A 55679-nucleotide genomic window follows, 5' to 3' on the forward strand; every position below is an offset into this window, starting at 1 on the left:
GTACACGCAGGGTCACCCTGCGCGATTAGCTCAGCGGGAGAGCGCTTCCCTGACACGGAAGAGGTCACTGGTTCAATCCCAGTATCGCGCACAGTCCGAAGCCCCGGTCGTCTCGACGACCGGGGCTTCGTCGTTGCCGCGCGTGTCCGCGCCGCCGGCCGGGACGTGTGGCGTCCGGGCCGACGACGCGGGACCAGCCGGTCAGGACGAGAAGAGCATCCGGCCGAAGCTCTTGTGCCGGTAGTGGCCGTGGTGGCCGCCGTGGTGCTGCTGCGGGGCGCCCCAGGCGGGTCCGGGGGCGGCCGGGTAGGCCGGCGGCGCGGGCTGCGGGGGCGGAGCCTGCTGCGTCCACTGCGCCTCGACGCGGGTCAGGGACTCCAGCTCGCCGTAGTCGAGGAATATCCCGCGGCAGCCGCTGCACTGCTCGATCTGAACGCCGTTGCGGTTGTACGTGTGCATCGGTGCGTGGCACTTGGGACACTGCATTTTCGGGCTCACTCCTCGCCATCGGTAAGCCGTCGCCGGAATACGTGCCCGCCGACGGTCGGTTCAGCCTACGACGCCGGTCCGGGCGCCAACTCGGGCCGGAATGCTGCGATTCGGGCACAAGCTTCGATCATCAGCTCCTCCACCTCATCCGGACTCCGGCCTTCCGCCGCGGACTTGGCGAGGGCCAGGGCCGCGGTCTGCACGGTCAGGGCGCGGGCGGCGACGTCCAACCCGGGCCAGGGGTCGCCCTCGGCCGGCACCGCGGGGCCTCCGGCGCCCCGGTAGGCGCCCAGGAACCGGAACCAGACTTCGGGCGGCAGCAGTCCGGCCGCGTACCAGGCCGCGGGGCGGGCCAGGTCCCAGGCGGCGTCCCCGATGCCCGCGTCGTCGACGTCGATCAGCAGCCAGTGGCCGTGCGGGGCCGGGTGCCGGACGAGCTGCCCCAGGTGCAGGTCGCCGTGGCAGAGGTGGCGCCGGCCGTGCCCGGTCGACGGCGCCTCGTCACGGGCCCGGTCGGGAAGCCGCTGCCAGGCGGCGATTACCGGCGCGGTGGCCGGGTCTCCAGGACGCGCCTCGCACATCCGGTGCACGGCGAGAGCGGCCTTCGCCGGTCCCCGCATGGCCGGCAGCCCGGACGGCCGTACGGCCCCGGGAGCCGGGAGCTCGGTGCGGTGCAGGCGCGCCAGGAGGACGGCGGCCTCCTCCCACGGCGCAGCGTCCGGATCGCCCGGGTCCACGGGCTCTCCGTGCGGCCACAGGGTGACCGGGCGGCCGTGCACTTCGGTGAGGTACGGCGTCGCGGCGACGAGGGGCGCGGCGGCCTCATACGGGGTCGTCGGGGGCGGTACGGGCAGGGGTGCGAGCAGGGTGCCCGCCAGAGCGGGGCGGGCCGCCAGCCGGAGGCGTACGGCCAGGCCGGCGGTGTCCGTACCGGGGGCATGGGCCTTGGCGACGACCGGGCCGCTGCGGACCACCGTGCCGTCCGCCCGGTCCGCGAGCACGACCGGCGGCGGGCAGTCGCAGCCGGCTGCGGCACGAACCGGGGCATGGGCCGGGACATGGGCCGGGACATGGGCCGGGACATGCGCCGCTCGGTGGGCGAGGGCGCCGAGCGCGCGTACGAATGCGGTGGTCATGTCTCCCCCGGTGGCCCGAATCTGGTCTGGATCTGGATCTGGGTCTGGATCTGCGGAACAGCCGGTGCCTTGCCCGCCGCCGAGCGGAGCGTACTCGGGTGAACGGAGCACAGGCGGGCCGCGGGGGGCCGGGCCGGGAACCGCACCCGGGCCGCAAGAGCCGAATGCCGAGCGCACCGGCTGCCGCGCCCGATCACTTCGGGGCGGCCCGGCCGTCGTCCGCGCAGGACCCGCTGCCGGTCGAGGCAGGCCGGGGGAGGCCGGGGCAGGTCGGGCAGGCCATCTACCGGGGCCGGACAGCGCGATGTCCGGTCAGCTCCCCAGCTGACCGGACAAACGCTGCCGTCCGCCGCACCCCCGTCCCCACGGGGTTGTTGGCCGGATGTCCCGGTCCGAACCGCTCTTTCGGACCCGGGGCGCCGCTCAGCGCCCCAGCATCACGCCCACGGACGACGCCTGTGTGACCACCGCATCCCAGCCGCCGAAGACGACTACGAGCAGGGCCGCCAGAGGAAGAACCATGGCCGTCGCCACCAGCGGGTGACGTTTGCCGGACGACGGGCGGCTGCCGAACGAGGCGTAGGCCCTGCGTCCCTGCGTGCGGATCATGGTCCGCGTTGCCGTGTCCGCCATGGTTCCTCTCCTGACCTGATGTGGAGCGGCGGGCGTTTGGCCTCGGGGGACGAGTGCGACGCCCGCCGCATGACTTCAACATTAGGGATCCGGCGGACGGGCGGCGTCATGCCCGCGTACCGAATGCCGGGCCTCCCGGAGGATGAGCCGTGGGCAGTCGGTGTACTCCCCTGGGTGGAGACGGGCCTACCGGACGTTGGGGTCATCCCGGAGGGAACCCTCGGAGCCCTCCTCTCTGGGTACCGGTTGTTCGACCAGGGCGAGCGGTCCTGGTCGCCATGGAGGGGGCGGTGCGCACCACGGAGCCGATAGGGGCACCTCCCATGCCTTTCAGTGCATGGGGAAGCGTGACTTCACTCACTTCGACCACCCCCTGACGGAGTGCGGTCTCCACCCTGCGGCCCGCTCCGGAGGCCACCACTTCGTACGTGCGGGTCGTGTCCCCGGCGTCCACGACCATCTGGACTCGGTCGCCCTTCATTGATCCAATCCCCCTTCTGCGACGGACCTTTGAGATCTCGCACGGCTGGGGATCCCTGCATCCGCGGCTCCCTGACCACATCTCACGTTTCCCACCCGGCACTGACAAACGATTCGTGGGCGAGGGCGCGGCCTCTGAGCACCCCGGGCGGCGGGTACGTAAGCTGTGCCTCGTCAGGCGGACCAGGCAGCGGGGATGGGCAGACATGGCGATGATGCGGCTCCGGCGCGAGGACCCGCGTGTCGTCGGTTCGTTCAGGCTGCACCGGCGGCTCGGGGCGGGCGGCATGGGTGTCGTCTACCTGGGTTCGGACCGGCGCGGCCAGCGGGTGGCGCTGAAGGTGATCCGCCCGGATCTGGCGGAGGACCAGGAGTTCCGCTCGCGCTTCGCACGCGAGGTCTCCGCTGCCCGGCGGATCCGCGGCGGCTGCACGGCCCGACTGGTGGCCGCCGATCTGGAGGCGGACCGCCCGTGGTTCGCCACGCAGTACGTACCGGGCCCCTCGCTGCACGACAAGGTGGCCGAGGAGGGTCCGCTGTCCGCCGCCGAGGTGGCCTCGATCGGTGCGGCGCTCTCCGAGGGCCTGGTGGCGGTGCACGAGGCGGGGGTCGTCCACCGTGACCTGAAGCCGTCGAACATCCTCCTCTCCCCCAAGGGCCCGCGGATCATCGACTTCGGAATCGCCTGGGCGACCGGGGCCTCCACGCTCACGCACGTCGGTACGGCGGTCGGTTCACCGGGTTTCCTCGCCCCCGAGCAGGTACGGGGTGCCGCGGTCACACCCGCGACGGACGTCTTCTCGCTCGGCGCGACGCTGGCGTACGCGGCGATGGCCGACTCACCGTTCGGGCACGGCAGTTCCGAGGTGATGCTCTACCGCGTGGTGCATGAGGAACCGCAGTTGTACGACGTGCACGACGCGCTGGCGCCGCTGGTGAGCGCGTGTCTGGCGAAGGATCCGGAGGAGCGGCCGAGCACGCTGCAACTCTCCATGCGGCTCAAGGAGATCGCGGCGCGGGAGGCGCAGGGGCTGCACGAGAGTCGGCCGCCGGCCCAGCGCTCCGCGCAGGAGGCCGACCGGCCGACGGGCCGCCTCGACGGTCCGTACACCGAGCAGCACACCCGGCGCGCGGCTCCTCCCGCCCCGGTGTCGCGTCCGCAGAACCGGCAGACGGCGCCGGCGCGTCCCGCCCCGCCCCGCACCGGGGGTTCACGCCCCGACCGGCAGCCGCGCGGCACGACGGGTTCCGGGAAGCGGACGCAGGGCGCGAAGGGGACGAAGGGCAGGCCGGGCACCCGGCCCGGGACCCGTTCGACCTCGACGGGACGGCGTCCGGCCAATCCCCGGCTGCTGCGCCAGCGGCTGGTCGTCTTCGTCGTGGTGACGCTGCTGGTGGCGCTGGGCATCGCGGCGGCGCAGGGCTGCCAGGGTCCGGCCCGCGGCCTGGGCTCCGGCGAGACGCGGAGTCCCGTCCAAAGCGGCCAGAGCCAGGGCACGGTCCGAGGTTAAAAGGGCTGTCCCGTAATCCCTGCTGGATCAGCGCGCGGCGTCGGGTGCGGTGCATCGCAAGGCGGAGGGACGTCCGCGTACTGGATGTATTCGGGCGTTCCGACAACGCGGCGCGGCGCCGTGGCCGGCGTCGTGCGCCCGCCGGGGATTACAGGACCGTCCTTGAGGCGTGTTCCGAAAGCCCCGCCTGCCCCGCGGCCGGACGATGCCCTTGCGGAACACGCACTGGCCGCCCGGCGCGGGCCTCAGCTCTGCGGGCGCCCCGTGGCCACCGCGTAGAAGGCGACGGCCGCGGCCGCGCCCACGTTCAGCGAGTCGACGCCGTGTGCCATGGGGATGCGTACCCATTCGTCGGCGGCGACGAGGGCCTGGGTGGAGAGTCCGTCGCCCTCGGCACCGAGCATCAGGGCCACCTGGTCCATCCGGTGCGGCGCCGCCTCGTCGATGCTGCTGGCCTTCTCGTCGGGTGTCAGCGCGAGCAGTTTGAAACCCGCCTCCCGTACGGTCTCCAGCGCCTTGGGCCAGGTGTCGAGGCGGGCGTACGGAACGGAGAAGACCGCGCCCATCGAGACCTTGACCGAGCGTCGGTAGAGCGGGTCGGCGCAGTCCGGTGAGAGCAGTACCGCGTCCATGCCCAGTGCGGCGGCGCTGCGGAAGATCGCCCCGATGTTCGTGTGGTCGTTGACGGCCTCCATGACGACCACGCGGCGCGTCGTGCGCAGGAGTTCCTCGGCGGCCGGCAGCGGCTTGCGCTGCATGGAGGCGAGGGCGCCGCGGTGCACGTGGTAGCCCGTGACGCGCTCGGCGAGCTCCGGGCTGACCGCGTACACGGGAGCCGGGACCTCGTCGATGACGTCGCGCATCAGATCGACCCACTTCGCCGAGAGCAGCATGGAGCGCATCTCGTACCCGGCCTGCCTGGCGCGTCTGATGACCTTCTCGCCCTCGGCGATGAAGAGGCCCTCCGCCGGCTCTCGCCTGCGCCGGAGCTCGACGTCGGTCAGGCCGATGTAGTCGCGCAGTCGGGGGTCGTCGGGGTCGTCGACGGTGATGAGATCAGCCACAGGTTGATACTGCCTTGTCCGGTGTGTGGTGCCAACGGTCTGGGAGAAGATCCGTTACCGATGGTTACTCGGCGGAGTGCCCGGTGCCGGCCGGGCCGACCGCGACGACGTCGCCGATGACGATGACGGCCGGCGGGCGCACGTCCTCCGCGACGGCCCGCTCGCCGACGGTGGCGAGCGTCGCGTCGACGCGGCGCTGCGCGGCCGTGGTCCCTTCCTGGACCAGTGCGACCGGGGTCTCGGGGGACTTACCGTGGGCGATCAGCGTTCGGGCGATGGCGCCGATCTTGTCGACGGCCATCAGCAGAACGAGGGTGCCGCGCAGCCGGGCGAGTGCCTCCCAGTCGACGAGCGACCGCTCGTCATCGGGGGCGACATGGCCGCTGACCACGGTGAACTCGTGGGCCACCCCGCGGTGGGTGACCGGGATACCGGCCGCGCCAGGTACCGAGATGGAACTGGAGATGCCGGGGACGACGGTGCAGGGGATGCCCTCGGCGGCGAGCGCCTGGGCCTCTTCCATGCCGCGTCCGAACACGAACGGGTCGCCGCCCTTGAGCCGGACGACGGCCCTGCCCGCCTTGGCGTGCTCGATCAGCGCGTTGTTGATCGCCTCCTGCGCCATGTAGCGGCCGTACGGGATCTTCGCGGCGTCGATCACCTCGACGTGCGGCGGGAGTTCGTCCAGCAGGTCACGCGGGCCGAGCCGGTCCGCGATGACCACGTCGGCCTCAGCGAGCAGACGGCGGCCACGGACGGTGATCAGGTCGGGGTCGCCGGGGCCGCCGCCGACGAGCGAGACTCCGGCGGTCCGGGTGCGGTGGTGGGGCGCGGCGAGGGTGCCGTCGCGGAGTCCCTCGACGATGGCGTCGCGGACGGCGGCTGAGTGGCGCGGGTCGCGGCCGTGCGCGTCGGTGGTGAGCACGGCGACGGTGACGCCCTCGCTGCGGCCGGTGGCGGGGGTCCAGGCAGTGGCGGCGTCCGCGTTGTCGCTCCGGACGCACCAGGTGCGGGTGCGTTCGGCCTCGGCGGAGGCGGCGTCGTTGGCCGCGGTGTCGTCGGAGGCGATGAGGGCGTACCAGGTGTCGGCGAGATCCCCGTCGGCGTACGGGCGGCGCTCCCAGCGGATCTCCCCGGCATCCGCCATCGCTTCGACGGACGGGGTGGCCGACGGCGACACGAGGACGATGTCCGCGCCGGCCGCGATGAGGGCGGGGAGGCGCCGCTGCGCGACCTGGCCGCCTCCGACGACGACTACGCGGCGCCCGCTCAGGCGCAGTCCGACGGGGTACGCGGGGTGAACGGCGTGCTCGGCCATGACGGTACGGGCTCCTCGTGCGGTGCGGAGTGCTGCGGCCGCTGCGGCGGTGGAGCGGCTGTGACGTGCGGTTTCACGATACGGGGTGGGTGCGGTGTTGCGGCTGGGGTGGGCCTGTTCGCCACCCCGCACCGTCCCGTCGCCTGGGCTCCGTCCGGGCCCACGTGCCTCGAACGCCGGCGGAACCGAATCCTTCAGGCCCGGCCAGGCATCTTCGGGCGCCTGCGGGTCCGGGTCCCCGGCCGGGACCCGAAGGAGATGCCGAAGGGCGGGGGCTCGGGGGCGGGGGTCCGGGGGCGGAGCCCCCGAAACCGCCCCGTTGCCGCGCTACTTCTCCGTGACGCCCGCCGAGTCGAACGTCGCCACGTCGTGCATCGCGCGGGCCGCGCTCTGCACGATCGGCAGGGCCAGCAGCGCGCCGGTTCCCTCGCCCAGGCGGAGATCGAGGTCGACCAGCGGGCGCAGGCCCAGCTTGTTGAGGGCGGCGACGTGGCCGGGCTCGGCACTCCGGTGGCCCGCGATGCAGGCCGCCAGTGCCTCCGGCGCGATGGCGCGTGCGACCAGGGCCGCGGCGCCCGCGCTGACGCCGTCGAGGATGACCGGCGTACGGAGTGAGGCCCCGCCGAGGAGGAACCCGGCCATCGCGGCGTGCTCCAGGCCTCCGACGGCCGCGAGCACACCGATCGGGTCGGCCGGGTCCGGCTGGTGCAGGTCGAGGGCGCGGCGGACCACGTCGACCTTGCGGGCGTGCATCTCGTCGTTGATGCCGGTACCGCGACCGGTCACCTCCGCGGGGTCCATCCCGGTGTACACGCAGATCAGCGCGGCCGACGCCGTGGTGTTGGCGATGCCCATCTCACCGGTGAGCAAGCCCTTGTTGCCCGCCGCGACCAGGTCACGGGCGGTCTCGATGCCGACCTCGATCGCCGCGAGGACCTCCTCGCGGGTGAGGGCGGGACCGGTCGTGAAGTCGGCCGTCCCCGCACGCACCTTGCGCGGCAGGAGTCCGGGCGTCGCGGGCAGCTCCGAGGCCACACCCACGTCGACCACGCACACCTCGGCGCCGACCTGGGCCGCGAAGGCGTTGCAGACCGCGCCGCCGCCGAGGAAGTTGGCGACCATCTGGCCGGTCACCTCCTGCGGCCAGGCGGTGACTCCCTGGGCGTGCACTCCGTGGTCGCCAGCGAACACCGCGACGGCCGCGGGCTCCGGGATCGGCGGCGGGCACATCCGGGACAGCCCGGCCAGCTGTGCCGAGATGATCTCCAGCATGCCGAGCGCACCGGCCGGCTTGGTCATCCGCTTCTGGCGCTCCCAGGCCTCGCCGAGCGCCTTGGCGTCCAGCGGCCGGATGCTGGAGATGGTCTCCTGGAGCAGGTCGTGCGGCTCCTCGCCGGGCAGCGCGCGGCGACCGTACGTCTCCTCGTGCACGACCCACGACAGCGGGCGGCGCTTGGACCAGCCGGCCTGCATCAGCTCCGGCTCCTCCGGGAACTCGTCCACGTAACCGACACACAGGTACGCGACGACTTCGAGGTGCTCGGGCAGGCCGAGGGAACGGACCATCTCGCGCTCGTCGAAGAAGCTCACCCAGCCGACGCCGAGTCCCTCGGCGCGGGCGGCGAGCCAGAGGTTCTCCACCGCGAGTGCCGAGGAGTAGGGGGCCATCTGCGGCTGGGTGTGCCGGCCGAGCGTGTGGCGGCCACCCCGGGTCGGGTCGGCGGTGACGACGATGTTGACCGGGGTGTCGAGGATGGCCTCGATCTTCAGTTCCTTGAACTGCTTCGCCCGGGCCTTGGGAAGCGATTTGGCGTAGGCGTCGCGCTGGCGCTGCGCCAGTTCGTGCATGGAGCGGCGGGTCTCCGCGGAACGGATGACGACGAAGTCCCAGGGCTGCGAGTGCCCGACGCTCGGCGCGGTGTGCGCTGCCTCGAGAACGCGCAGCAGCACCTCGTGCGGGATCGGGTCGCTGCGGAAGCCGTTACGGATGTCGCGGCGTTCCCGCATGACCCGCAGTACTGCGTCACGCTCGGCGTCGTCGTAGCCGGGGGCGGGAGGCGCGGTGAGGGGCTCCTCATCGGTCTCCGCCACTGCCTCGGCCTCGGGCGCATCGCCCGTCCCGGAGGTGGCGACGCTTTCGGGTGCCTCAGGCTCCACCACGGTCTGCACGGACTCGGCTTGTACGACCTCGGGCTGTACGGGCTCGGCCGGCACGGAATCCGTCTGGACGGGCTCCGGCTGTACGGGCTCCGGCTGTACGGGCTCCGGGGCCTCCTGCGGTACCGCCTGCTCCGCGGCGATCCGCGGGGCGGCCGGTTCGGCGACGGGCTCGCCGGTCTGCTCGGCAGGCACCGTAGGTCCGGCCTCCGCCGGCTGCGCCGGAGCGTCCTCGGTGGTGTGCGTCAGGTCAGGGGTCTCGATGACCTCGGGGCCCGCCTCCGGCTCCGCCTCACGCGCCGGCTCCACGGCGACCGGCTGCTGCTCGGGCGCGGCCTCGACGACCGCCTCGGGCTCCACCGGCTGCTCGGCCACGAAGGCCGGGGCCAGGTGCGGGGCGGAGGGCAGCGAACCCTGTACCTGTACGAACCGGCCCAGGGAGGAGCCGTCCGGCACGGGCTCCACCGGCGGCGCGGCGACGGGCGCCACTTCCTCGGGAGCCGTATTGACCGGTGCCGTATCGGCCTGTGCCGCCTCGACCTGCAGCGCCTCGACCTGCGGCGCCTCCACCTGCGGGGCTTCGGCAGGCGGCGTCTCGGCAGGCGGGGCTTCGACCGTTGTCACCTCGACAGGCGGGGCTGCCGCGGCCTCGACCGGTGCCGGTACGGAAACCGCCTCCGCCGCCTCGGGAGCCACCGAGACCGCCGGATGTGCCTCAGCCGGCGCCTCGGCCGGAACCTCCGCCGGGGCCTCGGCCTCGACCGGCGCGGGGGCGGAATCCGCCGCCTCCGGGACGACCGTTTCTGCTTCTGCCGACGGCGGTTGCGCCACCACCGGCTCCGCCTCGACGGCGGCCGGGGCAGCGGTCTGCTGCGGCGGCTGGGCCGCCCACTCGTTCACACCCTGCGGCGGGATCTCGCCGAGCTGCGGGCCCGGCAGGACGGCCGATTCCTCGGCCGTCATCCCGAAGTACTCGGGTTCGGCGGTGACCGGCCCCGCGTGCCGTGCGGGGGTGGGTACCGGCGCGGGTGCCTGGGCCTGCGCGGGCTGCGGCACGCCCGCCGGGCCCCGGTCTGCGAGCGAACGGACCACGCCGCCGCCCGACGTACCGCCGTAGGACGGGCCCGACTCGGCCGAGGCCGGGCCGCGGTGCAGCGGCCTGCGCGCGGGTGCCTGGGTCTGGGCCACCGGCACCTGGGCCTGCGCCGGGGCGGGGACGGGTGACGGGATGCGCACGCCGCTGAGGTCGACCGCGCCCGAGTCCCGGCCGCCGGACTCATGCGTCCCCGGGCCGGTCCTCGGCAGCGGCTCGGCGGGAGCCTGCATGGCGTACGCCGGGACCTGGACCTGCTGCTGGACCTGCTCCTGGAGCTGGACCGGGCCCTGGGCATGGTGCTGCGGGGCCGGCCGGGGCTGGTACCCGCCCTGCTCGGGCAGCGGGGCCTGGGGGGCGGCGCCGTCCGGGAACTGGCCGGAAACCGGGGCGGCCTGCGGCTCGCTCCAGGCACCCTGGGGACTCGGCATCAGCAGAAGGTCGTCGTCCTCGGACGCGTGCTCGGAGGGATCGAGGAAGGTGTAGGCATCCGGGGCGGGGTTGCCCGGCTGCTCCACCATGCCTGCGTTCTCCGGCAGTCCCTCGCCCGGGATCTGGCCGGTGTCACTCATGCGTACCCCTCGCCCATCGTCAGTGCTCCTTCCGCCCTTCGCCCGGGACGCCCGACCACGGCACACAGGCGCTCGTCCAGTGGAACGAGCGGGCGCGCCGCGCGGCACGAAACGGTCGCGGACATACTGCATTCTCGCGGTCGTTCGCCGCCGCGGCAGCTCATTTCGCCACGGCTCGCTGTGGACTGCGCCACGTTGCGCGTCCCCCGGTTCTGCCGTACCACAACGGGGGCCAAACCGGTCCCCTTTTCCGGACATTGACGAACGAAGCGACGAAGGTCCGGGCGCGGTGCAACGATCGGCCAGCCTACCTCCCGCCGTATGGCGACGGGGTCAGGGGGCGAGGTCCGAACGCAGTGCGGACAGCAGAAAGACGACCGAGCGTTCGCGCTCCGACCATGCGGCCGTGTCGAGTTCGACGGACTGCAGGAGCGAGCAGGAGACCGTGTAGCCGTTCTCGGCGAGGGCGGCGCCCAGGGCCTCGGCCTCGTCCCGGTTCGAGGCGTGGGTGACGATCCGTTCCGGCCTGCGGTCGGCGACGGCCGTGACGACGCGGACGCCGCCGCCCCCGATCCGTACGACATCGGGCTCGGGCAGCCGTTCCAGCACGTGCGGGGCGCGGCCCTGCACCACCTGGAGCTGGACCCCGAAGGTCCGGGCCGCCCCCGCGGTGCGGTCGCAGGCGTCCGGGTCGCTGTCGACGGCCAGGACCGCCGCACCGAACCGGGCCGCCTCCACGGCGAGGGCGCCGCTGCCCGAGCCGATGTCCCAGACCAGGTCACCGGTGCGGGGACCGAGATGGGCGAGTTGGGCGGCGCGCAGTCCGGGCGTCTCGCCCTCGCCGCTCTCCCCCGCCGGGTCCGCGCCTTCGCCCCGGTAGGCGCCGGCGGGCAGTGCCCAGCCGCGTACGCCCTGGGGGTAGGCGGGGTGGCGGCCCGCGATCCAGGCCCCGTCGGCGCGCTGTTCGGGTCCGCCGCCGATGACGATGACGACGTTGGGGTCGCGCCAGACGTGGTCGGCGGCCTTCTCGGAGGTGACGACGGTGACCTGCTCGCGGGCGGTGCCGAGCTCCTCGCAGATGACGAACGTGCGGTGGACGCCTTCGAGCAGCAGGGCGAGTTCGGCGGGTCCAGCACCGGGCGAGGTGAGGACGGCGACCTTGTGGTGGGCGCGGCAGACGTTCACTGCGCGGCGCAGGGTGCGGGGGTGGGCGACGACGGTCTGGGCGTCCTCCCACGGCATGCCGGCGCGGGCGAAGGCGGTGGCGACGGCGGAGACGGCGGGCACCACTTCGACTTCGAGACCGTGCTCGGGGGCGCGCAGGGTGCGTACCACTCCGAAGAATCCCGGGTCGCCGTCGGCGAGGACCACGGCGCTGCCGCGGTGGCCCGCGATCCGCCGGGCGGCCAGGTCGACGGAGCCGAGCCGGATCCGTTCCGCAGCCTGCGGGACCTCGGGAAGAGCGAGGTGGTGGGCGGCCCCGGCGACGAGCGTGGCGGCGGAGAGCGCCGCGGTGGCCGCTCCGGTCAGTGGTGAGCCGTCCCAGCCGATCACTGTGACCCGGTCGGCCATCTGTCGTCAGTCTCCTGGAGTTGTCGCGGGGGTGGGCTGGAAGCCCCGGGGTGGCCGGGGCGGGATCACCCGGTCCGTGCCGGCGGGTGCGTACGCCGGACCGGGAGGGTCAGTTCCAGTCGTTGTACGTACCGTATCCACCGGCGTCGGCGAGCTGCTCGGCGACTCCCTCCAGGTCCTCGGGGAGCAGTCCCCAGACGATCAGGTCGGTCCTGATGTCGGCCCAGCCCCCGTCCTCGGTCTGTGAGCGCGCTATGCGGGCGTTGCGGAGGATTCCCTCGCTGATGCAGCCGAGCTTCTGGGCGACCTGCTGGGAGGCGGTGTTGTCGGCGGCCGTGCGCAGTTCGATCCGCTCGAAGCCCTGGTCCCTGAACAGCCACTGGGCGAGGGCGAGCACCGACTCGGTGGCGTAACCCTCGCCGCGCGCCCAGGGGGCGGTGATGTAGGCGGCCTCGGTGGCCAGGGTGCGCCAGTCGGTGTTGTGCAGGCGGACGGAGCCCACGAGGCGCTGGGTGAGGAACTCGGTGACGGCGAAGACGATGCCGTCACCCTTGGTGCGCTGCGCGGGAGCGATCCTGCGCACCCAGCGTTCGGCGTCGACCTGGGTGTAGGGGTGGGGTGCCTCGGTCCAGGCGGTGACGAGTTCGTCGTTCATCATCTCGATGTACGCGGGGACGTCGGCCATGTCGAAGGGGCGCAGCACCAACCGATCCGTGCTGATGGAGATGTCCGGAAAGGTGGAAGTCATGCGCAGCTCCATGCCGAAGACCGTGTAAAGGCACAGCATGCAGCATCGGACATCGCTTGTGCATGGGCGGGTCCGCACGGCGCGGCCCCGCACACCCGGGCGGGGTGTGCGGGGCCGTTCCGGCAAGTGCCGTGCGCGGGTCAGGACTTGGCTGCGGTACCGAAGGCCGGGATGACCGAGCCCTGGTAGGTGTCCTCGATGAACTTCTTGACCTCGTCGGAGTGGAGGAGCTTCACGAGCTTCTGGACGCGGGGGTCCTTCTCGTTGCCCTTCTTCACGGCGATGAGGTTGGCGTACGGGTTGCCTTCGGCCTTCTCGAGCACCAGGGCGTCCTTGGCGGGCTTGAGCTTGGCCTCGATGGCGTAGTTGCCGTTGATGACCGCGGCGTCGACGTCGTTCAGGGCGCGGGGGACGGTCGCGGCCTCAAGCTCCTTGAACTTCAGGCCCTTCTTGTCGGTGATGTCGCTCAGCTTGGCGCTGGTTCCGACGCCGTCCTTGAGGGTGATCAGGCCCTTGCCCGCGAGCAGCTGGAGGGCGCGGCCCTCGTTGGTGGTGTCGTTCGGCACGGCTATGGTCTGGCCGGACTTGATGCCGTCCAGGTCCTTGACCTTCTTGGAGTAAAGGCCGAGGGGCTCCAGGTGCACGGTGCCGACGGACACCAGGTGGGTGTTGTTCTTCTTGTTGAAGTCGTCGAGGTAGGGCTGGTGCTGGAAGAAGTTGGCGTCGACCTGGCCGGACTCGGTGGCGGTGTTCGGCAGGACGTAGTCCGTGAACTCCTTGACCTCCAGCTTGAGGCCGGCCTTCTCCGCCAGGTTCTTCTTGACGAAGTTCAGGATGTCGGCGTGCGGTGTCGGGGACGCGGCGACGACGAGGGCCTTGGAGGTGTCGGCTCCGGCGCCGGTCTCGCTCTTGGACGCCGGGTCGGAGTCGGTGCCGCAGGCGGTGAGGCCGAACGCGAGGGCGGCGGTGGCGGCGGCAGCCGCGGTGATCTTGATGTTCTTACGCACGAAGAGTGCCTCTTTCCGGTGGTGATGGTGGTGCAGCCCGGACAAGGAGTGCGGGCCTGTGTGGGGGGAGGTCAGGAGGTGGTGCGGCCGCGGCGGGCCAGCAGGCGTACGGCTCCGTCACCGATCAGCTGGATGACGGTCACGATGACGATCAGCAGCGCGACGGTGATGAGCATGAACTGGTTGTCGAAGCGCTGGAATCCGTAGGTGACGGCCTTGGAGCCGAGGCCTTCGCCGCCGACCGCGCCGGCCATCGCCGAGTACCCGATGAGCACGATGACGGTGGTGGTGATGCCGGAGACGAGCGACGGCAGGGCCTGCGGCAGCAGCACCTTGCGGACGATCGTGGGGATGGATCCGCCCATGGACTGGACGGCTTCGACGAGCCCGTGGTCGACCTCGCGCACCGCCGTCTCGACGAGCCGGGCGAAGAACGGGATGGCACCGACGGCGAGCGGCACGATCATCGCGGTCGGGCCGATGAAGGTGCCGACGACCCAGGTGGTGAAGGGGATCAGGGCGATCAGGAGGATGATGAACGGCAGCGAGCGGCCGATGTTCACGATCACGCCGATGACCTTGTTCACCGGGGTGTTCCGCAGCAGTCCGCCCTTGTCGGTGAGGACGAGCAGGACGCCGAGGGGCAGTCCGACCAGGACGGTGACGAGCGCGGACCACAGCACCATGTAGAGGGTGTCGACGGTGCCCTGCGTCAGCAGCGGCTGCATTTCTGACCAGGTCACTTGGCCACCTCCTTGGTGAGCTGTGCGGGTACGGCGTCCGTGTCCTCGACGAGCTCGGCCTGCAGGCCCTGCTCGCGCAGGAAGCCGATCGGCACGACGTTCTCCTCGAAGCGGCCGGGCAGCTCGATGCGCATCCGGCCGATCTGCTTGCCGCCGACGGTGTCCATCGCGGCACCCAGGATCGATATGTCGATGTTGTACGTACGGGAGAGCTGCGAGATCACCGGCTGTCCGGCGGCCTCGCCGTGGAAGGTGACGTCGATGACCGTGCGGTCCGGGCCGGAGGCGCTGCCGCCGACCGGGAACAGTTCGTGGGCCAGTTCGGAGCCGGGTGTGGCGAGGAGTCCGCCGACCGTTCCGGACTCGACGATGCGGCCCTTCCGCATCAGCGCGGCGGAGTCGCAGACCGTCTTGACGACGTCCATCTCGTGCGTGATGAGCAGGACGGTGAGGCCGAGCTGCTGGTTGAGGTCGCGCAGCAGTTGGAGGATGGAGCGGGTGGTCTCGGGGTCCAGGGCCGACGTCGCCTCGTCGGAGAGCAGCACCTTGGGGTCGCCGGCGAGTGCGCGGGCGATGCCGACGCGCTGCTTCTGGCCGCCGGAGAGCTGGCCCGGGTAGGCCTTGGCCTTGTCGGCGAGGCCGACCAGGTCGAGGAGTTCGAGGGCCTTGCGGGTGCGTTCGCGGCCGGAGACGCCGAGGATCTCCAGCGGGAGTTCGACGTTGTCCTGGACGGTGCGGGAGGCGAGCAGGTTGAAGTGCTGGAAGACCATGCCGATGCGGCTGCGCGCCTCGCGCAGTTCCTTGCCGGCCCGGCGGCCCCGGCCGGCGAGGGCCGTGAGGTCCTGGCCGGCCACGGTCACGGTGCCGGAGGTGGGGCGTTCCAGCAGGTTGACGCAGCGGATCAGGGATGATTTTCCGGCGCCGCTCTGGCCGATGACGCCGTACACCTCACCCTCGCGGACGTGCAGGTCGACGCCGTCCAGAGCGGTGACCTCGCGGTCGCGCGACTGGTAGACCTTCGTGAGGCCCGTAGTGGTGATCACAGGGTTTCCGTCACTGTCGAGTGCGCGGCGCGGTGTCCGCCGGGCACGGGGCATTCGTCCGGTGAGACTTTCCGGACGTTCGATCGGACGTTTCGAGCGGGGTCTCGGCACAGCCCTGCGCGGTGGTGACCGCGGGGCGGAGTGCTCGGGCGGGCTCGTCCTCGCTTTGGGGCGCGAGGCTCAGGCGGGGGCCCTCAGAAGGCGCGCATTCGACACATACAACGAGCACCGGGCGTCGTGATCGCCTCGGTCGCAAGGGTGCGGCTGCTCGTCGTGGTCATGCCCCAAGTAAAACAGACGTAACGTTCCGCTCGAACCGCTTGTCCGCATAGCGGACGGCCGTGGATGGCGTCCCGAGCGGGGCGCACCGGCTCCGCGGTTTTCCGGACTCACCCCTGTGACCTGCATTGATACCGCGGCCTGATGCGCGGCGCCGACAGCAGCCGCCGGGCCGGAGCGGTGGCGGGCTGTGGCCAAGGCCACGGTCGCGGTGGTGCCCGGGTACGGGGGCGCACGCGGCGGGGCCCGTGGCCCGTAATACCCTCGGCTCATGCTTGACGCCCTGACGATCGCGGTCGGCGTGGCCGCCCTCGCCCTCGCCGCCTGGTGCGGATTCGCCGCCTACCGGGACCAGCCGACCAAGGACTGGCACTTCATCGGGATGGCCGTGGTGTCGGTGCTGGCGCTGGCGCAGCTGGTGGTGGGGATCGTGCAGCTCGCCCGCGGCGAGCGGCCGGAGCAGGGCATGACCATCTTCATCGCGTATCTGGCCGGGGCCTTCCTCGCCGTACCGGCGGCGGGTTTCCTGTCGTTGAGCGAGCGGACCCGCTGGGGTTCGGTGACGGTGGCGGCGGGCGCGGTGGTGCTGGCCGTTCTCGAAGTACGGCTCTACGACATCTGGGGAAACTGACCGTGACCGACACCGATAGCACCCCCGCGGCAGCCACCGGCGAGAAGAAGCCCTTCGATCTGGGCACCGGTCCGGGCCGCGTACTGGTCTGGTTCTACGGCGTGTTCACCGTGGCGGCGGCGTCCCGTGCGGTCGTCCAGATGATCCTGGACTTCGACAGGGCGCCACTGGCCTACGTGCTGTCGGCCGTCGCCGCGCTCGTCTACGGCTTCATCACCTACTCGCTGGTGCGCGGCGGGGAGAAGGCTCGCCGGACGGCGCTGGTCTGCTGCGCCGCCGAACTCGTTGGGGTGCTGATCGTGGGGACGTGGACGCTGGCCGACCCGTCCGCGTTCGCGGACGCCACCGTCTGGTCGGACTTCGGCGCGGGTTACCTGCTCATCCCGGTGATCCTGCCGGTCACCGGGATGATCTGGCTGCGCCGCGCGAAGGCCGCCTGAGGACTGTCCCGCAATCCCTGGTGGATCAGCGCGCGGCGTCCGACGCGGTGCATCGCAAGGCGGAGGAACGTCCGCATACTTGATGTATTCGGGCGTTCCGACAACGCGGCGAGGCGCCGTAGCCGGCGTCGCGCGCCCATCGGGGATCACGGGACAGCCCTCGGGGCTGTCCGGCAGGTCAGGCGCTGGTGACGTACGCGGCGGCCGTGGCCTCCTTCTCCAACAGGATCATCCGGACGCCGTCGTTGCCGGTGGCGTTGCCGACGGGTGCGTAGCCCGCGCGGCGGTAGAGCCGCAGATTGCTCTCGCTGAGGTGGCCGGCGTGCAGCCGGAACCGGGTGGCCGACCGCTGGTCGGCGAGTGCGGACTCCGCGGCCCGCAGCAGCCGGGCGCCGAGTCCGTGTCCCTGGAGTCTGGGGTGGACGCAGAGCCGCCCAATCTGTCCGGTGCCGTCCTGATCCGCTGATCCCCGTACCGAACCGACGACTTCGTCACCGAGCCGCGCCACGAACACCAGGTCCGTGGCGATCTCGGCGCGCAACGAGTCGAGGGTCTGGACGAGCGGGTCGATCCGGTAGTTCCCGTAGAGCTCCGCCTCGCTCTGAAAACAGAGGTACTGGAGCTTCAAGATCTGTTCGGCGTCGTCCGTGCCCGCCGCCGAGATGATCACGCTCATGCCCATCCGCGCATGCCTCCCGCTCATCTGATCCGCCGGTTGTCTACCGCTCCTTTCCCCGCAGTTCAGGAGCTACAACCTCCGCCGCCAGCATTCTGCGCAGACATCCAAGGCATCTGGAACGGATCGGGCCCAAACTCCCTTGTGACATACCCAACTCCCCTGCGATCTCCCGGTAGGTGGGATCGTTCGGCGCGAGCATCGCAGTCAGCAGGCGTGCGCAGCGGGCGGGCAGCCGGTCCACGGCAGCGCGCAGCACCCGGCGTTCGTCGGCGCCGGCGAACGCCCGCTCGGGACAGCCGGCCGGGTCCGGGGCCCTCTCGTCGCGGTAGGGGCGTTCGTGGCGGGCGGTACGGCGGGCCCGACGGGCCTCGCCGCGCACGGTGTTCCGCACCCAGCGGACCGCGTCCTGCGGCGGTCCGTGCCTCGGCAACCGTTCCAGCAGGCGGATCCAGACGGCCTGTTCGAGGTCGGCGGGGTCGACGGCGGCGCCGGTGGCCGAGGCGGCGGCTTCCGCCCCCGCCTCGGCCCTGACCAGCGGGTACAGGCTTCGGACCACGGCAGCGGGGAGCTCCGCGGGAAGGTCGGTCAGCGTCATGCACCCACCCGACGCGCTGCTCGTGGCGCCGGCTGCCGAACCGGGTGAGCACCACCCGACCGGGGCACGCCCCGGCCGGGTGCTGACGTCCGCACGCCGCCCGTTGGCCATCGGCCCGGCCGGGCCCGCTACTCGGCGGCGAAGTCCGCAGCCGCGAGCAGGGCCGTGTCCGGGTTGTCAGAGAAGATCCCGTCGATGCCCGTCGCGAAGTACGCGGCGAAGGCGCCGAACGCGTCGCCGTACGCGTTGGGGTCCGTACCGCGCCGGAAGTCGGCGGGCAGGAAGGTGTTCTCGTTGCGCATCGTGTAGGGGTGCAGGACCAGCCCCTGAGCGTGTGCGTCGCGCACCAGGGTGGTGGGTGCGGTGAGCTTGCCGGAGGCGTCCTTGGGGATGATCAGGTCCAGGGTGGGTCCGATGCCCCGGGCGAAGGAGGAGATCCACTTGAGGCCCGCGGGCTTCACCAGGTCGTCCGTGGTTCGCGGGTCGCCGTTCGCCTTGAAGTCCCAGGGCTGTGTCCCGGCGTCCGACAGCAGGACGACGCCCGGGGTGGCGACGAGCTTCGCCAGCCGCTGGATGCTGGTGGGTTCGAAGGACTGGAGGATGAGCGGCGACTGGGCGCGGTGGCGGTCGTAGCGTCGCAGCAGTTTGACGAGCCGCTCCTCCAGGCCGAGGCCGAGACCGCGGAAGTAGGTGGGGTGCTTGGTCTCGACGTACAGCCAGACCTTCTTTCCGCGCCTGCGGCCCTCCCGCTCGGCCCACTGGAGGACCTCCTCGAAGGTGGGGATCTCCCAGCGGCCGTCGTACAGCGTGTTCCGCTGGCGGTTGCCCGGGATGCGCTCGACGGCCCGCAGCGTCTTCAGTTCGGCGAGGGTGAAGTCCTCGGTGAACCAGCCCGTGAGCGGGACGCCGTCGACCGTCCTGGTGGTCCTGCGGTTTGCGAACTCGGGGTGCTGGGAGACGTCGGTGGTGGCGGTGATGTCGTTCTCGTGGCGGCAGACGAGGTGGCCGTCCTTCGTCGGCACGAGGTCCTGCTCGATGACGTGCGCGCCCATGTCCAGGGCCAGCTGGTACGAGCCGAGGGTGTGCTCGGGGCGGTATCCGCTGGTGCCCCGGTGTCCGATGACGGTGGGCACGGGGAGGTCGAGGCGGTGGCCGCCGCCGTGTCCGCCGGATCGTTCGGCGGTGTTCCCGGCGGCTCGCGCCGTCCCGGAGAGGCCGATGGCCGCGGTACCGAGTACCGCCGCCCCCACGCCCATGACGGTCCGTCGTCCGGGATTGGCCTGCGCGCGCTCTGTCATGAATGCTCCTCGCATGTGATGTCCGGCACCTGCCGAGCGAGGCCCGAGCGTAGGCATCTCGGCGGTCCTGATGGCGGCACCTGGGCCAACATGGCGCAAACACGCGTCAACACTGCGTATCCACTGCGTGAACCCGATGTGCGATCAGGCAGTACCCGCGAGTATCGTCCTCACCTGCATGGACCGCTCAATCCGTCGCTCGGCCGGCCCGGCCACTACACCGGAGGAACCGTTGTCCCGACTCGCACTCATCAAGGCAGTGCTCGGACCGATCCTGCGCCTGATGTTCCGGCCGCGGGTGGAGGGCATCGAGAACATTCCGGGATCCGGGCCGGTGATCCTCGCGGGGAACCACCTCACGTTCATCGACTCGATGATCATGCCGATCTGCTGCGACCGGCCGGTGTTCTTCATCGGCAAGGACGAGTACGTCACGGGCAAGGGGCTCAAGGGCCGGCTGATGGCCTGGTTCTTCACGGGTGTCGGCATGATCCCGGTGGACCGGGACGGCGGCCGCGGCGGTGTCGCGGCGCTGATGACGGGCCGCCGGGTGCTGGAGGAGGGCAAGGCCTTCGCGATCTACCCGGAGGGCACCCGCTCCCCCGACGGCCGTCTCTACCGTGGCCGTACGGGCATCGCACGGCTGACGCTGATGACGGGTGCGCCGGTCGTGCCGTTCGCGATGATCGGTACGGACAAGCTCCAGCCGGGCGGCTCCGGCGTGCCGAAGCCGGGCAAGGTCACGGTCCGCTTCGGTGAGCCGATGGAGTTCTCGCGCTACGAGGGCATGGACCGCGACCGCTATGTACTGCGGGCGGTGACGGACTCCGTGATGGCCGAGGTGATGCGGCTGTCCGGCCAGGAGTACGTCGACATCTACGCGACGAAGGCGAAGGCCGCCTGAGCCCGAGCGGGACACAGAACGACGCACATGCGGAAGGGCCCGTACCCCGGTTGGCGGTACGGCCCCTTCCGCATGTGCGTTCCACCCGTACGGCCCAGGGAGACGGCGTCCGGTACGGGTCGCTAGGGCGCGATCCCTTCCTCCAGCTCCTGGCCGCGCAGCAGGAACCAGGCCGCGAGCGCCGTCGCCAGGAGGACGGCGGCGCCGAAGACCGAGGCCAGCCGCAGGCCGTCGACGAAAGCGTCCTGGGCGGCGGAGAGCAGGGCGGCCCCCTGCTGCTCCGGGAGCACCTTGGCCGCTTCCACGGCGCCGCCCAGTGATTCGTGGGCGGCCGACGAGGTGGGGTCCGGGACACCCGCCGGAGTGGCGAAGTCCTGGTAGACGCCGGTGACGATGGACCCGAGCAGGGCGATACCGAGGGCGGCTCCGAGCTCGTACGCCGTCTCGGAGACCGCGGAGGCGGAGCCGGCGTGCTCCTTCGGGACGCTGGAGAGGATCACGTCGGAGGTCACGGTGAAGGCGAAGCCGGCCCCCACACCCACGATCAGCAGGAGGGCACCGATCAGCGGATAGGCGGTGTCCTTGTGGATCGCGGCGACCGCGGCCAGCGCCAGGCCGATCCCGCCGAGCCCTCCGGCCACCACCCACCGCACGGTGAAGCGGCGGGCGGTGACTCCGGCCAGCAGACCCGCGGTGACGGCTCCGACGGCGGCGGGCAGCTCGGCCAGCCCCGCCTCCAGCGGCCCGCGCCCCTGGACCAGTTGCAGGAACTGGGAGAGGAAGAAGACCAGGCCCGAGAGGCCGAGGATGGTCAGCAGATCGGCGAGCACGGCGCCGGAGAAGCCCCGGTGGTGGAAGAGCCGCATGTCCAGCAGGGGTGCGGGGAGGCGGAACTGCCGGCGTACGAACCAGACGAGCGCCGCCACTCCCCCGATGCCCGCGACGGCGACCACCCAGCTGCCCCCGTGCGCCGCCAGCTCCTTGATGGCGTACACGACCCCGATCATGCCGACGAGCGAGAGCCCCACGCTGACCATGTCCCACGGGCCGGGCGCGGGGTTCTTCGACTCGGGGATCAGCTTGATCCCGATCACCACGAGGACGGCCATGACCGGCAGGTTGATCAGGAAGACGGAGCCCCACCAGAAGTGCTCCAGGAGGAATCCGCCGACGACCGGCCCGACCGCCGCACCGGCGGATGCCATCGCCCCCCAGATGCCGATGGCGAGGCTCCGCTCCCGCGCGTCGTGGAAGAGGTTGCGGATCAGGGCGAGGGTCGACGGCATCAGGGTGGCACCGGCGACGCCCAGCAGGGCCCGCGCGAGGATCATCATCTCGGGCGTCATCGCGTACGCGTTGAGCACCGAGACCGCGCCGAAGGCGGTGGCTCCGCAGAGCAGCAGCTTCTTGCGGCCGATGCGGTCACCGAGACTGCCCATGGAGACCAGGAGCCCGGCGATGACGAAGGAGTAGACGTCACCGATCCAGAGCAGCTGGGTGCCGGACGGCTTGAGGTCCTCGGTCAGGAACGGTGTGGCGAGGCCGAGGACGGTCGCGTCCACGGCCACCAGCAGCACCGCGAGCACGAGCACGGACAGCGCGATCCACCGCCCGGGGCGGCGCAGTTCGGTAACAGGCTCCGGCTGCCGTTCCATGCTGCTCATTGCTCCACGCTCCGGCGTGCGCCGCCGAGCAGCAACTCGACGATCATGTACTGGAAGTCCTGCGCGGCCACCCGGCCCACCTGGACGGCCCAGGCACCGGTGCCGATGAGCCCGTAGAGGGCCTCGGTCAGCCAGGCCGGGGTCAGGTCGATGCGGAATTCACCGCGCTCCTGGCCGCGCCGGAAGAAGGCGGAGACCCTGGCGTCCAGCCGGTCCCAGCCCTCGTTCAGTTCGTCGCCCTCGAAGAGCTGGTTCTCGGTCACCAGGAAGGAGAGCAGCCCGGCGCTCGGCTCGACGGCCGCGACGAAGCGGCGCAGCGCCTCCTGCGAGGTGCCCCGGTCGAGCTCCGCGGCGTCCAGGGCCGCTTCGAACTCCTGGATCCCCAGCTCCTCCAGTGCCCTGACCAGGGCGTCCCGTCCGGCGAAGTGGCGGTGCAGGGTGGCGCGGCCGATGCCCGCGGCCCTGGCGACCTCGTCCATGGTGGCGGTCGATTTACGGGTCAGCAGGGCGGCGGCGCTGCGCAGCACCTGCTCACGATCCAGACTCATGAGACGACAGTAGCCCACATGAGACAGGAATGTCTCATCGCTTCCGTCCGGCGGCCCGGGGGCGTGTCACCCGATTCCGGCCCGGTGCGCGTGGAGTTCGGAGCGGACGAGTTCGAGCAGACGGCCCGTCCAGTTCCGGCCGCGGCCGGCGTTGTCGCCCCAGAAGAGGGAGTCCGCCTCGTCGTAGACGAGGGTGGCGTCGTCGGTTGCCAGCAGGATCTCCGCCAGGTCGGGAATGCTGGGTGTACTTGGCGCGCAGCAGGATGGTCATCACCGCGGTCCGGGCGTGCGCCCAGCCTTCGCGCCGGGTGGCGCGGGCGGCCAGTTCGCGCGCCTCGTACGAGGTGCCGGCCCCGGCGACGGCGGCCCGCAGGGTGGGATCCGCGACCGACAGGGCCCAGTAGGCGTGGGCGACCGACGCGTAGGTGGCGCCGTCGAGCTCGATGGGCGCGGGGTAGTCGCCGCGCAGCGCCACCGTGCCCGGATCGTCGAGCCGCTTGCGCGGATAGGAGTGGTTCAGCTTGACCGCCGGTGCGTACGGTGTCGGCGGCCCGTCCGCCGGGATCCGGGAGGACGCGTCGGCGATCGCCCGGGCCCGCTCCTCGAAGTAGCCGACGGCCTCGTCGTACACCTCCTGCGAGACGATCCTCTCGGGCCGGTCCTCCGGCACACCTCCCGGCCCGGCCACCAGCACCTGGAGCGGCTGGTCCTTGCGGTCCATGTCACCCAGCGCGTAGCGCCGCTGGGTGACGGGGATCGCGAGATAGGCGCCGCGCGCCGCGGCGCGGTTCTCCTCGGTCCGGTCGGCGAGGAAGGTGTCGACGGCGGCCATGCACCGGGCGGTGGAGTCGGGGCGCCCGTTCAACTGATCGACGGTGTCCCGCACTTCGGCGAGCAGAAGCTCGGGGGTGAACCGGACGCGCGGCTCGTGGAACGTCCACGCGGCCAGGTCGTGGGCCGAAGCCCGGGCGCCGTCCGGGAGCTCGGTCGCCACCCAGCCGGAGCGCAGTTTCCGCTCGAACTCGTCGAGGGTGACCAGGCCCCAGCAGTCGATGAGCCCGTCGGCGTAGATGAAGAGATCCGTGAGGAAGAACGTCCCACCGTTGCAGATGAAGGCGTGCCGCCAGGTTCCGGGTATGCGGATGCCGTCGGCCGTACGGTGTGTGATTCGGTTGCCGATCATTCCGCCATTGTGGTGGGCGGAGAAGGAGCGCACGATGGGCTCGCGTCACGGGCCGGGGGTCTGTGGCCGGGAGGTTCGAGCGGTCACGAACCCACTCCTTGCCACTTTCAACTTATAGCGCATGGGGGGGCTTGCGGCAAGGCCCCCGTCATGGCGCAGAATCATCGGTCCAGGGCTGAATTCTGCGGAACGGGAGTCATGTAGTGGGTGTGCTGTTGTCGGCGTACGGGTCGTGCCGGGATGCCGGACCGCCGGAGAGGCCGCCCATGCCCGGGTGAGCCGAACAGAGCCACCCAGCGAGCACCCCGGTACACGAGAACCCGCAAACCCACGCGACCCGCGACCGGCGACGACCACGGGGCCGGCACGGACGGAGCATCGTCCGTCCCGGCCACCGGGTACGTCGCACGGGTCCGGGCGCCCTGCCGCGCGCACCGACCGCAAGCGGCCCCAGATCGGAGCTGATGACGTGAATCCCCTGACCACCAGTGCGTTCGCCCTTCCCGACCGCCTCTCCCCCAAGGCCGACCCGGCACTGATCGACGGCGACGAGCAGCACTTCGCGGCCATCGCGGAGTGCCTCGACGAGTCGATCGCCGAGCTGACCGAACGGCTGGACGCCGAGCGCAGAACGCCCGGCGGTGCGGGCCGGCAGGCGATGGACCGGGACGTGGAGATCCACCGGCTGACCTCCCGCCTGCGCGCGCTGCGCCGCTTCGGTCTCGACCTCTGCCTCGGACACATGGTCGCGGCGGACGACGGCGAACCCATGTACATCGGCCGGCTCGGCCTCACCGACAGCTCGGGCCGCCGGCTGCTCGTCGACTGGCGCTCCCCGGCGGCCGAGCCGTTCTTCGGAGCCACCCACGCCAACCCGATGGGGCTGGCGAGCCGCCGCAGGTACCGCTGGACGCGCGGCCGGATCAGTGACTACTGGGACGAGGTGTTCACGGCGGACGGGTTCGCCGGCCACGCCGCGCTCGACGACCAGTCCGCGTTCATCGCCAGCCTGGGCAGCAACCGCTCGGCGCGGATGCGGGACGTGCTCGGCACCATCCAGGCCGACCAGGACGCCATCATCCGCGCGGGGTCCCGCGGAGCGCTCGTCGTCGACGGCGGTCCGGGCACCGGCAAGACCGTGGTCGCGCTGCACCGATCCGCCTACCTCCTCTACTCCGACCCACGCCTGGGCCACCGGCGCGGCGGCGTGCTGTTCGTCGGTCCGCACCAGCCCTACCTGGGCTACGTCGCCGACGTCCTGCCCAGCCTCGGTGAGGAGGGCGTGCAGACCTGCACCCTGCGCGACCTCGTCACCGAAGGCGCCGCGGCCGCCTCCGAGACCGATCCGGCCGTGGCCCGGCTGAAGTCCTCCGCCCGGTTGGTGAAGGCGGTCGACGCGGCCGCCAGGTTCTACGAGGAGCCGCCCACGAAGGGGATGACGGTCACCACCCACTGGTCCGACATCTGGCTGAGCCCCGGCGACTGGGCCGTGGCCTTCGAGGCGGCGGAACCCGGCACCCCGCACAACGAGGCGCGTGACCAGGTCCGGGCCGAACTGCTCACGATCCTGGTGGACAAGCACGAGGGCGATGTCGCCGACGACGTGCTCCGCAAGTCGCTGCTGAAGAACCGGGAGCTGCTCGCCACCTTCGACCGGGCGTGGCCGCTGCTGGAGGCGGCCGACGTCGTGGGCGACCTGTGGTCGGTCCCCGCGTACCTGCGCAGGTGTGCCCCCTGGCTCAGCCGCGAGGAGGTGTCCCTGCTCCAGCGCCCGGACCCCCAGGCCTGGACCGTGTCCGACCTGCCGTTCCTGGACGCGGCACGGCAGCGGCTCGGCGATCCGGAGGCGTCACGCCGCAGCCGCCGGCACCAGGCCGTCCTGGCCGCAGAGCGCGAGCACATGTCCAAGGTCATCGACACCCTGCTGCAGGCGGACGACGACGGCGAGGGTGCGGTGACGATGCTGCACGGCCAGGACCTTCAGGAGGCCCTGGTCGACGGGAGCGCGGTGCCCGGCACCGAACCCGACCTGCTCGCCGGGCCGTTCGCGCACGTCGTCGTGGACGAGGCCCAGGAGCTGACCGACGCGGAGTGGCAGATGCTGCTGATCCGCTGCCCGTCCGGGAGCTTCACCATCGTGGGGGACCGTGCCCAGGCCCGTCACGGGTTCACCGAGTCGTGGCAGGAACGGCTGAGGCGGATCGGGCTCGACCGGATCCGTCTGGCCTCCCTCAGCATCAACTACCGGACGCCGGAAGAGATCATGGCGGAGGCCGAGCCGGTCATCCGGGAGGTGCTCCCGGACGCCAACGTCCCTACGTCCATCCGCAGCAGCGGTCTGCCCGTCGTGCACGGACAGGTCGCGGAGCTGGACTCGGTCCTCAACACCTGGCTCGCAGGCGATGCCGACGGGATCGCCTGCGTCATCGGCGATCCGACGTTCCGGCCGACGACGGCCCGCGTCAGGTCGCTGGCCCCGGAGCTGACGAAGGGGCTGGAGTTCGACCTGGTCGTCCTCGTCGATCCGGAGAGGTTCGGCGAGGGCATCGAAGGAACGGTCGACCGCTATGTCGCGATGACCCGGGCGACCCGGCAGCTCGTCGTCCTCACGACGCCCTGACCCCGGTCACGCGCGCCGGTCCGTCTCAGTCGGCGAGGAGGGTCAGGTCGAGGCCGGGCAGCCGGGCCGGGTCGTAGATCACGAAGAGTTCGGTGACCTTCCCTCGCTCGATCGTGAACGTCATCACCGAGAAGCGCCGCCCGTCGCGCTCGCCGATGACGGCCGGCGCGCCGTCGACCAGCGCGAACCTCGCCGACCTGGAGAACGGCGCGAACATGATCGCGCGCCCGGCCACGTTCGCGGCCCCGCGCACCAGCGTGGGGGGCTCGGTGGCGCTGCCGTCGGAGCGGACCACGACATCGGGGTCGAGCACGGCGACGAGCGCGTCGAAGTCCCCGTCGCGGGCGGCGGCCAGGAAGGCGTCGACGACCTCACGGCGGCGGGCCGCCCCCGGGTCGGGCACCGGGTCGACACCCCGCACCCGGCGGCGGGCCCGGCTGGCGAGCTGCCGGGCGGCGGCGGGGGTACGGTCCACGACGCGGGCGATCTCGTCGAAGGGCACGGCGAACATGTCGTGCAGCACGAAGGCGAGCCGCTCGGCCGGGTCGAGCGTCTCGAGCACGACGAGCATCGCGAGGCCCACCGAGTCGGCGATCAGCGCCTGCTGCTCCGGGTCGCTGCCGAGCGGCGGGCCCTGCGACGTGTCGGGTACAGGCGGGCCCGGCTCCGCGGCCGCCCCGGTGTCCAGGGGCTCCTCACGGCGGGCCCGGCGTGAGCGCAGCATGTCCAGGCAGACCCGCCCGACCACGGTCGTCAGCCAGCCGGACAGGTTGTCGATCGCCTTCCCGTCCGACCGGCCGAGCCGGATCCATGCTTCCTGGACCGCGTCCTCCGCCTCGCTCGCGGAGCCGAGCATCCGGTAGGCCACGGCCCTGAGATGCGTCCGGTTCGCCTCGAAGCGTGCCGCCAGGAACTCGGTCTCGTCCACAGTCGTCCTCCTGCGTCATGTGCCGTCACAGCACTGACGCGGCAAACCCCTCCGATGTGACCGCCGTGCCCCAGCGGATCGCGGGGGGCTCAGCTCCAGGGCAGCGACGCCCGGTGCCGCCAGTACGCCTCCGGCTCCTCCACCAGGGCGTCCAGCCGGGCCCGCCGTTCGTCGTCGAGGTCCAGGACGGCCGCGTGGAGGTTGCCCGCCAGCTGGGTGACGGTCGCGGCGCCGGAGAGCACGACCCCGGCCCACGGCTGGTGCAGCACCAGCGCCAGGGCGACCGCGTCGCTGCCCAGCCCCTCCTCGGTGGCGATCTCCCGCACCACGGCCGGGGCCTCCGTGCCCGCGAGCCGTCCGTTGGCCATGGCCTCCTTGACGATCACGGTGAGTCCGGCGGCGTGGGCCTCGGCCAGCGCCGGTCCGGCCGAGGTCTCCAGCGCGTTGTAGGTGGCCTGGACGGTACGGAAGAGGGGTTCGCCGTCGACCGTGACGGCGAGGGCGGCCCGGATCGCGTCGGCCTGCGCGGGTCCGCTGGTGGAGAGGCCGACACTGACCCCCTCGGCGGCGAGCGCGGCGAGCCGGGCCTGCAGCTCCTTGTCGGTCAGGGCGGGGCTGTCCGCGGTGACGGAGTGGATCTGGTAGAGGTCGAGCCGGTCTCCGAGCAGTGCGGCGGTCTCGGCACGCTGACGCTCGTAGGTGGCGAGGCTGTGGTCCTTGACCTCGTGCGCCTCGGCGTCGACACTCCAGTCCGCGGTGTAGGTGTAGCCCCATTTGCTCCCGATGACGACGTCACGCACCTCGGGCCGGGCCGTCAGCCAGTCGGCGAGGAACTCCTCGGAGAGGCCGTACGAGCGGGCCGCGTCGAAGTAGCGGACGCCCTGGGCGTAGGCGGCGTCGAGCAGTTCGTACGTGCGGGCGCGCAGCGCGTCGACGCTGCGCTCGCCCGGCAGGTCGCGGTCACGGTGGAGATTGATGTAGCCGGGCCTGCCGACCGCTGCCAGACCCAGCCCGATGTGGGCGGTCGGGGTGGTCGCTGCGGTCAGTCGTGCGAACGGCATCGCGGGCTCCTCGTCGTCGGCAGGAATCTCGACTACCCCCAACGTAGCCCGCGATGCCCGTCCGGCTACTTACGGGCCGCCGCCCAGGCGTGCTGCGTCGCGAGGTCCGACTTGACCTCGGCCAGCTGGACGGCGACCGCGGAGGGCGCGGTGCCACCGCGGCCGCTGCGGGAGGCCAGTGCGCCGGCCACGTCGAGGACCGTGCGGACCTCCGGGGTGAGGTGCTCGGAGATCTTGGCGAACTGCTCGTCGGTCAGCTCGTCGAGCTCGATGCCGTGCCGCTCGCACTCCTTGACGCAACTGCCCGCGACCTCGTGGGCGACCCGGAACGGCACGCCCTGCTTGACCAGCCACTCGGCGATGTCGGTGGCGAGCGAGAAGCCGGCCGGGGCCAGCTCCTCCATGCGCTCCCGGTTGACGGTGAGCGTGGCCATCATGCCGGTGAAGGCGGGCAGCAGGACCTCGAGCTGGTCGCAGGAGTCGAAGACCGGCTCCTTGTCCTCCTGGAGATCGCGGTTGTACGCGAGCGGCAGGGCCTTGAGCGTGGCCATCAGTCCGGTGAGGTTGCCGATGAGCCGTCCCGACTTGCCCCGGGCCAGTTCGGCGATGTCGGGGTTCTTCTTCTGCGGCATGATCGAGGAGCCGGTGGAGAAGGCGTCGTGCAGGGTGACGAAGGAGAACTCCTTCGTGTTCCAGATGATGATCTCCTCGGCGATCCTGGAGAGGTTGACGCCGATCATCGCGGTGACGAACGCGAACTCGGCGACGAAGTCCCGCGAGGCCGTGCCGTCGATGGAGTTGGCCACCGAACCGCGCTCGAAGCCGAGGTCGGCCGCGACCGCCTCCGGGTCCAGACCGAGCGAGGAACCGGCGAGTGCGCCCGAGCCGTACGGGGACACGGCGGTCCGCTCGTCCCACTGGCGCAGCCGCTCGGCGTCCCGGGACAGGGACTGCACATGGGCCAGGACGTGGTGGGCGAAGAGCACCGGCTGGGCGTGCTGGAGGTGTGTACGGCCGGGCATGGCCACGTCCGGGTGGGCCTCGGCGAGGCCGACCAGGGCGTCCTGCAGCTCGGCGACGAGTCCGCCGATGATCCGGGCGTGGTCGCGCAGGTACATCCGGAAGAGCGTGGCGATCTGGTCGTTGCGGGAGCGTCCGGCCCGCAGCTTTCCGCCGAGATCGGGGCCGAGCCGCTCCAGCAGGCCGCGCTCCAGCGCGGTGTGGACGTCCTCGTCGGCGACCGTGCCGGTGAACGAGCCGTCGGCGACATCCGCCTCCAGCTGGTCGAGGCCGGCGGTCATCCGCTTCAGCTCGTCCTCGGTGAGCAGCCCCGCCTTGTTGAGGACGCGCGCGTGGGCCCGGGAGCCGGCGATGTCGTACGGCGCCAGGCGCCAGTCGAAGTGGACGGACGCGGACAGCCTGGCCAGCGCCTCGGCCGGGCCGTCGGCGAAACGGGCGCCCCAGAGACGTACGTCGCTGTTGCCGTTGCTCACTGCGTGCTCCTCGGAAGAACAAGGGGGTGGATGTGCGACCGCCTCCCCGCGCGGGCGGCCGGGGAGGCGGTGACGTAACGGGGAGGGGTCAGACCAGGTCACGCTTGGCCGCGATCTTCGACGAGAGGCCGAAGATCTCGATGAAGCCCTGCGCCCCGGACTGGTCGAAGGTGTCGCCGGAGTCGTAGGTGGCGAGGTTGAAGTCGTACAGCGACTCGCTCGACCTGCGGCCGGTGACGACGGCCCGGCCGGCGTGCAGGGTCATCCGGATGTCGCCGGTGACGTGCTGGTTGGCCTCGTTGATGAAGCCGTCCAGTGCGCGCTTGAGCGGGGAGAACCACAGGCCGTCGTAGACCATCTCGCCCCAGCGCTGCTCGACCTGCCGCTTGTAGCGGGCCAGTTCGCGCTCGACGGTGACGTTCTCCAGCTCCTGGTGGGCGGTGATCAGCGCGATCGCGCCCGGTGCCTCGTACACCTCACGGGACTTGATGCCCACGAGCCGGTCCTCGACCATGTCGATCCGGCCGATGCCCTGGCCGCCGGCCCGCTCGTTGAGCTGCTGGATGGCCTGGAGCACGGTGACGGGCCTGCCGTCGACGGCGACCGGCACCCCCGCCTCGAAGGAGATGACGACCTCGTCGGCCTCGCGCGGGGTGGCCGGGTCCGCGGTGTACTCGTAGATGTCCTCGATCGGCGCGTTCCAGATGTCCTCCAGGAAGCCCGTCTCCACGGCGCGTCCGAAGACGTTCTGGTCGATGGAGTACGGGGACTTCTTGGTGGTCGCGATCGGGAGGTTCTTCTCCTCGCAGAAGGCGATCGCCTTGTCCCGGGTCATGGCGTAGTCACGGACCGGGGCGATGCACTTCAGGTCGGGGCCGAGCGCGGAGATCCCTGCCTCGAAGCGGACCTGGTCGTCGCCCTTGCCGGTGCAGCCGTGGGCGACCACCGTGGCACCGTGCTTGTCCGCGGCGGCGACCAGGTGCTTGACGATGGCCGGACGGGACAGGGCGGAGACCAGCGGGTAGCGGTCCATGTAGAGGGCGTTGGCCTTGATCGCCTGGAGGCAGTACTCCTCGGCGAACTCGTCCTTCGCGTCCGCGACCTCGGCCTCGACCGCACCGCAGGCGAGCGCGCGCTTGCGGATGACGTCCAGGTCCTCGCCGCCCTGGCCGACGTCCACCGCGACGGCGATGACCTCGGCGCCCGTCTCCTCGGCGATCCAGCCGATGGCGACTGAGGTGTCCAGACCGCCCGAGTAGGCGAGTACGACGCGCTCGGTCACGGGTTTCTCCTTACGGTCCAATCGCTGACAGGTATAATTATGCGTTCCTCCGTATGCTTTGTCAAAGCCGCAGGTGACAGGCCGCCGGAGATGGCCCCGGGGGCGAACAGCGCGTGGTCGGGACGCCCTCTCCGCGTCTGACCTCGGCCGCCGTCCTTGCGTGGGAGTCACACCGATTGCTGCCGGCACCCGACCGGGCGGCGGCGGAACGCCCGCGTCCGGTGCGGGTGGCTGCCCAGCGGCTGCCGCGGCCGGCCGGCCGCGCCTGTCCCAGCCAATGAAATACCCCTGCCCGCCGGGGGTCCGGGGCAGATACTCGAACGCATGGGAAAGACGTACGAACGCATCGACGGGCGGCTGCGGACCTTCATCGAGGAGCAGCACATCTTTTTCACGGCGACCGCGCCGCTTGACGGCGACGGCACGGTGAACCTCTCCCCCAAGGGCGTCAGCGGCTCCTTCGTGGTGCTCGACGAGCTTCGGGTGGCGTACCTGGACTTCGCCGGGAGCAGCGCCGAGACGATCGCGCACCTCCGCGAGAACGGCCGGATCACCCTGATGTGGTGCGCCTTCCAGGGGCCGCCGAACATCGTGCGGGTGCACGGCAGCGGGGAGGCGGTCTTCCGGGACGACCCCCGATTCGCCGGGCTCCTCGGCCGGTTCGGCGAGGTCGACCACACCCTGCACGGGCTGCGGGCGATCATCGTGGTGTCGGCCGAACTGATCCGGGACAGCTGCGGATACGCGGTCCCCTTCATGTCGTACGACGAGGACCGGCCCCTGCACGCCAGCCGCTTCTCGCGCGATGACGACGCCTCGCTCAGCGCCTACTTCGAGAAGAAGGAGCACATCGCCACCAGCCTCGACGGGCTGCCGGGGTTGCCGCTCCCGCTGCCCGCGATGCCGCCCGCGCGGTGAGCTGTTGGGCCGTACGGAGCAGGCGCGCAGGTGGTGCCGCACGGGCCGGATTACGGTCCGGGACATGCGCAGATGCCTGGTGGCCTGTTCGGTCCTGCTCGTCCTCACCGCCCTCACCGGGGCCCGGCCCCCGGCGGACCAGCCGCTGCCGCAGCGGCTGGCCGACACGGGTGGCGGCAGCCAGCTGATCACCGCCGAGGCCTCCGTCACAGGGGCCACCACGGGCACGGTCACCTGGTGGAGCCTGCGCTCCGGGCGGTGGGTGGCGGCCGGTTCGGCGCCGGCCCGCTTCGGGGCGAACGGACTGACCGAGGGCGCCTCGCGCGAGCAGGGCACCGACACCACGCCCACCGGGCTGTACGACCTGCCGTACGCCTTCGGGGTGAAGGCGGCCCCGCCCGGCACCCGTTACCCGTACCGCCGGGTCCACGAGGGCTCGTGGTGGTGCCAGGACAACGCGGCGCGTGCGTACAACCGGTGGGTCGAGCCGCGACCCGCCGACTGCCGGGCGACCGAGGCCGAACACCTGATCACGTATCCGTCGCAGTACGCCCGGGCGCTGGTCGTGGGGTTCAACTACCACCGGCCCGTACGCGGCCGGGGAGCCGGCATCTTCCTGCATGTCAACGGGGAAGGCGCGACCGCCGGTTGTGTCTCCGTACCGGCGGCCGCGATGGACCGGATTCTCGCCTGGGCCGATCCGGTCCGCCGTCCGCACCTCGCGATCGGGACCGGTTCGGGCCCGACCGCGATCACCCGCTACTGACCTTCAGCGGTCGTTCTGTGCGAGCCGCAGCAGGTGGTCGGCGAGGGCCTGGCCGCCCGCCGGGTCGCGGCTGATCAGCATCAGTGTGTCGTCCCCGGCGATGGTGCCGAGGATGTCGTGCAGTTCGGCCTGGTCGATGGACGAGGCGAGGAACTGGGCGGCGCCCGGCGGTGTGCGCAGCACGACGAGGTTGGCCGAGGCCTCCGCCGAGATGAGCAGTTCGGCGGAGAGGCGCCGCATCCGCTCCTCCTTCGCGGAGCCGCCGAGCGGTGCGTGCGGGGTACGGAATCCGCCCTCGCTCGGCACCGCGTAGATCAGCTCGCCGCCGGTGTTGCGGATCTTCACCGCACCCAGTTCGTCCAGATCCCGGGAGAGCGTGGCCTGGGTGACGCTCAGCCCGTCGTCCGCGAGGAGCTTGGCCAGCTGGCTCTGCGAGCGCACCGGCTGCCGGTTCAGGATGTCCACGATCCGGCGGTGGCGGGCTGTGCGGGTCTGCGGCACGGACGGCCCGCCGTGCTCGGTTTCCTGCGCCTCGGTCATCGTCGTCGCCTCATTCTCCGGGACGTCATTCCCCGGATCGTCCGTATGCCGCGTCGAGTGCGCCGGGCAGCGCCTGAAGGAACGTGTCCACCTCCGCGTCACCGATGATCAGTGGCGGCATCAGCCGTACGACATCGGGTGCGGGTGCGTTCACCAGGAGGCCGGCTCCCTGAGCCGCCTGCTGCACCTGGGGTGCGAGGGGCTCGGTGAGCACGATACCCAGCAGCAGGCCGGAGCCCCGGACATGGGAGACCAGGGGGTGTCCCAGACCCTCGACGCCCTCCCGGATCCGCTCGCCCAGCCGCTTCACGTCGTCCAGCGCGCCGTCGGCCGCCAGGGTGTCCAGGACCGCGAGACCGGCGGCGCAGGCGACCGGGTTGCCGCCGAACGTCGAGCCGTGGTGCCCGGGTTCCAGCAGGTCGGCGGCAGCGCCGAAGGCCACCGTGGCGCCGATCGGAAGGCCGCCGCCGAGCCCCTTGGCGAGGGTGACCACATCGGGCTCCACGCCCTGGTGCTGTTGGTGCTCGAACCAGGTGCCGCACCGGCCGATCCCCGTCTGCACCTCGTCGAGCACGAGGAGGGTGCCGGTGGCGCGGGTGATCTCCCGGGCCGCTTCCAGGTATCCCCTGGGCGGGACGATCACACCGTTCTCGCCCTGCATCGGCTCGATGACCAGGAGCGCGGTTTCGGTGGTCACGGCGGCCCGGAGCGCCTCGGCGTCCCCGTACGGGACGTGGGTGACGTCACCGGGCAGCGGGACGAAGGGCTCGCGCTTCTTCGGCTGGCCGGTGAGCGCGAGTGCGCCCATGGTCCGGCCGTGGAAACCGCCGTCGGTGGCGACCATGTGGGTCCGCCCGGTCAGCCGGCCGATCTTGAACGCGGCCTCGTTGGCCTCGGCACCCGAGTTGGAGAAGTAGACCCTGCCGGGGCGGCCGAAGAGCTGGAGGAGCCGTTCGGCGAGCGCGACGGGCGGCTCGGCGATGAAGAGGTTGGAGACATGGCCGAGCGAGGCGATCTGGGTGGAGACGGCCTCGACGACGGCGGGGTGGCCGTGGCCCAGCGCGTTGACCGCGATACCGCCGACGAAGTCGAGGTAGCGGGTGCCGTCGGCGTCGTGGACGTACGCGCCCGATCCGCTGACGAGGGACAGCTTCGGGGTGCCGTAGTTGTCCATCAGCGCGGCCTGCCAGCGCTGCGAGAGCTCGGCGTTGGTCATGCTTCCCCCTGTGCGTCGGGCACGACCATCGTGCCGATTCCCTCGTCGGTGAAGATCTCCAGCAGGATCGAGTGCTGGACCCGGCCGTCGATGACCCGGGCGGTCTCGACGCCGTTGCGCACGGCGTGCAGACAGCCCTGCATCTTCGGCACCATGCCGCTGGAGAGTTCCGGCAGGAGCTTCTCCAGTTCGGTGGCGGTGAGACGGCTGATCACGTCGTCGCTGTTGGGCCAGTCCTCGTAGAGGCCCTCGACGTCGGTGAGGACCATCAGCGTCTCCGCGCCCAGCGCGGCGGCGAGCGCGGCGGCCGCGGTGTCGGCGTTGACGTTGTAGACGTGGTTGTCGTCGGCGGAGCGGGCGATGGAGGAGACGACCGGGATGCGGCCGTCGTCCAGCAGTGCCTGGATGGCTCCGGTGTCGATCGCGGTGATCTCGCCGACCCGGCCGATGTCGACGAGTTCTCCGTCGATGGTGGGCCGGTGCTGGGTCGCGGTGATGGTGTGGGCGTCCTCGCCGGTCATGCCGACGGCGAGCGGTCCGTGCTCGTTGAGCAGGCCGACGAGCTCGCGCTGCACCTGTCCGGCGAGCACCATCCGGACGACGTCCATCGCCTCGGGCGTGGTGACGCGCAGACCGGCCTTGAACTCGCTGACCAGGCCCTGCTTGTCGAGCTGGGCGCTGATCTGCGGGCCGCCGCCGTGCACGACGACGGGCTTGAGGCCGGCGTGCCGCAGGAAGACGACGTCCTGGGCGAAGGCCGCCTTCAGCTCCTCGTCGATCATGGCGTTGCCGCCGAACTTGATGACGACGGTCTTGCCGTTGTGCCGGGTCAGCCAGGGCAGCGCCTCGATGAGGATCTGCGCCTTCGGGAGTGCGGTGTGCTTCCGCGCGGTGGTCATGAGCTGTACGCGCTGTTCTCGTGGACGTAGTCCGCGGTGAGGTCGTTGGCCCAGATGACGGCCGACTCGGTGCCCGCGGCGAGGTCTGCGGTGATCCTGACCTCCCGGTAGCGCATGTCGACGAGTTCGCGGTCCTCGCCGACGCCGCCGCCCTTGCAGACCCAGACGTCGTTGATGGCCACGTTCAGCCGGTCCGGCTCGAAGGCCGCCTTCGTCGTGCCGATCGCGGAGAGCACCCGGCCCCAGTTGGGGTCCTCGCCGTGGATGGCGCACTTGAGGAGGTTGTTACGGGCGATGGAGCGGCCCACCTCCACGGCGTCGTCCTCGGTCGCGGCGTTGACGACCTCGATCCGGATGTCCTTGGACGCACCCTCGGCGTCACCGATCAGCTGACGGGCCAGGTCGTCGCAGACGGTGCGGACGGCCTCGGCGAACTCCGCCCGTTCCGGGGTGATCCCGCTCGCGCCCGAGGCCAGCAGCAGCACGGTGTCGTTGGTGGACATGCAGCCGTCGGAGTCGACCCGGTCGAACGTGGTGCGGGTGGCGTCACGCAGTGCGGAGTCGAGTACAGCGGCGTCCACGTCGGCGTCGGTGGTGAGCACGACGAGCATGGTGGCGAGGCCGGGGGCGAGCATGCCCGCGCCCTTGGCCATCCCGCCGACGGTCCAGCCCTCGCCGCCGGCGACGGCGGTCTTGTGCACGGTGTCGGTGGTCTTGATCGCGATGGCGGCCTTCTCGCCGCCGTGCTCGCTCAGCGCCTCCGCCGCCTTCTCGATGCCCGGCAGCAGCTTGTCCATGGGGAGCAGCAGACCGATGAGCCCGGTCGATGCGACCGCGATCTCACCGGCGCTGTGGCCCTTGAGCACCTCGGCCGCCTTCTCGGCGGTGGCGTGGGTGTCCTGGAAGCCCTGCGGTCCCGTACAGGCGTTGGCTCCGCCGGAGTTGAGGACGACGGCGGTCACCTCGCCGCCCTTGAGGACCTGCTCCGACCAGAGGACGGGGGCGGCCTTGACACGGTTGGAGGTGAAGACGCCCGCGGCGGCGCGACGCGGACCGTTGTTGACCACGAGGGCCAGGTCCGGGTTACCGCTGTCCTTGATTCCGGCGGCGATGCCCGCCGCCGAGAATCCCTGTGCTGCCGTGACGCTCACGGTGCGACTCCGATCGTGGAAAGACCTGTGTCCTCGGGAAGTCCGAGGGCGATGTTCATGCTCTGCAGGGCGCCGCCCGCGGTGCCCTTGGCGAGGTTGTCGATGGCGCTGATGACGACGATCCGGCCGGCCGCCTCGTCGAACGCGACCTGGATCTGTACGGCGTTGGAGCCGTACACGGCGGCGGTCGCGGGCCACTGTCCCTCGGGCAGCAGATCGACGAACGGCTCGTCCGCGAAGGCCCTCTCGTACGCGCCGCGCAGCACATCGGCGCTGACGCCCGGCTTCGCCTTCGCGCTGCACGTGGCGAGGATGCCCCGGGGCATCGGGGCGAGGGTCGGCGTGAAGGAGACGGTGACCCGCTCCCCCGCCGCGGCGCTGAGGTTCTGGATCATCTCGGGCGTGTGCCGGTGGACACCGCCGACGCCGTACGGCGACATGTTGCCCATCACCTCGGAGCCGAGCAGGTGCGGCTTGGCCGCCTTGCCCGCGCCGGAGGTCCCGGAGGCGGCGACGATCACGGCCTCGGGCTCGGCGAGCTGGGCGGCGTACGCCGGGAAGAGCGCGAGCGAGACGGCGGTGGGGTAGCAGCCCGGCACCGCGATACGCTTGCTCCCCGCCAGCCCGGCCCGCCCACCGGGCAGCTCGGGCAGGCCGTACGGCCAGGTCCCCGCGTGCGGCGAGGCGTAGAACTTCTCCCAGTCCGCGGCGTTCTCGAGCCGGAAGTCGGCCCCCATGTCCACCACGAGCACCTCGTCACCGAGCTGCTCCGCCACGGCGGCGGACTGCCCGTGCGGCAGCGCGAGGAAGACCACGTCGTGCCCGGCGAGCACCTCGGCCGTGGTCGGCTGGAGCACCCGCCCGGCGAGCGGCCTCAGGTGCGGCTGCAAGCCCCCGAGCGGCTGACCCGCGTTGGAGTTCGCGGTGAGGGCCCCGATCTCGACCTCCGGGTGAACCAGCAGAAGGCGGAGCAGCTCCCCGCCGGCGTATCCACTCGCCCCTGCCACCGCTGCACGTACCACCATCGAAAGCCTCCTCGTCGATGGCATGACTATACGCAGCGTCGCAGTTTTATGCAAAGAATGGGTCGGGGCGCACCTCGGCGGGCCGTGACCGGGCTTTCAGGCGCCACATGAGCACACGCGACGGAACGGCGAATCGACCGCCGGCCGGATCAGACGACCGGTCGCGATGGACCGGGGCCGGCGGCCAGCACTGCCGCGAGGCCCTCCTGGAGGTCTTTGACGAAGTACTCGGGGACCTCCAGCGACGGGAAGTGTCCCCCGGTCTCGGGTGACCTCCAGCGCACGATCCGGCGGTACCGCTCCTGCGCCCAGGTGCGCGGGCTCTTCTCGATGTCGCGCGGGTACATGGTGATCGCCGACGGGACGTCGACCCGAAGTGCGGGGTCGAGCGAGTTGTGGCTCTCGTAGTAGATGCGGGCCGCCGACGCGCCGGTCCGCGTCAGCCAGTACAGGGTGACGTCATCGAGAACACGGTCCCTGGAAATCGTCTCGAACGGGCTGTCTTCGGTGTCCGACCACTCGGCGAACTTGTCGAGGATCCAGGCGAGAAGGCCGACCGGTGAGTCGACGAGTGAATAGCCGATGGTCTGCGGCCGGGTCGCCTGCTGCTTCGCGTACGCCGCGCGGTGGCGCCAGAAATCGCGGGTCTCCTCGGTCCACCGGCGCTCGACCGCCGTCAGCCCGTCCGTCGGCAGTCCGGGCGGCGCCTGAGCGAACGTGGTGTGGATGCCGAGAACGTGCGCCGGGAACCTGCCGCCGAGGACCGTGGTGATATTGCCTCCCCAGTCGCCGCCGTGGGCCAGGAACCTGCTGTAGCCGAGCCTTCCCATCAGTTCGACCCATGCGGCCGCGATCCTTTCGGTGCCCCACCCGGTGGTGGCCGGCTTGTCGCTGTATCCGAAGCCCGGCAGCGACGGGACCACGACGTGGAACGCCGGCGCGTCCGCGCTCCTCGGGTCCGCCAGCTCCTCCACCACATCGGTGAACTCGGCGATGCTGCCGGGCCAGCCGTGCGTCAGGACCAGCGGAGTGGCGTCCACGCGCGCGGATCGGCGGTGCAGGAAGTGGATTCCCAGACCGTCGACGGTCGTGCGGAACTGGCCGATCCGGTCGAGGCGGTCCTCGAAGGACCGCCAGTCGTACCCGGTGCGCCAGTAGTTCACGACGTCTACGAGGTCGGCGAGAGGAACGCCCTGCCCCCACCGGCGAGGGCCGGGCGCGGCGCCATGGACCGTCTCGGCCTCCGGCAGTCGCGCCGCGGCGAGTCGCGCGCGCAGATCGTCGAGGTCGGCGTCACTCGCGCGGGTTTCGAATGCTTGCACGTCGCTGGTCGGACGGGGCATGAGACCTCCTGGCTTCACGGAACCGGCTAAGACGGTTCTAACAGCTTCCTGAGCCACGCCGCAACCGGCTATGGTGGTTCCATGCGCGCCGGCTTCCCTGACTTCCGCCTCGGCTCGGTGCTGGCGACCAGCTTCACGGGCACACTGTCGGAGCGTCGCGGCGACACCGTGGAGCGCGTCCCCGTGCCTCGGCGACTCCTCGACTGGCTGGCCGTGTACGGCCTTGCCGTGGACTCCTGCACCACCGCCCAGCTCGGCGTCGCCCGGGAACTGAGGGAGTCGATCCACGCCGCCGCGACAGCGGCGGCGCTCGGTGAGGACCTCCCCGCACCCGCGGTCCACGTCATCAATGACCGCAGTGCTCAGGGTCGGGCCGCGGCCGTCCTGACGCCCGAGGGCGAGCGGCGGTGGCAGCTCGGCCCGCCCTCCTGCGTGGAAGACGCCCTCAGCGTGATCGCCGCCGACGCGATCGGTGTCATCTCGGGCGAACGAGACGGAAGACTGGCCCTGTGTGCCTCACCGACCTGCCGAGCCGCGTTCTTCGACACCAGCCGGAGTCGCACCCGGAGATGGTGCGACATGAACACGTGCGGCAATCGCCAGAAGAAGGCCCGCTTCAACGCCAACCAGCGCAAGACCCCCGGATCGGCGGGGTGACGGTCGCCCCGGCGGACCCGAGCCGGTCCCATGCCCACGGGCCCGTCCCTCACGTCGGGCGAGCCCGACGACGCCAAAGGGCCCGTATCGGGTCGTGATCAGGCAAGCCCGCCGCACGAGCCGGTGCGTGAGCAGGTGGCGGAGGCCTGCGGGGACTCGCGTGAGAGCATCCCTGCATGAGCGGCGACCTGGAAGTGAGTGCTCTGGCGATCAATGTCACGATCCCGCAGGCGCTCCGCTGGACGGACACCCGACGCGGCGAGGCGTTCACGCTCACCACACTCAACGTCCGGCTCCTCCCGGACGGCAGCCTCGCCGCGAAGGCCTATGGCCGGCCCGTCGGTGGTGGTCGGGGCGCGTACGTCTCGTTCCCGGTCCCCGACAGCCCCGAACTGGCGTCCCTGGTCGCCGACGCCGCCGACCGCGCCGGGCGGTTGTGGGCCGCCCATCGCGGTCTCGGCTGAGCCCGGTTCGGCCCCATGACGGACGATGGCGGTCCCCGAGTTCACCGAGGCTGCCACCACCGCCCCGGCGGAAGCCGCCGTGCCGGGCACCGGCATTCATCCTGACCGTGGGCCAGGCAGCAGACAGCCCGCAGTTCGTCCCCGTTCCGAGGAAACCGCCTCGCCGGGCCGCACAGCTGAGTCCATGATCCGCGAGCCGAAGTTCTCGGTCACGAGCCCGCGGTACGGGGAAGCCCGATGGAGCGGCTCTCCTCCACGACCCGGTAGCCGGCACTCGTGTACAGGTTCATCGCCACCTCGTTGCCGCCCCACACGGTGAACATCAGCACCGAGTCGCCGGCCGCGAGCGTCGCCCGTTCACCGGCGGCCATCGCGGCCCGCCCGTAGCCCTTGCCTCGGAACCGCTCCTCGATGTGCAGCGAGTAGCCGTACGTGGCACCCGGGAGGTGCCTGTGCTTCAGCCAGCCGGTGCCGATCGGCTCCCCCGCCGCCTCGAGGACCAGGAACGTGTTGTCGGGCGTCGACAGGCCCTCGGGGATCAGCTTCGCGAAGTCCTCCTCGGACTTGCGCGCGGCCTCCTCCGGGCCGAGGGCCCCCGACCGGACGATGTCGCCGGTGTACGCGGCCTTCTCCGCAGCGGCCCAGCCGGGATATTCGGCCTCGGTCATCGGCCGCGCGGTCACGCCGTCCACCGGCTCGGGCGCGGAGCCGATGCGCCGGGCCCTGAGCTGGCCGTGGACGTCGTACGCGTCGAACAGCTCACCGGCGGGCCCGGTGAGCTTTATGTGCACCCGGTGCGCACCGCGCTCCGCGCACCATTGCTCGGCCCAGTCCAGGGCGGTCCGCTCGTGGCCGCGGCCGGCGTGCTCCGGATGGATGACGAGATCGCCGATGCGTCCCGAGGGAGCCGCGTCGTCGCCCTTCACGGACACCGCGACGTGGCCCACCCGGGTCCCGGCCTCCGAGATCCCGACGACGGTCCAGTCGCGGAGGTAACCGCGTACGTCGTCGAGCAGGCGCTCGGCCGCGGCGCCGGCGAGCCCGGCCGCCAGGTGCGAGGCGGTCAGCCGCCGCTCGAAGTCCTGCTGCCAACCCGCGCTGTCGCCAAGGACGTTGAATTCTGTCATCCGATCACACTAGCCAGGTCGTCACGCGCCTGGACGAGTGGTTTCGGCCGCCCGCGACCGTCACCCGGGCGTCCAGTCCCCGGTGCGGGCGAACCGCTCGACGGCGGCCTCGTACGGTGTCGGGTCGAGTCCCCGCTCGCGCGCCCACGCCGGGTCGAGATGGGTGTTCCGGTACGGACCCGCGCCGTCCCCGATGACGGTGACGACGCTCCCCCGCACCCCCGCCTCACGCATCCGTGCCACGAGATGGCACATCCCCCAGAGACTGGTGCCCGTCGCCGGTCCGGCTTCGATCCCGGCGGCCGTGCGCAGCCACCGGACGGCCGCGAGGGACGCCGCGTCCGGTACCGGGATCATCAGGTCGATCAGCGCCGGGCGGAAGCCGGGCTCGGTGCGGGGACGGCCGATGCCCGGTATCCGCGACGGCATCCCCGTGGCGTAGTCGGCCCACCCGCCGGCCCACGCGGGGAAGTAGGCGGAGTTCTCCGGGTCCACGACGGCCAGCCGGGTCGGATGGCCGTGCCGCCGCAGGTGGCGTCCGATCGCCGCCGAGGTCGCGCCGGTACCGGCGCCTGTGACGATCCACGCGGGTACCGGATGCGGCTCCCCGCCCAGCTGCACGAAGATCTCGTCGGCGACCGTCGGCTCACCGCATCCCGCGACCGCGCGCTCCGCGTCGGTGAAGTGGTCCAGGAAGTGGCCCCCTGTCCGCTCGGCCAGTGCCCGCGCCTCCGCCTGGGCAGCGGCCGGCGGCTGCACGCCCTTCTGCCACCGTCCGCCCTCCGCCTCGATCCTGGCCAGGACGTCCGCAGGGGTCTTCGCCGGTACGACCGCGGTGAATTCCAGCCCCAGCAGCCTCGCGAACCGGGCTCCGGCGACGGCGACCGCCCCGCTCGTGGCCGCGGTCACCGGGGTGTCCGCCCCGATGGCACCGTTGGCGACCGCCTCGCAGTACATCGCCCGTACCAGGCGGTACTTCGTACTGCCGGTGGGATGCGCCGACTCGTCCTTGAGATAGATGTCGATGTCCGGGACGCCTGGCAGCGAAAGCGCACGCAGGGGCGTCGGCACCAGGTGCGCGCTGTCCTCCCGCACTCGCCGGATCGCTTCCGCGGCCCATGCGTTGGGGTGTCGCGTCGTCATGACGGGACCCTACGGCTTCGCGCGGTGCCGCCGGAGCCGGGTTCCGGCCCGGTTCTCGTGACCGCGGGTCGGGCCAGGAAGCCGGTGAGGGCGTCGAGCCAGGCCCGGGGCCGGTCGATGTGTGCCATGTGCCCTGCCCCTTCGATGATCACGGCGCGCGCCGAAGGGATCAGTCCGGCCGCCTCCTCGGCCAGGGCTGCGGGAAACGTCATGTCCTGCCTGCCGTGGAGCAGGAGCAGCGGCAGGCCGAGGGCCGCCAGCCGTTGGGCGGCGTCGTCGGGCCTGGGCTCCGGAAGGATCCCGGCCCGCCAGGGTCTCAGCCACTCACCGGAGAAGTGGACGGCCGCCATGCGGTCCAGGTAGTCGGGCAGCGCCTCCGCTCTCCAGACGTTCGCCGGCGCCGAGGCGACGGCGGCCGCCCGGGTGAGGTCCGCCCCGGCGAGTGTCGGGTCGGACCACACGGCGGCTTCCGCGGCCCGCCGTTCGGTACGTTCGCCCCAGCCGTCGAAGGCGTTCGCCGGCACGGGCAGGACGCTGCTGGACGCGATGACCAGACTGCGGACCCGTTCCGGCGCGGCTAGCGCGAGCCGTTGGGCGATCAGCCCTCCGTAGGAGAACCCGAGCACGTCGGCCTGTTCGACCGCCAGAGCGTCCAGCAGGGCCGTGAGATCGCCGGCTGCCGCGGCCGGCGTGTACTGCTCGTCCGCCAGACCACGGGTCGAGCGGCCACAGCCACGCAGGTCGGGCAGCACCACGTGGTGACGGCCGGTCAGCCGGTCGAGAGGCTCCCGCAGATAGGTGTGGTCCCAGTCGGGCCCGCCGTGGATCACGAGCAGGGTGCGCTCATGGGGAACCGTGCTCCGGGCCACGAAGAGCTCGACGGCCGGCTCGGCGGACACGGATACGGCGCTCGTGGCGAACATCGCGCCAGTCTTCCAGCACCCTGCGCTCCGCGAACGGGCCACCCGGTCGGTCTCGGTCAGGCGCTCTCCGGTGCCGTGGATGCCAGCGGGGCCGCCGGTGGCAGCGGTGCGTGTTGCGGGCAGGCCTCGAACGCCTGGATCACGATGGCCGCGAAGCGCCGGGAGGCCGTGATCCGGGTGGCGGCCGACGCGGAGTGGATCCCCTTGTTCGCCATCAGGACGAGAATGAGGTCGTCCAGCACGAAGTCCGGCCGCAGGTGCCCCGATTCCCTGGCCCGCCCGGCCAGTTCGGCGACCGCCTTCAGCGTGTACGTACGGCTCTCCACGACGTCCGTCTCCCCCGGGAAGGCCGAGAGGAACGCCTCGGTGAAACCGCGGTCGCGTGCGTGCAGCTCACAGATCTTCTCGATGACCAGGCGGAAGCCGCGCCACGGATCGGGATCCGCGCACCCCTCCTCGACGATCTCGCGACAGGCGCGCATCTGGTCGGCGAAGGCCTCCGTGACCAGCACCTGCTTGGTCGGGAAGCGGCGGTAGAGGGTGGCGGGGCCCACTCCGGCGCGCCGGGCGATCTCCCGCATCGGCACGTTCAGGCCGTCGGTGGAGAACAGCGCCCGCGCCGCGTCGAGGATGCGGTCACGGTTGTCCAGCGCGTCGGCGCGCAGGGTCCGAGGCAAACGGTCGGTCATCACTCTCACTTCAGCCAAGTGGACGGGGGCGTCCACTACCTTCGCAAGCGTAGGCGCCGCACAGGGAACAGGCACCGAGCACGGCCGAGCCGGATCGGTGCGAGAACGTGGAGACGAAATGAAAGCGATCACGATCCAGACGTACGGAGGCCCCGAAGGACTGGCCGTCGTCGACCTGCCGGAGCCCTCGCCGGCTGCCGGAGAGGTGGTCATCGCCACCGAGGCGGTGGGCGTCGGGGGCGTCGACACCGTGATCCGGAGCGGGGCGCTGGCCTCCTACGGCTTCGAGAAGGGATTCATCCCGGGCAACGAGGTGGCGGGCACCGTGACCGCGGTGGGGGACGGCGTCGACGCGTCGTGGACCGGTCGTCGGGTGTGGGCCTTCACCGGTACCGGCGGGGGCTACGTCGAACAGGCCGTCGCGCCGGTCGAGGAGATCATTCCCCTGCCGGACAACCTGACCGCCGCCGCCGCGGTGACGCTCGGCAGTTCCGGCGCGGTGGCCCACTTCGGGCTGCGGCACGCCCATTTCGCCCCCGGGGAAGCGGTGCTGGTTCGTGGCGCTGCGGGCAGCATCGGGATCATGGCCGTACAGCTCGCGGCCCGGGGAGGTGCGGGCGCGGTGGCCGTGACGACGTCGTCGGCCGGGCGCGGCGAGCGGCTGCGCGGGCTCGGTGCGACCCATGTGCTGGACCGCTCGGGTGCGGGAGGCGACGGGGCACCCGCGGACTACGACGTGATCATCGACGTGGTGGCCGGTGCGGACATGGCGTCCTTCTTCGACAGGCTGCGCCCGAACGGCCGCATGGTGGCCGTGGGCGCGGTCGCGGGCCGGCCGCCGGCGGACTTCGGTACGCGGATGATGGCGGCTTTCCAGAAATCGATGTCCTTCGCGACCTTCAGCGCGGCCACGGTGTCCGGGGCCGGCCTGCGTGCCGTGCGGCGCGATCACTTCGCGGCGGCGGGCCGCGGCGAGATCGCAGCGGTGGTGCACGAGGTGCTGCCGCTGGACGAAGCGGTGCTGGCGCACCGGAAGATGGACGCGGGCGAGGTGTTCGGCAGGATCGTGCTGACGCCTTAGCCCGCCGGCACCTTTCCTGTCGTCCGTCCCGGAACCGCCTGCCGCACACCTATCTGTCGTCCGTCCCGGAACCACCTGCCGCACGCTCACGAGGAGGCGGCGCCCGCGTCGCTCTCCTGGTTGGCGCGGTCGATCTCGGCCATGTGTTCCTCGGCCCAGGCGCGCACCATGGCCAGCGGTTCCTCCAGGGACAGGCCGAGCGTGGTGAGCCGGTAGTACACGCGTGGCGGCACCGTCGGCTCCACCCGGCGGTCGGCCAGGCCGTCGCGGGTCAGGCCCTGGAGGGTGACGGACAGCATCTTCTGCGAGACGCCGGGCATCCTGCGCCGCAGCTCCGCGAAGCGGACCTCCTCCGGAGACGCCTCCGCCAGCACTTTGACGGCCATCGACATCCACTTCGTGCCAATCCGGTCGAGCAGGCTGCGGGTCGGGCACTTGGGGTCGAACAGATCTCCGCGATTTCCCTGCGGGGACCGTTGCGCCGAGGAGGTCACCTGGAGCTCACCACCTGAGGGAGAAGTGCCGTCTTGGCACGTCCGGTCTGGTTACCTATCGTTTTGTAGTAACCAATAGTAACCACCTCGGCCCTGGAGTTCACATGTCCGTCCCGACGAGTCCCAGCAGCCGCCCGTCCGGCACCGAGCTCCGGCGGGTCACGGCCAACGGCGTCGAGCTCAACGTGGCCGTCGCCGGAGAGGGACCGGCCGTCCTGCTGCTGCACGGCTTCCCGCACACCTGGCAGCTGTGGACCCACGTCATGGACGGGCTGTCGGACCGGTTCCGGGTCATCGCGCCTGATCTGCGTGGCTTCGGGGCGAGCGCCCGGGCGGTGGACGGCGACGACGCGGGCACGCTCGCGACGGACGCCGAAGCCCTGCTCCACGCCCTCGGCGAGACCTCCGCGGCCGTCGTCGGCATCGACGCCGGTACGCCGCCCGCTTTTCTGCTGGCCATGCGCCGCCCCGGTCTCGTCCGGCAGCTGGTGGTCATGGAGTCGCTGCTGGGCAGGCTGCCGGGCGCCGAGGAATTCCTCGCAGGCGGGCCGCCCTGGTGGTTCGGCTTCCACAGTGAGCCGGGTCTCGCCGAGTCCGTACTCACCGGGCACGAGGCCCGGTACATCGACTGGTTCCTCGACGCCGGAACCCTCGGGCAGGGAGTGGACCCCGCCGTCCGCGCGGCCTTCCTCGACGCCTATACCGGCAGCGAGGCCCTGCGGTGCGCGTTCTCGTACTACCGCGCGCTGCCGTCGAGCGCCGGGCAGATCCGGGACGCCGTCGGTACGGGCCGGCTGACCGTGCCCACCATGGCCATCGGTGCCCGGCCCGTCGGCAGGGCGCTCGAACAGCAGCTGCGGCCGGTGGCGGACCGCCTCGTCGGCCACCTCATCGAGGACTGCGGGCACATCATTCCGTTGCACCGCCCCGACGAACTGCTGCGCCTGCTGGAACCGTTCCTCGCCCCGGCCGGAGCGACGTCAGCCGGAGGGACGTCCACCGGAGCGACGTCCGCCGGGTGAGCCCCGCTGCCGCGTACTCTCGACTCCCATGCCAGCCACCCGCCTGCATCGCGTCGCGGTCCTCGTACTCGAAGGCGCGAAGCCCCTCGACGTCGGCATCCCCGCGCAGGTCTTCACGACCCGCGCGAGCATGCCGTACGAGGTACGGGTGTGCGGCGCGGCACCCGGTCCCGTGGCCGGCGGCGACGGGCTGTCGTACTACGTCACCCACGGGCTCGACGCGCTCGGATGGGCCGACATCGTCTACCTGCCCGGCTACCGGCACCCCGACCGTGACGACCCGCCACGACCCGTCATCGACGCCCTGATCGCCGCGCACGACCGGGGCGCGCGCCTCGCCGCCATCTCGACCGGTGCCTTCGCCCTCGCCGCCACCGGCCTCCTCGACGGCCGCCGCGCCACGACGCACTGGCACTACACCCGGGCGCTCGCGGCGAAGTATCCGCTCGTCCGGGTCGACGAGAACGTCCTGTTCGTCGACGAGGGCGGCGTGCTGACATCGGCGGGCGCCGCTTCGGGCATCGACCTGTGTCTGCACGTGCTGCGCGGCGACCTCGGCGTGGCCGCGTCCAACTACGCGGCCAGGCGCCTGGTCGCGGCGCCCTACCGCAGCGGCGGCCAGGCCCAGTACGTGCCGCGCAGTGTGCCCGAGCCGCTCGGCGAACGGTTCGCCGCCACCCGCGAGTGGGCGCTGCACCGGCTCGGTGAATCCCTCACCCTGGACGCGCTCGCCCGGCACGCGGCGGTCTCGCCGCGCACCTTCTCACGGCGTTTCGCCGAGGACACCGGCTACACCCCGATGCAGTGGGTCATGCGGGCCCGCATCGACGTGGCCCGTGAGCTGCTCGAACGGTCGGAGCTGGGCGTCGAGCAGATCGCCGCCGATGTCGGCCTCGGCACCGGAGCCAATCTGCGGCTGCACTTCCAGCGCATCCTCGGCACCACACCGAGCGAGTACCGGCGCACCTTCGCCCGGGGCGAGTAGCGCCGGGTGGGCGGCCCAAGGCGGGCTGGCGAGATCCTTACGGACCATGGCGATCACGCCGCTGTCAGCGGGGCCGGCCGGGCGCGATGCTGGGAGCGAGGAGAAAGGGACTCTCACATGACTCGCATCGCCATCAACGGATTCGGCCGCATCGGACGCAACGTGCTGCGCGCGCTGCTCGAACGCGAAAGCGACCTCGAAGTCGTCGCCGTCAACGACCTCTCGGAGCCCGCCACGCTGGCGCGGCTGCTCGCGTTCGACACCACGGCGGGCCGGCTCGGACGTCCGGTGACGGTGGACGGGGACACCCTTGTCGTCGACGGCCGCCGCATCAAGGTGCTCGCCGAGCGGGAACCGGCGCAGCTGCCGTGGGCGGAGCTCGGTGTCGACATCGCACTGGAGGCGACCGGCCGGTTCACGTCGGCCAAGGCCGCCCGCGCCCACATCGACGCGGGTGCGAAGCGGGTGCTCGTCGCCGCACCGTCGGACGGCGCGGACGTCACGCTCGCGTACGGCGTCAACAACGACGCGTACGACCCGGCCCTGCACACGGTCGTCTCGAACGCCTCGTGCACCACCAACGCGCTTGCTCCGCTGGCATCCGTACTCCACGATCTCGCCGGTATCGAGCACGCCTTCATGACGACGGTGCACGCCTACACGCAGGAGCAGAACCTCCAGGACGGCCCGCACCGCGACGCCCGCCGTGCCCGTGCCGCCGGGGTCAACATCGTGCCGACGACGACGGGCGCGGCCAAGGCGATCGGTCTCGTGCTGCCCGGTCTCGACGGCAAGCTGTCGGGCGACTCCATCCGCGTGCCGGTCCCGGTGGGCTCGATCGTCGAGCTCAACACGACCGTGGCCCGCGATGTGACGCGCGACGAGGTGCTGGAGGCCTACCGCACAGCGGCACAGGGTCCGCTGGCCGGCGTGCTCGAATACTCGGAGGACGCCCTCGTGTCGTCCGACATCACGGGCAACCCCGCCTCGTCGATCTTCGATTCGGCGCTCACCCGGGTCGACGGCCGCCACATCAAGGTGTCCGCCTGGTACGACAACGAGTGGGGCTTCTCGAACCGTGTCATCGACACGCTGACGCTCCTCGCCACTCGCTGAACGGGCGCGGGGGCGGTCTCGGCCGCCCCCGCCGATGCCCGGTTACGGCGGCCTCGGTGTCAGGACCGGGGGTCCTGCTCCTTGCCGCTGCGCTCGGCGTTGCGCTCCTTGATCCGCACGGTCTCCTTGCGGACCTCGGCCTGGGTGGCGCGCTCCTTGCGCAGCCACTCGGGGTCCTCCTGCTTCAGCGCGTCGATCTGCTCCGTGGTGAGTGCCTCCGTGACACCGCCACGGGCGAGGCCCGAGATGGAGACGCCGAGCTTGGCGGCGACCACCGGCCGGGGGTGCGGACCGTTGTTCCGCAGCTCCCGCAGCCACTCGGGCGGATCGGACTGGAGTGCCGCCAGCTCGGTGCGCGAGACGACACCCTCCTGGAACTCGGCGGGGGTGGCCTCGAGGTACACACCCAGTTTCTTCGCCGCGGTCGCGGGCTTCATTGTCTGGGTGGTCTGGTGCGACGTCATGGTGTCAAGAGTATCGAGCGTGTGCGCCACCGCTGACCACGACCGGTAACCTGGCGGGGTGACAGGCTCGGAAGCAACCCCTTCGTTCCGGCTCGCGTACGTCCCGGGGGTGACGCCCACCAAGTGGGTGCGGATCTGGAACGAGCGCCTGCCCGACGTCCCCCTCTCCCTCGTCGCGGTGCCCGCCGCCGAGGCGCCGGACCTGCTGCTCGCCGGTGGCGCCGACGCGGGCTTCGTACGGCTGCCGGTCGACCGGCCGGAGCTCAGCGCGATCCCGCTCTACACCGAGGCGACCGTGGTCGTGATCCCCAAGGACCACCTGGTGGCGGCGGTCGACGAGGTCTCCGTCGGGGATCTGGCCGACGAGCTCGTGCTGCATCCGCTCGACGACGCCCTCGGCTGGGAGCAGCTGCCGGGCCGGCCCGCGATCGAGCGTCCCGCCACGACGGCGGACGCGATCGAGCTGGTCGCGGCCGGGGTGGGCGTCCTCGCCGTCCCGCAGTCACTCGCCCGCCTGCACCACCGCAAGGACCTGACGTACCGGCCGCTCTCGGGCGCCCCCGAGTCGCGCATCGCCCTGTCCTGGCCGCAGGACAGGACCACCGACCGGGTGGAGGACTTCATCGGCATCGTCCGGGGCCGCACGGTGAACAGCACCCGGGGCCGCAGTACGCCGCCCGCGGAGAAGCCGAAGCGCAAGGCCCCGGAGACCGGCGGCGGCCGGCGCAAGCCCGCGGCCGGTGCGGGGGCGGGGAAGGGCGCCAGGGGCGGTTCCGGAGGGGCGAAGGGCACCAAGGGCTCCTCCCGGGGCGCCAAGGGCGCCGCGGCCGCCAAGCGCGGGAAGCCCCGCCGACGCCCGTAGAACGGTGCGGTCGTCGGACCCCCGCCGACGGTCACCAAAAGGCCCTGCGCCGGACGGCGCCGGGGCCGTCGTCGCGTTCGGCCCGCACGAGGTCCACCACATGCGCCCGCCCCGTCACCCGTGAGCGGTGTTTCGTCGCGCCCGCTCGTCGGGGCCGCGCGGCTGGATGTCAGGATGGTTCCATGACGAGCAAGGTTTACTTCGACATCACCATCAACGACGAGCCCGCCGGGCGGATCGTCTTCAATCTGTTCGACGACGTCGTTCCCAAGACGGCGGAGAACTTCCGCCAGCTGGCGACCGGCGAGCACGGCTTCGGCTACAAGGGTTCGTCCTTCCACCGGGTCATCCCCGAGTTCATGCTGCAGGGCGGCGACTTCACCCGCGGTGACGGCACCGGCGGCAAGAGCATCTACGGCGCGAAGTTCGACGACGAGAACTTCAAGCTGGCGCACACCAAGCCCGGCCTGCTCTCCATGGCGAACAGCGGCCCGAACTCCAACGGTTCGCAGTTCTTCATCACGACGATCGTGACGTCGTGGCTGGACGGCAAGCACGTGGTGTTCGGCGAGGTCGCCGACCAGGAGAGCCTGGACCTGGTCACCAAGATCGAGGGGCTCGGCTCGCAGAGCGGCAAGACCAAGGCGAAGGTCACCATCGCCGACTCCGGGGTCCTCTGACCGGACCCGCTCGCGGAACAGCTGACGGAACGCGTCGGCCGACGAACACCGTCGGCCGGCGCGTTCCGTCGTGTCCGGGACCTGCCCCGCGAACGGCCACGGGGGTGTCAACTGAAGGTTGACACTCCGACACTGTCAACCTAAGGTTGACACATGACGAAACCCGTGGGCCTGACGAATCCGGTCCGTCTCGACGACCTCATCGACGCCATCAAGAAAGTCCACCCCGACGCCCTCGACCAGCTCCAGGACGCCGTCATCGCCGCGGACCACCTCGGCGACGTCGCGGACCATCTGATCGGTCACTTCGTGGACCAGGCACGGCGCTCCGGTGCCTCCTGGACGGAGATCGGCAAGAGCATGGGAGTGACCCGGCAGGCGGCGCAGAAGCGGTTCGTCGCCAAGGACCCCGGCGAGCCGACCGACCTCGACCCCAGTCAGGGGTTCGGCCGCTTCACCCCGCGCGCGAAGAACGTCGTGATGTCCGCGCAGAACGAGGCGCGCGCCGCGGGCAACAGCGAGATCGGCACCGAGCACATCGTGCTCGGACTGCTCATCGAGCCGGAGGCACTGGCGGGGGCGTTCATCAAGGCACAGGGCGTGCCCCTGGACACCGTCCGCCAGGCCGCCACCGCGGCTCTCCCGGCCGCCTCCGAGGAACAGCTGCCCGAGCTCCTCCCGTACAACGCCGGTGCCCGCAAGGTGCTGGAGCTGACCTTCCGCGAGGCACTGCGGATGGGGCACAACTACATCGGCACCGAGCACATCCTGCTCGCGCTGCTGGAGCACGAGGACGGCGCGGGCCTGCTGACCGGTCTCGGTCTCGACAAGGCGGCCGCGGAGACGGCCATCACCGAGGCGCTCACGCTCATCGTCGCCTCGCGCGAGGACGGCTGACCGGGCCGGCAGGACCCGCTTGACGGCGGAGCACCCCGGGTGCGGCACCGGACCGCCGGTACGGGGCGGGCACCCCGTACCGGCCGTGCGGGCGGAACGGGCCCCTCCGCCGCACGTGTCGCAGCCCCGGGTACCGGACCGGCATCTACGTTCTCGGATTGGACACAAGGGACGCGGCGCGCCCTGGCTGAACGGCCCGTCCCTTCATCCGGGAGAACACATGGCCCCGTCCAGCAGCACGTACGCGGCTCCGGTGTCATCGCGCGGAGGGTGGCTCCTGCGGCTGGGCGAATGGTGCGCGCGCCACTTCGTCGTCGTCATTCTTCTCTGGGTGGTCGCCCTCGGCGGGCTGCACGCCCTTCAGAGCGCGTTCGGGGGGACGTACTCCGATGACTTCAACCTGCCGGGCACCCAGTCCGACACGGGCGCCGAACTGTTGAAGGCGCACGATCCCGCCGCGGGCGGCACCGGGGCCCAAGTGGTCCTGCACGACGCGCAGAAGCCCCTGACCGACGTGCGGAGCCAGGTCGACCAGGTGGTGGGCAACCTGCAGAAGCTGCCGCATGTGCTTTCCGCCCAGAACCCGCTGCCCTCCTCGTCCTCGTCGACGTCCACCGCCCTGTCCAAGGACGGCACGACCGGGTACATCACCGTGCGGTTCGACGTGAACCCGACCTCGCTGGACGAGGGCTATCTCCACCAGGTCGACACGGCGGTGAAGCCGCTGCGGTCCGCCGGGGTGGAGGTCGAGTACGGCGGCCCGCTGGGGGAGCTCGCCAGGCCCGAGACCAAGGACCTGACCAGCGAGGCCATCGGATTCGCCGTCGCTGTGGTCGTACTGCTCGTCGGTTTCGGCAGCATCATCGCCGCCGGTGTCCCGCTGGTGACCGCGCTCATCGGTGTGATCGTCGGGCTGAGCATCCTGTCGCTGGTGGCCGCGGCCACCACGTTCGCGAGCGTCTCCCCCACGCTCGCCACCATGATCGGGCTCGGGGTCGGGATCGACTACGCCCTGTTCCTGATCACCCGTCACCGTCAGCTCGTCATGGACGGCGGCGATCCGGTCCGGGCCGCCGGCAGGGCCGTCGCCACCAGCGGGCGTGCGGTACTGGTCTCGGGGTGCACCGTCATCATCGCGCTTGCGGGGCTGTACGTCTCCCGGGTGAGCTTCATCGGCAAGCTGGGGGCGGCTGCCGCGGTCACCGTCGTCACCGCGGTCGTCGGGGCGGTCACCCTGGTCCCCGCCCTGCTGGGCCTGATCGGCAAGCGCATCGACCGCTACCGGGTCCGGCCGCCCGTCGCCGAGAGCGGGTCGGTGCCGGGAGCGGCGTCGCAGGGCGGCTGGCACCGGTACGCGCAGCGGGTGGAGCGGCGGCCCTGGTGGTTCCTGCTCGCCGGGCTCGTCGTGGTGGGGGTCCTCGCGATCCCGGTGTTCTCCATCCGCCTCGGGCACATCGACGACGGCGCGGATCCGACGACCTTCACCGACCGGCGCGCGTTCGATCTGATCTCCAGCGGCTTCGGGCCGGGCGCCAACGGCCCGTTCACCCTGGTCGTCGATCAGCGGTCGGTGCCGGACTCCGACCGGTCGGCGCTGGCGAGCAGTCTGCAGAAGGCCCTCACCGACGTGCCCGGCGCGGCCAGTATCGGCGCGTTGCAGCCGACCGCCGACGGAGCCCTGCTCATCGGCAACGCCGTATCGGCCGAGGCCCCGCAGGACGCGGGCACGACCAAGCTGTTCAACCACCTCAAGGACGACGTCCTGCCGAAGGGGGTGTCCGGCACGAAGGCGTCCGCCTATGTGACCGGGACGACCGCGGCCCAGGAGGACTTTCTCGACATCATCGTCAGCCGTCTCCCGCAGATCATCGCCGTGGTGGTCGCCCTCGCCTTCGTCATCATCCTGATCGTGTTCCGCGGCGTGCTGGTCGCGCTGAAGGCGGCCGTGCTCAACCTGCTGTCGATCGCGGCGTCGTACGGCGTGGTGGTGGCGGTGTTCCAGTGGGGCTGGGGCGGGCCGGCGCTCGGCGTCGCCGGGACGGTGCCCATCGAGAGCTATGTGCCGATGATGATGTTCGCGATCGTCTTCGGCCTGAGCATGGACTACGAGGTGTTCCTGATCGCACGCGTGCACGAGGCGTGGCTGCGCACCGGGGACAGCAGGGGCGCCGTGGCGCACGGGCTGGAGATCACCGCCCGGGTGATCACCTGCGCGGCGCTGATCATGGTCAGTGTGTTCGCCGCCTTCGTCCTCAGCGACACCATCGTGGTCAAGATGCTCGGGCTCGGGCTCGCGGTCAGTGTGCTCGTGGACGCCACGATCGTGCGGCTGCTGCTGGTCCCCGCGGTGATGACGCTGCTGGGCCGCAGTGCGTGGTGGATCCCCCGGTGGCTGGACCGGGTGCTCCCCCGCATCGACACCGAGGGCGGCGCCGGGGGCGGGCCGGCACCGTCGGCGGCCGCGCGGTAACCGGTTCCGCGCCGGTCAGAGCGAGGCGTAGACGGCCTCGACCAGCGCCGTCTTGCGCGGGTCATCGGCGATGCGCGGGCCCATCCGGTTCATGACGTAGCCGAGCGCGATCCCGGCCTCCGGGTCGGCCAGTCCGCAGGAACCGCCCGCCCCGTCGTGGCCGAAGGCCCGTGGGTTGGGGCCGTACGAGCCGTTGGGACCGCTCAGCCAGAGGCCGAGCGCGATCTCCGTCTCATGCGCGAAGCCCGCCCCCAGCACCAGGTCGCGGCAGGGCCCCTGGCCCTCGCGGACCCGCTCGGCGGCCTCCGCGGAGAGGACGCGCCGGCCGTCCGGGCTGCTCCGGCCGGCGAGGATGTCGTACAGCGCGGCGACCGCGCGGGCCGTGCCGTGGCCGTTGGCCGCGGGGATCTCGGCCGCCCGCCACTGCGGGGTGTTGGCGACGGCCGCTCCGGTCGGCGGATTGAGCAGCGAGGCGACGGCGACCGGCTCCATCCGCGCGAAGCGCGCCGCCTGCTGGGCCCGGTCCGCCTTCGGGACGACGAGTTCGGCGACGCGCGCCGCCTCCTTCTCGGGGAGGCCGATGGTGAAGTCGACGGCGAGCGGACCGGTCACCTCCCGCCGGAGGAACTCCCCCGGCAGCAGACCGCTGACCCGCCGGACCACCTCGCCGACCAGGAAGCCGTAGGTGAGCGCGTGATAGCCGGACACGGTGCCGGGCTCCCACCACGGTTCGGTCGCCGCCAGCCGGGAGGTGGTCAGCTCCCAGTCGTAGAGCTCGGCCAGGCCGTGCGGTTCACGGAGTCCCGCGAGGCCCGCGCGGTGGGAGAGCAGATGCCGTACGAGAACGGCCTCCTTGCCCGCCGCCGCGAACTCGGGCCAGTACGCGGCGACCGGGGCATCCAGATCGAGCAGGCCCCGGTCGGCGAGGATGTGCGCGCAGAGCGCGGTCGGTCCCTTGCCGGTGGACCAGACATTGACCAGGGTGTCCTGTTCCCAGAGGCGGGTGCGGGCACCGTCCGCCCAGCCGCCCCAGAGATCGGCAACCGGCCGCCCGTCGACCAGGACGGTGACGGCCGCGCCCAGTTCGCCGCGCTCACGGAAATTCGCCTCGAACGCGTCGCGCACCGCGGCGAAGCGCTCGTCGCAGTGGCCGTGGATGGACGGCACGGTGACCTCCCTCGCCGGGTACACGCCTGGTCCGGCTCGATTCCAGGACAACGTACCGACTGGTCGGACCGGCGGGAAGACGTGCGGGCCACGATCCCTACGGCGCTCCGGTTTCGAGGCGAAGGCTCCAGCGGCGGGGCAGACCGGTGAGCGTGACGGTGGAGAGGGGGCCGACGTCGACGTTCCAGTACGCCGACGGCTGGGCCCGCAACGCGTAGACGAGGGCGGCCCGGACGACGGCCGGTTCGGCGACGGCGACGATCGACCCGTCGCAGGCGGGGCGGGTGTCCAGCCAGCCCCCTATCCGGGAGATGAAGGCGAGCAGCGGTTCGCCGCCGTGCGGGGCGGACCTCGGGTCCGCGAGCCACGCGTCCACCGCCGCCGGTTCTCGTGCGGTGACCTCGGCGAA

The 55679-nt window shown here is 71.7% G+C and carries 52 protein-coding genes, 1 tRNA gene and 1 pseudogene (1 of these 54 running past the window's edge); 18 read left to right on the plus strand and 36 right to left on the minus strand.

All coding sequences use genetic code 11. From position 1 onward, the window contains the following. Positions 1–19 precede the first annotated feature (19 nt). Positions 20–91: transfer RNA gene (locus ACFVJX_RS18670), tRNA-Val, on the plus strand. A 110-nt stretch (positions 92–201) separates the two neighbouring features. Here ACFVJX_RS18670 and ACFVJX_RS18675 read toward each other — a convergent pair. From ACFVJX_RS18675 to ACFVJX_RS18690, 4 genes and pseudogenes are all read right to left on the minus strand, one after another. Continuing rightward, a complete protein-coding gene (locus ACFVJX_RS18675) occupies positions 202–486 on the minus strand; it encodes a zf-TFIIB domain-containing protein (RefSeq protein ID WP_384135803.1) in 285 nt (94 codons plus the stop codon). Positions 487–554: 68 nt separating this feature from the next. Continuing rightward, positions 555–1625 (minus strand): phosphotransferase, encoded by a 1071-nt coding sequence (locus tag ACFVJX_RS18680; protein WP_384135801.1) that lies wholly within the window; start codon positions 1623–1625, stop codon positions 555–557. Between the two features lie 423 nt (positions 1626–2048). Further along, positions 2049–2258 carry a hypothetical protein gene (locus tag ACFVJX_RS18685; protein ID WP_384135800.1) on the minus strand — a complete coding sequence of 70 codons (210 nt, stop codon included), beginning with the start codon at positions 2256–2258 and terminating at the stop codon, positions 2049–2051. Positions 2259–2444: 186 nt separating this feature from the next. Then, positions 2445–2739 (minus strand): annotated as a pseudogene (locus tag ACFVJX_RS18690) (hypothetical protein). Between the two features lie 205 nt (positions 2740–2944). Between ACFVJX_RS18690 and ACFVJX_RS18695 the strand changes: the two are divergent. Further along, positions 2945–4249, plus strand: a complete 1305-nt coding sequence (locus ACFVJX_RS18695) for a protein kinase (RefSeq protein ID WP_384135798.1) — start codon at positions 2945–2947, stop codon at positions 4247–4249. 245 nt (positions 4250–4494) lie between these two features. Here the strand turns inward: ACFVJX_RS18695 and ACFVJX_RS18700 are convergent, their stop codons facing one another. The 8 genes from ACFVJX_RS18700 to ACFVJX_RS18735 all read right to left on the minus strand — a co-directional run bounded on the left by ACFVJX_RS18700 (position 4495) and on the right by ACFVJX_RS18735 (position 15566). After that, positions 4495–5313 carry a TrmH family RNA methyltransferase gene (locus ACFVJX_RS18700; RefSeq protein ID WP_384135796.1) on the minus strand — a complete coding sequence of 273 codons (819 nt, stop codon included), beginning with the start codon at positions 5311–5313 and terminating at the stop codon, positions 4495–4497. A gap of 64 nt (positions 5314–5377) precedes the next feature. Continuing rightward, positions 5378–6631, minus strand: a complete 1254-nt coding sequence (gene cobA, locus ACFVJX_RS18705) for a uroporphyrinogen-III C-methyltransferase (RefSeq protein WP_384135794.1) — start codon at positions 6629–6631, stop codon at positions 5378–5380. 327 nt (positions 6632–6958) lie between these two features. Then, positions 6959–10453 (minus strand): nicotinate-nucleotide--dimethylbenzimidazole phosphoribosyltransferase, encoded by a 3495-nt coding sequence (gene cobT, locus ACFVJX_RS18710; protein WP_384135792.1) that lies wholly within the window; start codon positions 10451–10453, stop codon positions 6959–6961. A gap of 333 nt (positions 10454–10786) precedes the next feature. Then, positions 10787–12025: a precorrin-6y C5,15-methyltransferase (decarboxylating) subunit CbiE gene (gene cbiE / locus ACFVJX_RS18715; protein WP_384135790.1), complete on the minus strand. Its 1239-nt coding sequence runs from the start codon at positions 12023–12025 to the stop codon at positions 10787–10789. 109 nt (positions 12026–12134) lie between these two features. Beyond that, positions 12135–12812 (minus strand): GNAT family N-acetyltransferase, encoded by a 678-nt coding sequence (locus tag ACFVJX_RS18720; protein WP_024488847.1) that lies wholly within the window; start codon positions 12810–12812, stop codon positions 12135–12137. A 101-nt stretch (positions 12813–12913) separates the two neighbouring features. Further along, positions 12914–13780, minus strand: coding sequence for a MetQ/NlpA family ABC transporter substrate-binding protein (locus ACFVJX_RS18725; protein ID WP_384135788.1), 867 nt, complete (start codon positions 13778–13780; stop codon positions 12914–12916). Between the two features lie 71 nt (positions 13781–13851). Continuing rightward, complete coding sequence (locus tag ACFVJX_RS18730) at positions 13852–14523, minus strand: methionine ABC transporter permease (RefSeq protein WP_384135786.1); 672 nt, start codon at positions 14521–14523, stop codon at positions 13852–13854. Continuing rightward, complete coding sequence (locus ACFVJX_RS18735) at positions 14520–15566, minus strand: methionine ABC transporter ATP-binding protein (protein WP_384135784.1); 1047 nt, start codon at positions 15564–15566, stop codon at positions 14520–14522. The genes ACFVJX_RS18730 and ACFVJX_RS18735 overlap by 4 nt, the downstream gene beginning before the upstream one ends. A 550-nt stretch (positions 15567–16116) precedes the next feature. Here ACFVJX_RS18735 and ACFVJX_RS18740 point away from each other — a divergent pair. Together ACFVJX_RS18740 and ACFVJX_RS18745 are read left to right on the plus strand one after the other, a co-directional pair. Then, on the plus strand, positions 16117–16476 hold the full coding sequence (locus ACFVJX_RS18740; protein WP_384135782.1) for a hypothetical protein: 360 nt from the start codon (positions 16117–16119) through the stop codon (positions 16474–16476). Between the two features lie 2 nt (positions 16477–16478). Beyond that, complete coding sequence (locus tag ACFVJX_RS18745; protein ID WP_384135781.1) at positions 16479–16916, plus strand: hypothetical protein; 438 nt, start codon at positions 16479–16481, stop codon at positions 16914–16916. A 178-nt stretch (positions 16917–17094) separates the two neighbouring features. Here the strand turns inward: ACFVJX_RS18745 and ACFVJX_RS18750 are convergent, their stop codons facing one another. The 3 genes from ACFVJX_RS18750 to ACFVJX_RS18760 form a co-directional block, all read right to left on the minus strand. Continuing rightward, positions 17095–17598 (minus strand): GNAT family N-acetyltransferase, encoded by a 504-nt coding sequence (locus ACFVJX_RS18750; RefSeq protein ID WP_384135820.1) that lies wholly within the window; start codon positions 17596–17598, stop codon positions 17095–17097. A 37-nt stretch (positions 17599–17635) separates the two neighbouring features. Next, positions 17636–18190 carry a sigma-70 family RNA polymerase sigma factor gene (locus tag ACFVJX_RS18755; protein WP_384135779.1) on the minus strand — a complete coding sequence of 185 codons (555 nt, stop codon included), beginning with the start codon at positions 18188–18190 and terminating at the stop codon, positions 17636–17638. A 128-nt stretch (positions 18191–18318) separates the two neighbouring features. Further along, complete coding sequence (locus tag ACFVJX_RS18760) at positions 18319–19488, minus strand: glycerophosphodiester phosphodiesterase (RefSeq protein WP_384135777.1); 1170 nt, start codon at positions 19486–19488, stop codon at positions 18319–18321. A 232-nt stretch (positions 19489–19720) separates the two neighbouring features. Here ACFVJX_RS18760 and ACFVJX_RS18765 point away from each other — a divergent pair, with 232 nt between their 5' ends. Then, positions 19721–20392: a lysophospholipid acyltransferase family protein gene (locus ACFVJX_RS18765; protein WP_384135775.1), complete on the plus strand. Its 672-nt coding sequence runs from the start codon at positions 19721–19723 to the stop codon at positions 20390–20392. 122 nt (positions 20393–20514) lie between these two features. On the opposite strand, the gene ACFVJX_RS18770 is transcribed toward ACFVJX_RS18765, so the two are convergent. Genes ACFVJX_RS18770 through ACFVJX_RS18780 form a run of 3 tightly spaced genes read right to left on the minus strand, consistent with a single transcriptional unit; the run spans position 20515 to position 23787 of the window. Then, positions 20515–22056, minus strand: a complete 1542-nt coding sequence (locus ACFVJX_RS18770; RefSeq protein ID WP_384129985.1) for an MFS transporter — start codon at positions 22054–22056, stop codon at positions 20515–20517. After that, on the minus strand, positions 22053–22604 hold the full coding sequence (locus ACFVJX_RS18775; protein WP_384129988.1) for a TetR/AcrR family transcriptional regulator: 552 nt from the start codon (positions 22602–22604) through the stop codon (positions 22053–22055). The genes ACFVJX_RS18770 and ACFVJX_RS18775 overlap by 4 nt, the downstream gene beginning before the upstream one ends. Positions 22605–22638: 34 nt before the next feature. Further along, positions 22639–23787, minus strand: a complete 1149-nt coding sequence (locus tag ACFVJX_RS18780) for an NADAR family protein (protein WP_384129991.1) — start codon at positions 23785–23787, stop codon at positions 22639–22641. A gap of 469 nt (positions 23788–24256) precedes the next feature. On the opposite strand from ACFVJX_RS18780, the gene helR reads away from it, so the two are divergent. After that, the gene (gene helR, locus ACFVJX_RS18785; protein WP_384129994.1) at positions 24257–26407 is read left to right on the plus strand and encodes an RNA polymerase recycling motor ATPase HelR; all 2151 of its coding nucleotides are present in this window, start codon (positions 24257–24259) and stop codon (positions 26405–26407) included. Between the two features lie 25 nt (positions 26408–26432). Here helR and ACFVJX_RS18790 read toward each other — a convergent pair whose 3' ends face one another. From ACFVJX_RS18790 to ACFVJX_RS18805, 4 genes are all read right to left on the minus strand, one after another. Then, positions 26433–27335: a sigma-70 family RNA polymerase sigma factor gene (locus ACFVJX_RS18790; RefSeq protein ID WP_384129997.1), complete on the minus strand. Its 903-nt coding sequence runs from the start codon at positions 27333–27335 to the stop codon at positions 26433–26435. Between the two features lie 89 nt (positions 27336–27424). Continuing rightward, positions 27425–28396 carry an aldo/keto reductase gene (locus ACFVJX_RS18795; RefSeq protein WP_384130000.1) on the minus strand — a complete coding sequence of 324 codons (972 nt, stop codon included), beginning with the start codon at positions 28394–28396 and terminating at the stop codon, positions 27425–27427. A gap of 65 nt (positions 28397–28461) precedes the next feature. Then, a complete protein-coding gene (gene argH / locus ACFVJX_RS18800; RefSeq protein WP_384130003.1) occupies positions 28462–29889 on the minus strand; it encodes an argininosuccinate lyase in 1428 nt (475 codons plus the stop codon). An 88-nt stretch (positions 29890–29977) separates the two neighbouring features. Continuing rightward, complete coding sequence (locus tag ACFVJX_RS18805) at positions 29978–31171, minus strand: argininosuccinate synthase (protein WP_384130005.1); 1194 nt, start codon at positions 31169–31171, stop codon at positions 29978–29980. 324 nt (positions 31172–31495) lie between these two features. On the opposite strand from ACFVJX_RS18805, the gene ACFVJX_RS18810 reads away from it, so the two are divergent. Together ACFVJX_RS18810 and ACFVJX_RS18815 are read left to right on the plus strand one after the other, a co-directional pair. Next, positions 31496–32089: a pyridoxamine 5'-phosphate oxidase family protein gene (locus tag ACFVJX_RS18810; RefSeq protein WP_384130008.1), complete on the plus strand. Its 594-nt coding sequence runs from the start codon at positions 31496–31498 to the stop codon at positions 32087–32089. 64 nt (positions 32090–32153) lie between these two features. Continuing rightward, positions 32154–32855, plus strand: coding sequence for a L,D-transpeptidase family protein (locus ACFVJX_RS18815; protein ID WP_384130011.1), 702 nt, complete (start codon positions 32154–32156; stop codon positions 32853–32855). Between the two features lie 3 nt (positions 32856–32858). Here the strand turns inward: ACFVJX_RS18815 and ACFVJX_RS18820 are convergent, their stop codons facing one another. The 6 genes from ACFVJX_RS18820 to ACFVJX_RS18845 form a co-directional block, all read right to left on the minus strand. Beyond that, the gene (locus tag ACFVJX_RS18820) at positions 32859–33395 is read right to left on the minus strand and encodes an arginine repressor (RefSeq protein ID WP_384130014.1); all 537 of its coding nucleotides are present in this window, start codon (positions 33393–33395) and stop codon (positions 32859–32861) included. Between the two features lie 25 nt (positions 33396–33420). Beyond that, complete coding sequence (locus ACFVJX_RS18825; protein ID WP_384130017.1) at positions 33421–34611, minus strand: acetylornithine transaminase; 1191 nt, start codon at positions 34609–34611, stop codon at positions 33421–33423. Continuing rightward, the gene (argB, locus tag ACFVJX_RS18830; protein WP_384130020.1) at positions 34608–35510 is read right to left on the minus strand and encodes an acetylglutamate kinase; all 903 of its coding nucleotides are present in this window, start codon (positions 35508–35510) and stop codon (positions 34608–34610) included. The genes ACFVJX_RS18825 and argB overlap by 4 nt, the downstream gene beginning before the upstream one ends. Next, the gene (gene argJ / locus ACFVJX_RS18835) at positions 35507–36661 is read right to left on the minus strand and encodes a bifunctional glutamate N-acetyltransferase/amino-acid acetyltransferase ArgJ (protein WP_384130023.1); all 1155 of its coding nucleotides are present in this window, start codon (positions 36659–36661) and stop codon (positions 35507–35509) included. Before argJ ends, argB begins: the two co-directional genes overlap by 4 nt. Then, entirely contained in the window at positions 36658–37686 is a 1029-nt protein-coding gene (gene argC / locus ACFVJX_RS18840) for an N-acetyl-gamma-glutamyl-phosphate reductase (protein WP_384130026.1), read from the minus strand. Before argC ends, argJ begins: the two co-directional genes overlap by 4 nt. A 149-nt stretch (positions 37687–37835) precedes the next feature. Further along, positions 37836–39029, minus strand: coding sequence for an epoxide hydrolase (locus ACFVJX_RS18845; RefSeq protein WP_384130029.1), 1194 nt, complete (start codon positions 39027–39029; stop codon positions 37836–37838). A gap of 81 nt (positions 39030–39110) precedes the next feature. Between ACFVJX_RS18845 and ACFVJX_RS18850 the strand changes: the two genes are divergently transcribed. Both ACFVJX_RS18850 and ACFVJX_RS18855 read left to right on the plus strand, forming a co-directional pair. After that, positions 39111–39686 (plus strand): CGNR zinc finger domain-containing protein, encoded by a 576-nt coding sequence (locus ACFVJX_RS18850; RefSeq protein ID WP_384130032.1) that lies wholly within the window; start codon positions 39111–39113, stop codon positions 39684–39686. A gap of 176 nt (positions 39687–39862) precedes the next feature. Continuing rightward, entirely contained in the window at positions 39863–40150 is a 288-nt protein-coding gene (locus ACFVJX_RS18855) for a hypothetical protein (RefSeq protein WP_384130035.1), read from the plus strand. Between the two features lie 209 nt (positions 40151–40359). Here the strand turns inward: ACFVJX_RS18855 and ACFVJX_RS18860 are convergent, their stop codons facing one another. The 4 genes from ACFVJX_RS18860 to ACFVJX_RS18875 are packed head-to-tail and all read right to left on the minus strand — an operon-like array spanning position 40360 to position 44032. Next, positions 40360–41277 (minus strand): GNAT family N-acetyltransferase, encoded by a 918-nt coding sequence (locus tag ACFVJX_RS18860; RefSeq protein WP_384130038.1) that lies wholly within the window; start codon positions 41275–41277, stop codon positions 40360–40362. 60 nt (positions 41278–41337) lie between these two features. Further along, positions 41338–42420 carry a pyridoxal-phosphate dependent enzyme gene (locus ACFVJX_RS18865; protein ID WP_384130041.1) on the minus strand — a complete coding sequence of 361 codons (1083 nt, stop codon included), beginning with the start codon at positions 42418–42420 and terminating at the stop codon, positions 41338–41340. Continuing rightward, positions 42417–43343, minus strand: a complete 927-nt coding sequence (locus ACFVJX_RS18870; RefSeq protein WP_384130044.1) for an alpha/beta fold hydrolase — start codon at positions 43341–43343, stop codon at positions 42417–42419. Before ACFVJX_RS18870 ends, ACFVJX_RS18865 begins: the two co-directional genes overlap by 4 nt. A 56-nt stretch (positions 43344–43399) precedes the next feature. Next, positions 43400–44032 (minus strand): TetR/AcrR family transcriptional regulator, encoded by a 633-nt coding sequence (locus ACFVJX_RS18875; RefSeq protein WP_384130047.1) that lies wholly within the window; start codon positions 44030–44032, stop codon positions 43400–43402. Positions 44033–44150: 118 nt separating this feature from the next. Here ACFVJX_RS18875 and ACFVJX_RS18880 point away from each other — a divergent pair, with 118 nt between their 5' ends. Then, the gene (locus tag ACFVJX_RS18880) at positions 44151–45113 is read left to right on the plus strand and encodes a zinc-binding dehydrogenase (RefSeq protein WP_384130049.1); all 963 of its coding nucleotides are present in this window, start codon (positions 44151–44153) and stop codon (positions 45111–45113) included. A gap of 86 nt (positions 45114–45199) precedes the next feature. Here the strand turns inward: ACFVJX_RS18880 and ACFVJX_RS18885 are convergent, their stop codons facing one another. Next, positions 45200–45607 (minus strand): winged helix-turn-helix transcriptional regulator, encoded by a 408-nt coding sequence (locus ACFVJX_RS18885; RefSeq protein ID WP_384130052.1) that lies wholly within the window; start codon positions 45605–45607, stop codon positions 45200–45202. A 104-nt stretch (positions 45608–45711) separates the two neighbouring features. Between ACFVJX_RS18885 and ACFVJX_RS18890 the strand changes: the two genes are divergently transcribed. From ACFVJX_RS18890 to gap, 3 genes are all read left to right on the plus strand, one after another. Beyond that, positions 45712–46629, plus strand: a complete 918-nt coding sequence (locus ACFVJX_RS18890; RefSeq protein WP_384130055.1) for an alpha/beta fold hydrolase — start codon at positions 45712–45714, stop codon at positions 46627–46629. Between the two features lie 28 nt (positions 46630–46657). After that, positions 46658–47614 (plus strand): GlxA family transcriptional regulator, encoded by a 957-nt coding sequence (locus tag ACFVJX_RS18895; RefSeq protein WP_384130058.1) that lies wholly within the window; start codon positions 46658–46660, stop codon positions 47612–47614. A 117-nt stretch (positions 47615–47731) separates the two neighbouring features. Beyond that, positions 47732–48730 carry a type I glyceraldehyde-3-phosphate dehydrogenase gene (gene gap / locus ACFVJX_RS18900; RefSeq protein WP_384130061.1) on the plus strand — a complete coding sequence of 333 codons (999 nt, stop codon included), beginning with the start codon at positions 47732–47734 and terminating at the stop codon, positions 48728–48730. A gap of 59 nt (positions 48731–48789) precedes the next feature. Here the strand turns inward: gap and ACFVJX_RS18905 are convergent, their stop codons facing one another. Continuing rightward, complete coding sequence (locus ACFVJX_RS18905) at positions 48790–49194, minus strand: DUF5997 family protein (protein ID WP_384130065.1); 405 nt, start codon at positions 49192–49194, stop codon at positions 48790–48792. A 58-nt stretch (positions 49195–49252) separates the two neighbouring features. Between ACFVJX_RS18905 and ACFVJX_RS18910 the strand changes: the two genes are divergently transcribed. From ACFVJX_RS18910 to ACFVJX_RS18925, 4 genes are all read left to right on the plus strand, one after another. Next, the gene (locus ACFVJX_RS18910) at positions 49253–50056 is read left to right on the plus strand and encodes a LysR family substrate-binding domain-containing protein (RefSeq protein ID WP_384130068.1); all 804 of its coding nucleotides are present in this window, start codon (positions 49253–49255) and stop codon (positions 50054–50056) included. A 182-nt stretch (positions 50057–50238) separates the two neighbouring features. Next, positions 50239–50736, plus strand: coding sequence for a peptidylprolyl isomerase (locus ACFVJX_RS18915; RefSeq protein ID WP_384130070.1), 498 nt, complete (start codon positions 50239–50241; stop codon positions 50734–50736). Between the two features lie 153 nt (positions 50737–50889). Then, on the plus strand, positions 50890–51633 hold the full coding sequence (locus ACFVJX_RS18920; RefSeq protein ID WP_384130073.1) for a Clp protease N-terminal domain-containing protein: 744 nt from the start codon (positions 50890–50892) through the stop codon (positions 51631–51633). Between the two features lie 220 nt (positions 51634–51853). Next, a complete protein-coding gene (locus ACFVJX_RS18925; RefSeq protein ID WP_384130076.1) occupies positions 51854–54103 on the plus strand; it encodes an MMPL family transporter in 2250 nt (749 codons plus the stop codon). A gap of 15 nt (positions 54104–54118) precedes the next feature. Here the strand turns inward: ACFVJX_RS18925 and ACFVJX_RS18930 are convergent, their stop codons facing one another. Together ACFVJX_RS18930 and ACFVJX_RS18935 are read right to left on the minus strand one after the other, a co-directional pair. Further along, positions 54119–55270 (minus strand): serine hydrolase domain-containing protein, encoded by a 1152-nt coding sequence (locus tag ACFVJX_RS18930; RefSeq protein WP_384130079.1) that lies wholly within the window; start codon positions 55268–55270, stop codon positions 54119–54121. Positions 55271–55367: 97 nt separating this feature from the next. Beyond that, positions 55368–55679, minus strand: partial view of a histidine phosphatase family protein gene (locus tag ACFVJX_RS18935; RefSeq protein WP_384130082.1) — the 3' portion only. 264 nt of this gene lie beyond the right edge of the window; the window shows 312 of its 576 coding nt (coding positions 265–576); its start codon lies beyond the right edge, outside the window — the gene reads right to left on this strand; its stop codon occupies positions 55368–55370.

Origin of the sequence: Streptomyces sp. NPDC127177 (assembly GCF_042672475.1) — a bacterium.
Classification (GTDB): Bacteria; Actinomycetota; Actinomycetes; order Streptomycetales; family Streptomycetaceae; genus Streptomyces.

Excerpts from the sequence above, each read along its gene's own strand:
- ACFVJX_RS18675 (WP_384135803.1), bottom strand. The coding sequence starts at position 486 with ATGCAGTGTCCCAAGTGCCACGCACCGATGCACACGTACAACCGCAAC.
- ACFVJX_RS18680 (WP_384135801.1), bottom strand. The coding sequence starts at position 1,625 with ATGACCACCGCATTCGTACGCGCGCTCGGCGCCCTCGCCCACCGAGCG.
- ACFVJX_RS18685 (WP_384135800.1), bottom strand. The coding sequence starts at position 2,258 with ATGGCGGACACGGCAACGCGGACCATGATCCGCACGCAGGGACGCAGG.
- ACFVJX_RS18695 (WP_384135798.1), top strand. The coding sequence starts at position 2,945 with ATGGCGATGATGCGGCTCCGGCGCGAGGACCCGCGTGTCGTCGGTTCG.
- cobA (WP_384135794.1), bottom strand. The coding sequence starts at position 6,631 with ATGGCCGAGCACGCCGTTCACCCCGCGTACCCCGTCGGACTGCGCCTG.
- cobT (WP_384135792.1), bottom strand. The coding sequence starts at position 10,453 with ATGAGTGACACCGGCCAGATCCCGGGCGAGGGACTGCCGGAGAACGCA.
- cbiE (WP_384135790.1), bottom strand. The coding sequence starts at position 12,025 with ATGGCCGACCGGGTCACAGTGATCGGCTGGGACGGCTCACCACTGACC.
- ACFVJX_RS18720 (WP_024488847.1), bottom strand. The coding sequence starts at position 12,812 with ATGCTGTGCCTTTACACGGTCTTCGGCATGGAGCTGCGCATGACTTCC.
- ACFVJX_RS18740 (WP_384135782.1), top strand. The coding sequence starts at position 16,117 with ATGCTTGACGCCCTGACGATCGCGGTCGGCGTGGCCGCCCTCGCCCTC.
- ACFVJX_RS18750 (WP_384135820.1), bottom strand. The coding sequence starts at position 17,598 with ATGGGCATGAGCGTGATCATCTCGGCGGCGGGCACGGACGACGCCGAA.
- ACFVJX_RS18755 (WP_384135779.1), bottom strand. The coding sequence starts at position 18,190 with ATGACGCTGACCGACCTTCCCGCGGAGCTCCCCGCTGCCGTGGTCCGA.
- ACFVJX_RS18760 (WP_384135777.1), bottom strand. The coding sequence starts at position 19,488 with ATGACAGAGCGCGCGCAGGCCAATCCCGGACGACGGACCGTCATGGGC.
- ACFVJX_RS18770 (WP_384129985.1), bottom strand. The coding sequence starts at position 22,056 with ATGAGCAGCATGGAACGGCAGCCGGAGCCTGTTACCGAACTGCGCCGC.
- ACFVJX_RS18775 (WP_384129988.1), bottom strand. The coding sequence starts at position 22,604 with ATGAGTCTGGATCGTGAGCAGGTGCTGCGCAGCGCCGCCGCCCTGCTG.
- ACFVJX_RS18780 (WP_384129991.1), bottom strand. The coding sequence starts at position 23,787 with ATGATCGGCAACCGAATCACACACCGTACGGCCGACGGCATCCGCATA.
- ACFVJX_RS18795 (WP_384130000.1), bottom strand. The coding sequence starts at position 28,396 with ATGCCGTTCGCACGACTGACCGCAGCGACCACCCCGACCGCCCACATC.
- ACFVJX_RS18810 (WP_384130008.1), top strand. The coding sequence starts at position 31,496 with ATGGGAAAGACGTACGAACGCATCGACGGGCGGCTGCGGACCTTCATC.
- ACFVJX_RS18815 (WP_384130011.1), top strand. The coding sequence starts at position 32,154 with ATGCGCAGATGCCTGGTGGCCTGTTCGGTCCTGCTCGTCCTCACCGCC.
- ACFVJX_RS18820 (WP_384130014.1), bottom strand. The coding sequence starts at position 33,395 with ATGACCGAGGCGCAGGAAACCGAGCACGGCGGGCCGTCCGTGCCGCAG.
- ACFVJX_RS18825 (WP_384130017.1), bottom strand. The coding sequence starts at position 34,611 with ATGACCAACGCCGAGCTCTCGCAGCGCTGGCAGGCCGCGCTGATGGAC.
- argB (WP_384130020.1), bottom strand. The coding sequence starts at position 35,510 with ATGACCACCGCGCGGAAGCACACCGCACTCCCGAAGGCGCAGATCCTC.
- argC (WP_384130026.1), bottom strand. The coding sequence starts at position 37,686 with ATGGTGGTACGTGCAGCGGTGGCAGGGGCGAGTGGATACGCCGGCGGG.
- ACFVJX_RS18845 (WP_384130029.1), bottom strand. The coding sequence starts at position 39,029 with ATGCCCCGTCCGACCAGCGACGTGCAAGCATTCGAAACCCGCGCGAGT.
- ACFVJX_RS18850 (WP_384130032.1), top strand. The coding sequence starts at position 39,111 with ATGCGCGCCGGCTTCCCTGACTTCCGCCTCGGCTCGGTGCTGGCGACC.
- ACFVJX_RS18855 (WP_384130035.1), top strand. The coding sequence starts at position 39,863 with ATGAGCGGCGACCTGGAAGTGAGTGCTCTGGCGATCAATGTCACGATC.
- ACFVJX_RS18860 (WP_384130038.1), bottom strand. The coding sequence starts at position 41,277 with ATGACAGAATTCAACGTCCTTGGCGACAGCGCGGGTTGGCAGCAGGAC.
- ACFVJX_RS18865 (WP_384130041.1), bottom strand. The coding sequence starts at position 42,420 with ATGACGACGCGACACCCCAACGCATGGGCCGCGGAAGCGATCCGGCGA.
- ACFVJX_RS18870 (WP_384130044.1), bottom strand. The coding sequence starts at position 43,343 with ATGTTCGCCACGAGCGCCGTATCCGTGTCCGCCGAGCCGGCCGTCGAG.
- ACFVJX_RS18875 (WP_384130047.1), bottom strand. The coding sequence starts at position 44,032 with ATGACCGACCGTTTGCCTCGGACCCTGCGCGCCGACGCGCTGGACAAC.
- ACFVJX_RS18880 (WP_384130049.1), top strand. The coding sequence starts at position 44,151 with ATGAAAGCGATCACGATCCAGACGTACGGAGGCCCCGAAGGACTGGCC.
- ACFVJX_RS18890 (WP_384130055.1), top strand. The coding sequence starts at position 45,712 with ATGTCCGTCCCGACGAGTCCCAGCAGCCGCCCGTCCGGCACCGAGCTC.
- ACFVJX_RS18895 (WP_384130058.1), top strand. The coding sequence starts at position 46,658 with ATGCCAGCCACCCGCCTGCATCGCGTCGCGGTCCTCGTACTCGAAGGC.
- gap (WP_384130061.1), top strand. The coding sequence starts at position 47,732 with ATGACTCGCATCGCCATCAACGGATTCGGCCGCATCGGACGCAACGTG.
- ACFVJX_RS18905 (WP_384130065.1), bottom strand. The coding sequence starts at position 49,194 with ATGACGTCGCACCAGACCACCCAGACAATGAAGCCCGCGACCGCGGCG.
- ACFVJX_RS18915 (WP_384130070.1), top strand. The coding sequence starts at position 50,239 with ATGACGAGCAAGGTTTACTTCGACATCACCATCAACGACGAGCCCGCC.
- ACFVJX_RS18920 (WP_384130073.1), top strand. The coding sequence starts at position 50,890 with ATGACGAAACCCGTGGGCCTGACGAATCCGGTCCGTCTCGACGACCTC.
- ACFVJX_RS18925 (WP_384130076.1), top strand. The coding sequence starts at position 51,854 with ATGGCCCCGTCCAGCAGCACGTACGCGGCTCCGGTGTCATCGCGCGGA.